The sequence below is a fragment of the Streptomyces coffeae genome, assembly GCF_016741875.1.
GTDB classification, from domain to species: domain Bacteria; phylum Actinomycetota; class Actinomycetes; order Streptomycetales; family Streptomycetaceae; genus Streptomyces; species Streptomyces coffeae.
In genome coordinates, this window is record NZ_JAERRF010000011.1 from 1 (window position 1) to 55,936 (window position 55,936).

54 protein-coding genes, 2 tRNA genes and 2 pseudogenes (1 of these 58 cut by a window edge) are annotated in these 55,936 nt (G+C 70.7%); 29 read left to right on the top strand and 29 right to left on the bottom strand.

Features of this window, described 5'->3' with window-relative positions; genetic code table 11:
• Positions 1-142: 142 nt before the first annotated feature.
• The 4 genes from JK363_RS20095 to JK363_RS20110 form a co-directional block, all read right to left on the bottom strand.
• Entirely contained in the window at positions 143-1,087 is a 945-nt protein-coding gene (locus tag JK363_RS20095; protein WP_201876352.1) for a PrgI family protein, read from the bottom strand.
• A complete protein-coding gene (locus JK363_RS20100; protein ID WP_201876353.1) occupies positions 1,084-2,652 on the bottom strand; it encodes a hypothetical protein in 1,569 nt (522 codons plus the stop codon). The genes JK363_RS20095 and JK363_RS20100 overlap by 4 nt, the downstream gene beginning before the upstream one ends.
• 377 nt (positions 2,653-3,029) lie before the next feature.
• The gene (locus JK363_RS20105) at positions 3,030-3,407 is read right to left on the bottom strand and encodes a pilin (protein ID WP_201876354.1); all 378 of its coding nucleotides are present in this window, start codon (positions 3,405-3,407) and stop codon (positions 3,030-3,032) included.
• 311 nt (positions 3,408-3,718) lie between these two features.
• Positions 3,719-4,489, bottom strand: a complete 771-nt coding sequence (locus JK363_RS20110) for a hypothetical protein (RefSeq protein ID WP_201876355.1) — start codon at positions 4,487-4,489, stop codon at positions 3,719-3,721.
• Between the two features lie 468 nt (positions 4,490-4,957).
• Here JK363_RS20110 and JK363_RS20115 point away from each other — a divergent pair, with 468 nt between their 5' ends.
• The 4 genes and pseudogenes from JK363_RS20115 (at position 4,958) to JK363_RS42565 (ending at position 7,598) form a co-directional block, all read left to right on the top strand.
• Entirely contained in the window at positions 4,958-5,617 is a 660-nt protein-coding gene (locus JK363_RS20115) for a hypothetical protein (RefSeq protein ID WP_201876356.1), read from the top strand.
• A gap of 14 nt (positions 5,618-5,631) precedes the next feature.
• Complete coding sequence (locus tag JK363_RS20120; RefSeq protein ID WP_201876357.1) at positions 5,632-6,609, top strand: TRM11 family SAM-dependent methyltransferase; 978 nt, start codon at positions 5,632-5,634, stop codon at positions 6,607-6,609.
• Positions 6,596-7,105 (top strand): annotated as a pseudogene (locus JK363_RS42560) (DNA cytosine methyltransferase); the annotation flags it as partial. The gene JK363_RS20120 and the pseudogene JK363_RS42560, both read left to right, overlap by 14 nt.
• Positions 7,106-7,193: 88 nt before the next feature.
• Complete coding sequence (locus JK363_RS42565) at positions 7,194-7,598, top strand: hypothetical protein (RefSeq protein WP_236075963.1); 405 nt, start codon at positions 7,194-7,196, stop codon at positions 7,596-7,598.
• A gap of 603 nt (positions 7,599-8,201) precedes the next feature.
• Here JK363_RS42565 and JK363_RS44705 read toward each other — a convergent pair.
• On the bottom strand, positions 8,202-8,507 hold the full coding sequence (locus tag JK363_RS44705) for a hypothetical protein (RefSeq protein WP_372444815.1): 306 nt from the start codon (positions 8,505-8,507) through the stop codon (positions 8,202-8,204).
• Between the two features lie 135 nt (positions 8,508-8,642).
• Between JK363_RS44705 and JK363_RS44710 the strand changes: the two are divergent.
• Positions 8,643-9,113, top strand: a pseudogene (locus JK363_RS44710) (recombinase family protein); the annotation flags it as partial.
• 294 nt (positions 9,114-9,407) lie between these two features.
• Here the strand turns inward: JK363_RS44710 and JK363_RS20135 are convergent.
• Both JK363_RS20135 and JK363_RS20140 read right to left on the bottom strand, forming a co-directional pair.
• Positions 9,408-9,869 (bottom strand): hypothetical protein, encoded by a 462-nt coding sequence (locus JK363_RS20135; protein WP_201876359.1) that lies wholly within the window; start codon positions 9,867-9,869, stop codon positions 9,408-9,410.
• A 31-nt stretch (positions 9,870-9,900) separates the two neighbouring features.
• A tRNA-Arg gene (locus tag JK363_RS20140) sits at positions 9,901-9,973 on the bottom strand.
• Positions 9,974-10,122: 149 nt separating this feature from the next.
• Here JK363_RS20140 and JK363_RS20145 point away from each other — a divergent pair.
• The 3 genes from JK363_RS20145 (at position 10,123) to JK363_RS20155 (ending at position 12,171) form a co-directional block, all read left to right on the top strand.
• On the top strand, positions 10,123-10,788 hold the full coding sequence (locus JK363_RS20145) for an SMI1/KNR4 family protein (RefSeq protein ID WP_201876360.1): 666 nt from the start codon (positions 10,123-10,125) through the stop codon (positions 10,786-10,788).
• Positions 10,789-10,927: 139 nt separating this feature from the next.
• Positions 10,928-11,437, top strand: coding sequence for a SigE family RNA polymerase sigma factor (locus tag JK363_RS20150; protein ID WP_201876361.1), 510 nt, complete (start codon positions 10,928-10,930; stop codon positions 11,435-11,437).
• Between the two features lie 5 nt (positions 11,438-11,442).
• Complete coding sequence (locus JK363_RS20155; protein ID WP_201876362.1) at positions 11,443-12,171, top strand: hypothetical protein; 729 nt, start codon at positions 11,443-11,445, stop codon at positions 12,169-12,171.
• A 360-nt stretch (positions 12,172-12,531) separates the two neighbouring features.
• Here JK363_RS20155 and JK363_RS20160 read toward each other — a convergent pair whose 3' ends face one another.
• The 8 genes from JK363_RS20160 to JK363_RS20195 all read right to left on the bottom strand — a co-directional run bounded on the left by JK363_RS20160 (position 12,532) and on the right by JK363_RS20195 (position 20,737).
• The gene (locus JK363_RS20160) at positions 12,532-14,319 is read right to left on the bottom strand and encodes an IucA/IucC family protein (RefSeq protein ID WP_201876363.1); all 1,788 of its coding nucleotides are present in this window, start codon (positions 14,317-14,319) and stop codon (positions 12,532-12,534) included.
• A complete protein-coding gene (locus JK363_RS20165) occupies positions 14,316-15,020 on the bottom strand; it encodes a GNAT family N-acetyltransferase (protein WP_201876364.1) in 705 nt (234 codons plus the stop codon). Before JK363_RS20165 ends, JK363_RS20160 begins: the two co-directional genes overlap by 4 nt.
• Positions 15,017-16,324, bottom strand: coding sequence for a lysine N(6)-hydroxylase/L-ornithine N(5)-oxygenase family protein (locus tag JK363_RS20170; protein WP_201876365.1), 1,308 nt, complete (start codon positions 16,322-16,324; stop codon positions 15,017-15,019). Before JK363_RS20170 ends, JK363_RS20165 begins: the two co-directional genes overlap by 4 nt.
• Positions 16,325-16,357: 33 nt before the next feature.
• Complete coding sequence (locus tag JK363_RS20175; protein WP_307821797.1) at positions 16,358-17,941, bottom strand: pyridoxal phosphate-dependent decarboxylase family protein; 1,584 nt, start codon at positions 17,939-17,941, stop codon at positions 16,358-16,360.
• Positions 17,942-18,121: 180 nt separating this feature from the next.
• The gene (locus JK363_RS20180) at positions 18,122-19,003 is read right to left on the bottom strand and encodes a siderophore-interacting protein (RefSeq protein WP_201876366.1); all 882 of its coding nucleotides are present in this window, start codon (positions 19,001-19,003) and stop codon (positions 18,122-18,124) included.
• Between the two features lie 48 nt (positions 19,004-19,051).
• Complete coding sequence (locus tag JK363_RS20185; RefSeq protein ID WP_201876367.1) at positions 19,052-20,077, bottom strand: ABC transporter substrate-binding protein; 1,026 nt, start codon at positions 20,075-20,077, stop codon at positions 19,052-19,054.
• A gap of 222 nt (positions 20,078-20,299) precedes the next feature.
• Entirely contained in the window at positions 20,300-20,578 is a 279-nt protein-coding gene (locus JK363_RS20190; protein ID WP_201876368.1) for a DUF4190 domain-containing protein, read from the bottom strand.
• A gap of 3 nt (positions 20,579-20,581) precedes the next feature.
• Positions 20,582-20,737, bottom strand: coding sequence for a hypothetical protein (locus JK363_RS20195; protein ID WP_201876369.1), 156 nt, complete (start codon positions 20,735-20,737; stop codon positions 20,582-20,584).
• 150 nt (positions 20,738-20,887) lie between these two features.
• On the opposite strand from JK363_RS20195, the gene JK363_RS20200 reads away from it, so the two are divergent.
• Positions 20,888-21,517 (top strand): TetR family transcriptional regulator, encoded by a 630-nt coding sequence (locus JK363_RS20200; RefSeq protein ID WP_201876370.1) that lies wholly within the window; start codon positions 20,888-20,890, stop codon positions 21,515-21,517.
• On the opposite strand, the gene JK363_RS20205 is transcribed toward JK363_RS20200, so the two are convergent.
• Positions 21,483-22,808: a M6 family metalloprotease domain-containing protein gene (locus JK363_RS20205; protein ID WP_201876371.1), complete on the bottom strand. Its 1,326-nt coding sequence runs from the start codon at positions 22,806-22,808 to the stop codon at positions 21,483-21,485. The two genes, JK363_RS20200 and JK363_RS20205, sit on opposite strands and share 35 nt — an antisense overlap.
• 263 nt (positions 22,809-23,071) lie before the next feature.
• Between JK363_RS20205 and JK363_RS20210 the strand changes: the two genes are divergently transcribed.
• Entirely contained in the window at positions 23,072-23,758 is a 687-nt protein-coding gene (locus JK363_RS20210; RefSeq protein WP_201876372.1) for a TetR/AcrR family transcriptional regulator, read from the top strand.
• Positions 23,759-23,959: 201 nt separating this feature from the next.
• Complete coding sequence (locus tag JK363_RS20215; protein WP_201876373.1) at positions 23,960-25,468, top strand: MFS transporter; 1,509 nt, start codon at positions 23,960-23,962, stop codon at positions 25,466-25,468.
• 155 nt (positions 25,469-25,623) lie between these two features.
• On the opposite strand, the gene JK363_RS20220 is transcribed toward JK363_RS20215, so the two are convergent.
• Complete coding sequence (locus JK363_RS20220; protein ID WP_201876561.1) at positions 25,624-26,124, bottom strand: MarR family winged helix-turn-helix transcriptional regulator; 501 nt, start codon at positions 26,122-26,124, stop codon at positions 25,624-25,626.
• 108 nt (positions 26,125-26,232) lie between these two features.
• Between JK363_RS20220 and JK363_RS20225 the strand changes: the two genes are divergently transcribed.
• Positions 26,233-27,015, top strand: coding sequence for a dioxygenase family protein (locus JK363_RS20225; protein WP_201876374.1), 783 nt, complete (start codon positions 26,233-26,235; stop codon positions 27,013-27,015).
• Positions 27,016-27,045: 30 nt separating this feature from the next.
• Here the strand turns inward: JK363_RS20225 and JK363_RS20230 are convergent, their stop codons facing one another.
• Together JK363_RS20230 and JK363_RS20235 are read right to left on the bottom strand one after the other, a co-directional pair.
• A complete protein-coding gene (locus tag JK363_RS20230; protein ID WP_236075964.1) occupies positions 27,046-28,149 on the bottom strand; it encodes a questin oxidase family protein in 1,104 nt (367 codons plus the stop codon).
• Between the two features lie 156 nt (positions 28,150-28,305).
• The gene (locus JK363_RS20235) at positions 28,306-28,713 is read right to left on the bottom strand and encodes a hypothetical protein (protein ID WP_201876375.1); all 408 of its coding nucleotides are present in this window, start codon (positions 28,711-28,713) and stop codon (positions 28,306-28,308) included.
• 407 nt (positions 28,714-29,120) lie between these two features.
• Between JK363_RS20235 and JK363_RS20240 the strand changes: the two genes are divergently transcribed.
• Entirely contained in the window at positions 29,121-30,122 is a 1,002-nt protein-coding gene (locus tag JK363_RS20240) for a sigma-70 family RNA polymerase sigma factor (RefSeq protein ID WP_201876376.1), read from the top strand.
• A gap of 152 nt (positions 30,123-30,274) precedes the next feature.
• Here the strand turns inward: JK363_RS20240 and JK363_RS20245 are convergent, their stop codons facing one another.
• Positions 30,275-31,012: a 3-oxoacyl-ACP reductase family protein gene (locus tag JK363_RS20245; RefSeq protein ID WP_201876377.1), complete on the bottom strand. Its 738-nt coding sequence runs from the start codon at positions 31,010-31,012 to the stop codon at positions 30,275-30,277.
• A gap of 330 nt (positions 31,013-31,342) precedes the next feature.
• Between JK363_RS20245 and JK363_RS20250 the strand changes: the two genes are divergently transcribed.
• The 3 genes from JK363_RS20250 to JK363_RS20260 all read left to right on the top strand — a co-directional run bounded on the left by JK363_RS20250 (position 31,343) and on the right by JK363_RS20260 (position 35,211).
• Positions 31,343-32,104, top strand: coding sequence for a DeoR/GlpR family DNA-binding transcription regulator (locus JK363_RS20250; RefSeq protein ID WP_201876378.1), 762 nt, complete (start codon positions 31,343-31,345; stop codon positions 32,102-32,104).
• A complete protein-coding gene (gene pfkB / locus JK363_RS20255; RefSeq protein WP_201876379.1) occupies positions 32,101-33,045 on the top strand; it encodes a 1-phosphofructokinase in 945 nt (314 codons plus the stop codon). The genes JK363_RS20250 and pfkB overlap by 4 nt, the downstream gene beginning before the upstream one ends.
• Before the next feature lie 87 nt (positions 33,046-33,132).
• Positions 33,133-35,211 (top strand): PTS fructose transporter subunit IIABC, encoded by a 2,079-nt coding sequence (locus JK363_RS20260; protein WP_201876380.1) that lies wholly within the window; start codon positions 33,133-33,135, stop codon positions 35,209-35,211.
• A 7-nt stretch (positions 35,212-35,218) separates the two neighbouring features.
• Here the strand turns inward: JK363_RS20260 and JK363_RS20265 are convergent, their stop codons facing one another.
• Together JK363_RS20265 and JK363_RS20270 are read right to left on the bottom strand one after the other, a co-directional pair.
• Entirely contained in the window at positions 35,219-36,202 is a 984-nt protein-coding gene (locus JK363_RS20265) for an FAD-dependent oxidoreductase (RefSeq protein WP_201876381.1), read from the bottom strand.
• Between the two features lie 50 nt (positions 36,203-36,252).
• Positions 36,253-37,398: a P1 family peptidase gene (locus JK363_RS20270; protein WP_201876382.1), complete on the bottom strand. Its 1,146-nt coding sequence runs from the start codon at positions 37,396-37,398 to the stop codon at positions 36,253-36,255.
• Between the two features lie 214 nt (positions 37,399-37,612).
• Between JK363_RS20270 and JK363_RS20275 the strand changes: the two genes are divergently transcribed.
• Both JK363_RS20275 and JK363_RS20280 read left to right on the top strand, forming a co-directional pair.
• Positions 37,613-38,155 carry an AMP-binding protein gene (locus JK363_RS20275; protein WP_307821798.1) on the top strand — a complete coding sequence of 181 codons (543 nt, stop codon included), beginning with the start codon at positions 37,613-37,615 and terminating at the stop codon, positions 38,153-38,155.
• Between the two features lie 3 nt (positions 38,156-38,158).
• Positions 38,159-38,347: a hypothetical protein gene (locus JK363_RS20280; protein WP_201876383.1), complete on the top strand. Its 189-nt coding sequence runs from the start codon at positions 38,159-38,161 to the stop codon at positions 38,345-38,347.
• Between the two features lie 7 nt (positions 38,348-38,354).
• Here the strand turns inward: JK363_RS20280 and mscL are convergent, their stop codons facing one another.
• From mscL to JK363_RS20305, 5 genes are all read right to left on the bottom strand, one after another.
• On the bottom strand, positions 38,355-38,861 hold the full coding sequence (mscL, locus tag JK363_RS20285; protein ID WP_201876384.1) for a large conductance mechanosensitive channel protein MscL: 507 nt from the start codon (positions 38,859-38,861) through the stop codon (positions 38,355-38,357).
• Positions 38,862-38,930: 69 nt separating this feature from the next.
• On the bottom strand, positions 38,931-39,611 hold the full coding sequence (locus JK363_RS20290; RefSeq protein ID WP_236075965.1) for an RcpC/CpaB family pilus assembly protein: 681 nt from the start codon (positions 39,609-39,611) through the stop codon (positions 38,931-38,933).
• Positions 39,612-39,799: 188 nt separating this feature from the next.
• Positions 39,800-40,648, bottom strand: coding sequence for an S-methyl-5'-thioadenosine phosphorylase (locus JK363_RS20295; protein ID WP_201876385.1), 849 nt, complete (start codon positions 40,646-40,648; stop codon positions 39,800-39,802).
• A gap of 102 nt (positions 40,649-40,750) precedes the next feature.
• Entirely contained in the window at positions 40,751-41,125 is a 375-nt protein-coding gene (locus tag JK363_RS20300) for an FmdB family zinc ribbon protein (RefSeq protein ID WP_201876386.1), read from the bottom strand.
• Positions 41,126-41,343: 218 nt separating this feature from the next.
• Positions 41,344-42,873, bottom strand: coding sequence for a potassium/proton antiporter (locus JK363_RS20305; protein ID WP_201876387.1), 1,530 nt, complete (start codon positions 42,871-42,873; stop codon positions 41,344-41,346).
• Between the two features lie 215 nt (positions 42,874-43,088).
• Here JK363_RS20305 and JK363_RS20310 point away from each other — a divergent pair, with 215 nt between their 5' ends.
• Complete coding sequence (locus JK363_RS20310) at positions 43,089-45,863, top strand: penicillin acylase family protein (RefSeq protein WP_201876388.1); 2,775 nt, start codon at positions 43,089-43,091, stop codon at positions 45,861-45,863.
• Between the two features lie 98 nt (positions 45,864-45,961).
• Here the strand turns inward: JK363_RS20310 and JK363_RS20315 are convergent, their stop codons facing one another.
• Positions 45,962-46,573 (bottom strand): 5-formyltetrahydrofolate cyclo-ligase, encoded by a 612-nt coding sequence (locus JK363_RS20315; protein WP_201876389.1) that lies wholly within the window; start codon positions 46,571-46,573, stop codon positions 45,962-45,964.
• Between the two features lie 74 nt (positions 46,574-46,647).
• Between JK363_RS20315 and galU the strand changes: the two genes are divergently transcribed.
• From galU to JK363_RS20355, 8 genes are all read left to right on the top strand, one after another.
• Positions 46,648-47,550 (top strand): UTP--glucose-1-phosphate uridylyltransferase GalU, encoded by a 903-nt coding sequence (gene galU, locus JK363_RS20320; RefSeq protein ID WP_201876390.1) that lies wholly within the window; start codon positions 46,648-46,650, stop codon positions 47,548-47,550.
• A 4-nt stretch (positions 47,551-47,554) separates the two neighbouring features.
• Positions 47,555-48,874 (top strand): molybdotransferase-like divisome protein Glp, encoded by a 1,320-nt coding sequence (gene glp, locus JK363_RS20325; protein WP_201876391.1) that lies wholly within the window; start codon positions 47,555-47,557, stop codon positions 48,872-48,874.
• A gap of 63 nt (positions 48,875-48,937) precedes the next feature.
• Positions 48,938-49,420, top strand: coding sequence for a cyclic pyranopterin monophosphate synthase MoaC (moaC, locus tag JK363_RS20330; RefSeq protein ID WP_201876392.1), 483 nt, complete (start codon positions 48,938-48,940; stop codon positions 49,418-49,420).
• Positions 49,417-49,950 carry a MogA/MoaB family molybdenum cofactor biosynthesis protein gene (locus JK363_RS20335; protein WP_201876393.1) on the top strand — a complete coding sequence of 178 codons (534 nt, stop codon included), beginning with the start codon at positions 49,417-49,419 and terminating at the stop codon, positions 49,948-49,950. The genes moaC and JK363_RS20335 overlap by 4 nt, the downstream gene beginning before the upstream one ends.
• Positions 49,947-50,570: a GNAT family N-acetyltransferase gene (locus tag JK363_RS20340; protein ID WP_201876565.1), complete on the top strand. Its 624-nt coding sequence runs from the start codon at positions 49,947-49,949 to the stop codon at positions 50,568-50,570. The genes JK363_RS20335 and JK363_RS20340 overlap by 4 nt, the downstream gene beginning before the upstream one ends.
• 142 nt (positions 50,571-50,712) lie before the next feature.
• Entirely contained in the window at positions 50,713-51,870 is a 1,158-nt protein-coding gene (sepX, locus tag JK363_RS20345; RefSeq protein WP_201876394.1) for a divisome protein SepX/GlpR, read from the top strand.
• A gap of 75 nt (positions 51,871-51,945) precedes the next feature.
• Positions 51,946-52,019: transfer RNA gene (locus JK363_RS20350), tRNA-Ala, on the top strand.
• 197 nt (positions 52,020-52,216) lie between these two features.
• Positions 52,217-52,867, top strand: coding sequence for a LysE family translocator (locus tag JK363_RS20355; RefSeq protein WP_201876395.1), 651 nt, complete (start codon positions 52,217-52,219; stop codon positions 52,865-52,867).
• A gap of 7 nt (positions 52,868-52,874) precedes the next feature.
• Here the strand turns inward: JK363_RS20355 and JK363_RS20360 are convergent, their stop codons facing one another.
• Positions 52,875-53,789: a S1 family peptidase gene (locus JK363_RS20360; protein WP_236075967.1), complete on the bottom strand. Its 915-nt coding sequence runs from the start codon at positions 53,787-53,789 to the stop codon at positions 52,875-52,877.
• A gap of 317 nt (positions 53,790-54,106) precedes the next feature.
• Between JK363_RS20360 and JK363_RS20365 the strand changes: the two genes are divergently transcribed.
• Both JK363_RS20365 and JK363_RS20370 read left to right on the top strand, forming a co-directional pair.
• Positions 54,107-55,273, top strand: a complete 1,167-nt coding sequence (locus JK363_RS20365) for a trypsin-like serine peptidase (protein ID WP_201876396.1) — start codon at positions 54,107-54,109, stop codon at positions 55,271-55,273.
• A gap of 148 nt (positions 55,274-55,421) precedes the next feature.
• On the top strand, positions 55,422-55,936 hold the 5' portion of the coding sequence (locus tag JK363_RS20370) for an exodeoxyribonuclease III (protein ID WP_201876397.1). It continues 289 nt past the right edge of the window; 515 of the gene's 804 nt are visible here — the first part of the coding sequence; it begins with the start codon at positions 55,422-55,424; its stop codon lies off the right edge, out of view.

The following is a 55,936-nucleotide window of genomic DNA, read 5'->3' on the forward strand; positions in this document are numbered from 1 at the left end:
GCCACCAGCGTGGAGGCCACATGTCCGCCGACCGCGAGGGTGCGCGCGTGGACCTCGACGGCCTCCGGGCCGACTGGTTGAAGCAACTCCGTCGCCGAAGTGAGTGTGCCGGCCGCCGTGCGGTGGGCCTTCAACCGTTGGATCACGCGTCGTCTCCCTCAGCTTCAGTACCAGGGGTGGAGGGGGGATCGGGATTGCACGCGGCGGTGATCAAAGCCGTCGTCTCGTCGGCGTCGAGCGGGGTGACGCTGATCTCGGCGGGCGCGAGTGCCCGGGCCGCTTCCTGGACGCGCTGGATGGCCCGCCCGCCGCCCGCCGCGGACCCGGACTGGGGCCGCGTCGATTGTTCGCGGGTAACAAGGACGATCTGACGGGTCAGCAGATCTCCTCCTGCCGCGAGTTCGGCAAGGTAGTCGGCGTGGGCCCAGGCCGCGCGTTCCAGCGCGGGGTGCGGCAGGGCAGGCGCGTGGTGGTGGAGCCGGTCGGCCAGGGGCGCGAGATCGGTGCGGTGGCAGCGCACCAGGAGTTGCGTGGGGCCGGTCAGCGAGTTGAGCCAGCGGGCGAACGCCGCGACCAGGCCCTGCTGCTCGGCGCCGCTGCGCAGATCGAAGTTGACCGTCGAGCACGTCGCCAGCGCCGCCCGCCCGTGACCACGCAAATCCAGTACCCCTACGGGGCTGACCCGGCTGTAGGGCATCCGCATCGCCGCCGGCACGGGGCCAGCTGCCTGAGTCAGGCGCGGGTTCACGATGTCGGGCAGCGCCGGTACGCCCTCCGGGGCGTGCGCGCGACGCTTGGGGGTGCGGGCGTGGGCACAGGCGGCGAGCAGGAACTGGTCCAGGCCGATGCCCTCCCGGGAGCCCAGCGCGATCGCGGTGACGACCCCGGCCACGGGCACCGTCATGACCAGATACGCCAGCGGTGCCATGACCGGGCGCAGGATCCAGTACCCGCCGTACAGCACCAGGGCGCAGGCGGCCAGGATCGCGGCCTGCCGCGCGGTGAGCGGGCCCAGGACACGGTCGGGCCGGGCGATGTCGGCGGGGATGCGCGTGGCAGCTGCCGCTTCGTCGTGCACATCGGTCATGAACACTCACCCCTCCGGGGCTGTTCGAGCGGCAGCCTGAGCTGCGCTGGACGGGTGGGCCGCAGACGCACCCGCTCAGCGGGAACCGGCAATACCAACTGACGCGAACGCATCCTCGGGCCAACCTGACCCACCAGCGGTCGCACCGAAGAAGGGGAAGAAAGGCTGAGGGCCGTGGCCTGCGAGCGCGGGACACGTTCGGCTCGGATGGGCAGCCAGGTCTGGGCGGGGCGTCGCGGGCGGCCGGGGACACGCTGCGCGGCCACAGGCAGCTTCAGCTGCTGCTTGCGGCGTGCCTGGGAGGGGTGCATCACCGTGCGCGGACCTTTCAGACTCGGGGCGTGTGATGCGGCGGGAGCCGCATCGGCTCGTGGACGGCCAGACGGTGGCCCCTGGGCCAGGCGCATTGCCGCCGGAGCGAGCGACGATCCGTCGGCGCCTGAGGCCACAGGGGTGGAGAGGGTGCCGCGCGGCGCGGTTGAACCGGCGGTGGCCGCGCTGGCTCCCGCGGCCCTTGCCGAGCCGCCAGCAGGACGTGGAGCCGGCCCACGGCCAGGCAGTATCCGGAAGAGGCCGGGCCCCGGTCCCGGACCCGGCCCTGGGGGCCGGATGCCTCCACGGCCGGGCAGCCCGCCTCCGCCGCCGGGGCGGCCACCCCCGCGCCCGCGGCGGAGCAGGGGCATGCCGGGCAGGTAGCGATCCATGAGCCGGTACATGGCCAAATGACGCAGGATCCGCACCGCCGTGGGGGCATGGGGGTTGTGGACCGGAGTGGCGCGGAAGACGACCTGCATCGTCCAACCGGGGATCTTGAACAGCACCCAGAACAGCGCAAAGCTGGCCAGTATCGTGCCCAGCTTGTCCGCGTACGGAATCCCCAGCGCCGTTGCCCCGGGGGCGAAGAACAGCTTGAGCGCCACGATGAACGTCATCGACTGCGCCACCTGGATCACCAGGCAGCCGGCCAAGGCGCGCCACCACAGCCGGGCCATCGGCTCGGTGAGCGGGTGGGCGTGGCATGCCAGGGCCAGCGGACCGGAGACAGCGAGCAGAGCCATGACCGCCACCCGTACGAAGAAGCCGATCAGCACAGCCAGGATCAGCGCGATCATGACGACCGAGACGATCAGCAGATCGATCTTCAACCCCGGGGCGCCGAACAGAGAGAAGGGGAGCGCGCGCTCAACCAGCCCTTGCCCGGCGTCGGCCATGCCGATCCCCATGATCGCGTGGGAGAGCCCGTTGCCGAGGGCGATGGTCTTCCCCATCACGGTCAAAGACGTCGCGGAGGCGATCATCCCGAAGACAAGGCGTGGGGCGATCTGCTTGAGGGCGTACCGGGTCTGGACCGTCTCATACCCCATCACCGTGATCCCGCCCGCGGTCACGAACAGCACATAGATGCCGACCGTGATGCCCATCGCCCCCGTCCACAGGCGTTTGAGGTCGGCATGCTTGGTGACATCGGGCGTGGCGAGGAGGGTATCTGCGAGCAGCTCCCGCAGCGGTTTCATGATCTGTTCGACGATCAGCCCCAGGAACGAGGTGATCGCGTTCACGATCATCCCCGGGATGTCGAACAGGCCGTCCAGACCCCAGCCTGCCGGGGAGCAGTCACCGCCGGTGACCTCACAGGCAGGAGGCGTCGGTCCGGGAGTCGGCTCCCGAGCTGGCGCGCGCGAGTGCCCCTCGGACGGGCGGTCAGGCGCCGGGCTCGCCCCAGGCGCGGTCTCCGGCCGGGGAGATGGCGCCCCCGGTTCCGGCGGGCTTGCTCCAGGACCGGGCTCAGGCCGCGGCTCCGGATCCGCAGGCGCGGCGGGCGATCGGGGAGCTGTTGCAGGCAGGACGCTTGCGTGTGCGGGCGGCGCGGTGAGCATACCGGCGCTGACAAAGAGGGGAATGGGCGCCAAAAGCAGGGCAGCGAGGAGGCGGCGGGTGAGGGTCATTGCCCGCCGCCATCGTCGACGCCCACGATCTGTTTCAATGCCGCCACGAGGACCGGGGCGAGAATCGCCAGCCCGTAGCCGATCGCCGCGGCCTTCAGAGCCCGCTTGGAAGCCTCGACCTCACCGGGATCACCGCCGGCCATCAGATAGCGCAGGCCGCCGAAGGTAAGGAAGAGCGTGGCAAGCCCGGCGAGCAGACCCACGATCCAGGCCCGCAGATTCGACATCACCTCCGGGATCGTGGCCACCGCCCACACTGCGGGCGAATCCGCCAACAGCACCGCGGTCGTCACTGGCACGGTGAACACCAGCCGGACCCCACAGCGAAAGAACCGATGCACGGCGCGGGGCGGCCGACGGACGCGGCTGAGCATGGCAGGGCACCTCCATCAGGACTGCAGCCAGACAGGAAACAGCGGGCAGGCGGAGTTGGTGGGGGTGAGCCGGATCCTTCGACCGGGGCCCGCCTCCTTCGGCGGATACCGGATGGCTCTCGGGGTGTCAGCACGAGACGGCGTGCTCACCCCCACCCAGCACACGGCCTGGAACACAAGAGCGCCGGCAGGCGGTCCTTTCCAGGCCGGCGGCTCATCCCTATATGCGGGAGGAGCCCCCATTTACCTCAGATAGAGAATCCAGGCCGGAGATTTTGACGCCCCGGCACCGGAAGTCCCTCTCATGCCCGTTACTGGGCCTGGGGCCGCAGGTGGGCGGCCAGGCGCTGCTCTGCTGAACTGCGATGCCGGTACAGCTGACGCGCACTCACCCCCCGCTCACTGGCGAGCGCTCCCATCGGCTCACCGTGCAACCGGGTCCGGGCGATCAACTGCGCCTCGGCCAGATTCACTACCCGGGCCCGCACCGCGCAGGCCAGTACCTGGTGCTCATCCGTCATCCCCTCACCCTCCGCACCGATGGTGGTGTGCAGACGACCGAGGTGAGCCATCGGTTCACCGGCCTCGCGTTCGCCGCGACGCCGGGCCGCATAGACGAGCCGGTGTACGGCGCGGTCCGCAGCGGCGAACAGCTCCCGGTCCAGCCCCGGATCAGCCGCATCCACCCCCGCGAGGGCAACCGTCACAGCCGTGAGGGCTTCCTGCTCGACCTCCTGACGCTCCAGATGGGCAGGGCGGGAAAGGCGGGCCAGCATCCGGCGCAGCACTGGAATGGTCATGGCCGCGGCCACCACGCTCCACGGCTCGCCGAGCGTGTGCGCGCGGCGCACGACCTCGCACCAGGTACCCGACCGCAGCTCGGGCCGGGTGCTGGGGTGAGCCAGCCGGGTACGGATCCGGTCGACCGGCCAGGCTCCCTCTACGGGGTCGTCGCAGACCAGGTCCGCGGGCAAGGTGAGCGGCCGCTCAGAGTGAGCCAAGGCGAGGAACGACTGCTCCAGCGCCTCCAACGGCGAGGTGCCGGAGGTGTGGGAGTGGCGGGGTGCAGGGCGGTGGTTCATGACGCGACTCCTGTGAGGGGGTTCGGACAACTTCCGCCGCCAGCCCTGTCACCCCGCCGCGCCACCGCCGGCCCGTCGGCGCACCACTGCCGGACGACAAGCAGCCCCGTGGTCCGCTGTGTGCGATGGCTCGCGTCTGGCCCGCCCGCTGTCAGCAGGCGCGGTGCCTGTATGGGCACGGCCGGAATCGAACGTAAAAAATCTTGAAGAAGTCCCCAGACCCTTCAGCGCCCTCCAACGGGGAGGGTCCGAGGTGGCTCCCTGATGGCTCGTGACCGGCTTGCACCCATCTTGAACTGCAATTATCAAGGAGGATCGCTGACGGGCCGTCCGGTGCCGCTATCTGTGGGCGGCTGGGCACGCGGCAGATCGAACGAAGCGTGCCAGACGGCAAAGCGCCCGTCCGGAATCTCTATTGTTCACGTCAGCATCAGACGGTTGGACCCCTTCTCCGGGCGCCACCAGCCAATGCACGAGCCTCACCACCGAGGACCCAGCCGCCCCGGCACCTCTCGCCCGCTGCCGACCACCATCTGGCTCCCCGGCCCGAACGACCCGCACCACGTCCCCGGTCCGGACGGCGTGCTACCCAGCTGGGCGATCGACAAGATCCGCACCGACTTCACCCGCCGCTCCGCGCCCCTGATCAAAATCTCCATCCGCGATACCGAACCGGGCATGGACGCCCGCACCCCTTGTGCCACCTATACAGGCGCAGCTGGCAGTGACAGCGAAGCCAGCGGGAAGCCGGTCCTGCTCGCCGAACTGCATCCCGACACCCTCCCCACCCCCAGCGCCGAGCTGACCACCGACGCCGCCGACGGCGGAATGCCCGGGGCGATGGAGAACGGCTGGCCCGGCTTCTTTCACCGCGCCCACCGCCTCCTGTCCGGCGACGGCCTCCTCCTGCTCGCCACCCGGCAGCGCCGCGACGCCGGACGCCTGACCGACCCCCTCGGCTCCCTGATCGCCTCAGCACGCACCGCCGGATTCCACTACCTGCAACACATCGTGATCGTCCACGGCCACCTCGCCGACGACCGCATCCAGCCCACACCGCCCCAGGGCGCCCCGCCTGGCCTGATCCACTCCGACCTGATCGTCCTGTCCGCGATCACCAGCGCATAGAAAGGGCGTACGCCATGCCCATCCGGGAATCGGTGTGGAACACCGCACCCACCTCCGCCCCCGCCCAGCGCGGTGACCGCTACACCACCGGCTCGGCCGCGCACCCGGCCAAAATGCTCCCCGCGATCGCCGCCCACGCCATCCGCACCTACACCCAACCCGGCGACCTGATCCTGGACCCGATGTGCGGCATCGGCACCACCCTCGTAGAAGCCGTACACCTCGGCCGACACGCCTTCGGCACCGAATACGAATCAAAGTGGGCAAACGTGGCCCGTGCCAACCTCGCCCTCGCCGCCCGCCAAGGCGCCACCGGCCACGCAGCGGTCACCTGCACCGACGCCCGGCACCTGCTCGCCCACCTCCCTGAGCAACAACACGGCACCGCCGCGCTCGTCATCACCTCACCCCCCTACGGGCCCTCCGCGCACGGCCAAGTCCGCTCCACCCGCGAAAGCGGCAAACGCGGCGTCATCAAGACGCACTACCGCTACAGCCACGACCCAGCCAACCTCGCCCACGTCAGCTCCGACCACCTCCTGGCCGCCTTCACCGAGATCCTCATCCAGTGCCGCCACGCGCTGCGGCCCGGCGGCCACGCGGTGATCACCACCCGCCCCTGGCGGACACGCGGCGAACTCATCGACCTGCCCTCCGCCGTCCTCGCCGCAGCACAAGCCGCCGGCCTCATCCCCGTCGAGCGCTGCGTCGCTCTCCTTGCAGGCATCCGCGAGGGCCGACTCATCGCCCGCCCGTCGTTCTTCCAGATGAAGAACGTCCGCGACGCCCGCCGTGCCGGTGTCCCGCTCGCGGTCATCCAGCACGAGGACACCTTGGTCTTCCGCCGCCCCGTAACCCGGGCCTACTCCGAACGACCCAAACGCAGAGCGGGTGACGCACGGTGCGCGACCGGGACCGCACGCACACCGGACACGGCCTGTACCTTCCGCTCACGCACCTGCACCACCGGACGCCACCATGACCTCCGCTGACGTGCTGATCGGATCGCTGTGCTCCGGCGTGGGCAGCCTCGACCTGGGCGTACAGGCCGCCCTTGGCGGCCACATCGCCTGGCACGCCGAAACCGACCCGCACGCCACCCAGGTACTCGCCCGCCACTGGCAGGTGCCCAACCTGGGTGACGTACAAGCTATTGACTGGCACCGGGTCCGGCCCGTGTGCGTCCTCACGGCCGGGTTCCCCTGTCAGGACCTCTCGGTTGCGGGCCCTCGCACCGGGCTTGCCCCTGGCACGCGCTCCGGCCTGTGGCATCACATCGTGACCGCCATCGAAACGCTCAACCCCTGCCTGGTGGTGATCGAAAATGTCCGCGGCCTCCTCTCTACCCGAGCCGGGACCCATTCCCTTCGCCACATGGAACCCTGCCCGCGGTGTCTGGGAGACCCAGCCGATCAACCCCGCATGCGGGCACTGGGCGTGCTACTCGCGGACTTGGCCGACCTCGGGTACGACGCGAACTGGACGTGCGTACGCGCCTCTGATGTCGGAGCCCCGCACCGCCGCGAGAGAGTGTTTCTTACCGCCTGGCCAGCAACCCTCCCGAGACGATGCGCTGTTGAAGACGCCAACGGCGAACCTCGGTGCCAACGGGGGCTCTCAACACCCGGACAAACGCAAGGCTGGAGGCCACGGGCCCACCCTGGCCGACGAGATCGAGCACCTACTGCCCACCCCGAGAGCCACCGACGGTGCCAAAGGCTCGCCGAACCAGAAGCATGGCGACGGCAGCCTGACCCTTGCCTCCACCGCGGCGAAGTTCGCTGCGCGTGCCACGCCACCCGGGGCTGCGGCACAGGCCGACCCCGAGTATCTGCTGCCCACTCCGACCTCATCGGACGGGAGCGGCGGCTCGGGCACCACCCCGAAACGCAAGGGCGGCATGAACCTGCGCACGGCTGTCACTCGCCTGCCCACTGGTGGGGCGACTACCTGCCTGCCATCTGTCGGTGGGAGCACGTGACTGAACGCGTCGCACCCAGGCCCACCGTGCCTGGCACACGCCGGCTATCGGCCGAATTCGTCGAGTGGATGATAGGACTCGACGGCCACGTCACCGGTACCCCGGGCCTTTCCCGCGCCGTTCAACTCCGTCTCCTCGGCAACAGCGTCGTTCCCCACCAGGCCACCCTCGCCTTGACGACCCTGGTCCCGAACTGGAGTCCTCACTCCTGCCCGCGGCGGGAGGAAAGGCCGTGACGTCCCCCGATAGCACGCTCCCCAACGAGGAACGTGGGGCCGCCGAAGAGGCTGTGGTTCCGTCGGACGGGGCGGTCCGCTCTTCCCCCACCCGGAGCTACGGTCCACGTCAAAACCACAGGTCACCGAAGCCTGACGTGACGTTCGAGATCCACACCGCCACCGGCGAGGAGGCCGATGCGCTGCGCAGGCTCCAGGGACAGGTCATGGTGGAGGTCATGACATGGATCGTGCAGCAGCGGAGGCGGCAACGCACCCCGCGGAACTCCTTGCCGCCGCAGTCCCGCGCCACAGATCCCGCGGCGGGACCGGAACCGCCCATGGGACATCGCCCAAGCTGACCCGGCTGGTATTCCTCGGCCGCACCTCAACGGAGGACAAGCAGGACCCCACCATCTCCCTTCCCCGGCAGGTGCGCTCGTGCCAGTCGGCCCTCCAGCCCGGCGTTGTCATCGTCGGCTTCTACTACGACGTCGAATCCGGCCGCAAAGACCTGGCCGCGCGCGGACACGGGCGCGGCCATGAACGCTTCGACATCCCCGTACCCCGTGACGGAGGCATCCAGGATCTCCTCGCCGTCGCCGAGAGCGGTGAGCGGCACTTCGACGCCGTCATCTGCGAATCCATCGAGCGCGTCGCCCGCCGCACCTACTTCGGCACTCTCATCGAGCACCGCCTCGAAGCCGCTGGCGTACCGCTCCTGGCCGCGGACGAGCCGATCAACTTCACCGGCTCACGCGCCAAGAAGGCCACACAGGTCCTCACCCGCCGCGTCAAGCAGGGCGTGGCCGAGTGGTACGTCCTGGAAATGCTGGAGAAGGCGTGGGGCGGCTTCGAAGAGCACACCATCCAGGGCTACAACATCGGCAAGCCGCCCTACGGCTACCTGGCCGACCGCATCCCCCACCCCGTCCCCGCCCGCCGCAGCGAGGGCAAGACCAAAACCCGCCTCATCCCCGACCCGCTCTGCGCCCCCGTCGTCCGCAAGACCTTCGAATGGCGCGTCGTCGAGCGCCTCAGCTGCAAGGCGATCGCCGACCGCCTCAACGAGGACCTGGCCGTTAACCAGCCACCTTCCCCACCGGACCCGTCACGCAGGCTCGGACGCTGGACCGAATCCAGCGTCCGGGACATCCTCACCAACCCGAAATACACGGGCCATATGGTCTGGAACCGCCGCGCCATGAAGACGCGCAGCGGCAAGGTCAACCCGATCGAGGACTGGGTGTGGTCACCGAACCCCACCCACCCTCCTCTTGCTTCTCTCGAAACCTTCGTCCGCGCCCGAACGATGCCCCAGCAGCGCGAGCGCTCACGCAGCGCACCCGGCACGAACACCGCCCACCCCCAGGCTGCCCGCACGTACGCACTGCGCTCGTTCCTGTTCTGCGCGATCTGTGAGCGGCGCATGTTCGGCAAGGCACGACGAGACCGAGGCTTCTACGTCTGCGCTCCCAAACCCGAGTACATCCCACCGGACCACCCCAAGAGTCTGTGGATCAAGGAGACCTACCTCCTGGAGCCGCTGCAAGAGTTCTTCGCTGCACGGATCTTCGGCCCCGACCGACGGGAGCTACTGGCTGCCGCACTGCCCGAGGCCGACGCGAACGAAGGACGCCAGCACGCAGAACGAGACAAGGCCCTCAACGACGCCCTGACGAACCTCAAGAAACGGCGCGAGCGCCAGTTCCACGCCCTCGAACTCGCCGATAACCCCGACCGCCGGTTCATCCAAGGGGTTCAGATGCGGGTCGCCGAACTCGATGATCAGATCCAGGCCAAGGAAGCAGAGATCGCCAGCCACCGGCGAAAGGCACCCATCCGGCAAGACCCAGCCCTCATCGACGCACTGCCAGCCGGACGATGTGAGATCGCGACACTCCCCGATCCCATGCGCCGTCGGATGTTCGAAGCCTTCCGACTCCAGATTCACTACGACAAACGCACCAGCAGCGCCCGCTGCCGGGTAGTGCTCACCAGCGACATGATCGACGCAACGGCCCGCATCGCCACAGAAGCGCTGCGGGCCGGTCACACGGACGGGATTTCGTTTCCCATCTGCGTTGTGCCCCCGGCAGGATTCGAACCTGCGACACCCGCTTTAGGAGAGCGGTGCTCTATCCCCTGAGCTACGGAGGCCCGACGGCGGTGCGGCCGGTGAGGGCTGTGCCGCCGCAGACAGTGTAGCGGGTGGTGATCCGGAGGCTCCGGGGGTTCGGGGCGGGGGCGGGCGTCGCGGCGGAAAATCATCGGATCCGGCGTGACGTGCGGCGATACCGTCCCCTTCCATGAGTGGAATATGGACGGGGGTGCGCGAGCGGGTGCTCGCGTTGCGGGAGGCGCCGGGGGCGGCGAACGTTTTTGGGGCGTCGTGGGGGAAGTCCGGGCACGGCTTCGAGCTGCGGCCGCCCCTCGCCGAGGCCGATCTGCTGGCCGCCGAGCGGGTGTGGGGGGCCACCTTCCCTGAGGAGTATCGCGGCTTTCTGCTGGAGGTCGGAGCGGGCGGGGCCGGGCCCGACTATGGGCTGTTCCCGATGAAGCCGCCCAGTGCGGAGAAGGCCGCTTCAGGGGCGGGGCAACCGCCGCGGATCTTCTGGCCCGCCGCCGTGATGGAGCTCCTCGACGCCCATGAGGAGGCCGCGCCGCACCGGGACGCGTATCCCGACGACGACGCGTATCTGGCGGCCTTCCGCGCCTGGGACCAGCGGGACGACGAGCTTCGCGACGAACTCACCGACGGAGCCCTGTACCTCGGCCACCAGGGCTGTGCCTACTACACCCTGCTCGCCGTCACCGGGCCCGAGCGCGGCACCGTCTGGGACGACGTCCAGGCCGTCGGGGAAGGGGTGGTCCCCATCCAGCGGCCGGGCAAGGACCGGCTGACCTTCGGCGAGTGGTACCTCGGCTGGCTCGAGAGGGCGGAACGTCAGGCCTGGGCCGAGGGGGAGAGCTGACCCCCGCCCGGCGTGCCGGGTGTTCTTGACCGCCGGTCGGGGGACACCCGGCCCGGGGCCGCCTCGATTCGCGCCCCGCGCCGTACACCATGTGGGAAAGGGACGGTGCGGACAGCGGCACGAGGGCGAGGAGGCCACGGTGAGCGCAGCGACACCGGGCTTCGAGGAGTTCGTCGCCGCGCGCGGACCGCGGCTGCTGCGCGTCGCGTGGCTGCTGACCGGGGATGCCCATCTGGCCGAGGATCTGCTCCAGACCGTGCTGGCGAAGGTCTGGCCGAAGTGGTGGCGGATCGCCGCGGACAACCCGGAGGCGTACGTCCGCAAGGCCCTGGTCAATACGCATGCGTCCTGGTGGCGGCGGCGCTGGCGCGGGGAGGTCCCGCATGACGAGGTGCCGGATGTGACGGCCGCGCCGGATCCCTTCGAGGGCATCGATCTGGAGCAGTCGCTGGCCGCGGCGGTACGGCGGCTGCCGGGGCGGCAGCGGGCGGTGGTGGTGCTGCGGTACTTCGAGGACCTGAGCGTCGAGGACACCGCCGAGGTGCTGGGGTGCAGCGCCGGGACGGTCAAGAGCCAGGCGTCGAAGGCGTTACGCACCTTGCAGTCGCTGGTGCCACGGACCGAAACGGTGGAAGGCGGAGGGTGGTGACGGGCGTGGGTGATGAGCAGCCGACGCGGCCGACGCGTGACGAACGAGAGCTGAGGGCGCTTCTCGAACGGGCCGTACCGCGGCCGGGTGCGCCCGCCGACCGGATGTGGCAGGTACGGCAGCGGGTGCTGCGCCGGCGACGGCGCCGGGCGGCGGGGCTGGCCGGGGGAGCGGTCGTCGCGTTGGTGGTGATCAATGTTCTGTCCCCGGCCCGTGGCGGCGAGGCGGTGTACCGGCCGAACGCCGCGCCGCGCTCGGGGGCCAGCGGGTCGTTCCGTTTCACGGCGCTGGCGCGGATGACGGTCCGGCTGCCGGACGGCTGGAGCGGGCGGGCGCTGCGCGCGCGGCCGGGGCGGGATCCGGTGGGGGTGGCCGGTAGCCGGACGACGACCGTGTCCGCGGTGGACTCAGGGGCTTCCTGCCCGGACGTTCAGCGGTACTGCGTGCGTCGGTCGACGCTCCGGGCCGGGGAAGGGCTGATCGTCTTCCGCTTGCAGCGCGGTCATACGGGCGAGGGCGGTGCGGAGGGCCTCCTCATGGCCACCGGACTGGGCACGTCCTGCCGGACGGCGGGTGGCACGCGCGAGTTGACCGGCTGGCGCGCGGTGGAGGAGGGCGCGGGGCGCGCGGGCGACGAGTTGGTGCTCGCGTCCGCCTGTCTTCACCGGCCCTCCGCCGCCACGCTCGGCCAGGTGCGGTCCGTCCTGCGGACGGCGGTCTTCCCGGTGGCGTGAGGGGGCCGTCCGTCCCGCGGCCGTTCCGCCGGGTTGGCCGCCGACGGTCCCGGTCCCCCTGACCCGGCCCTCCCAACAAGGCCCGGCCCCCCAAGGCCCGGCCCCGGGCCTTCCCCGGCTCGACCCCCGGACCGGCCCCCATGCCGGTCCGGAGGCCGACCGCCCCCGCTGGACGTCGTCCCCCCCCCCCCCGCACGCCACGCCCCGAGGGGCGTCCTCCCCGTGCCGGGGCCGACGGCCCCATGCTCGCCCCCCTGGGGCGGGACCGGTCCCCGGAGCGTGCCTGGGCCGGGGCTGTTCCCACCCCCCAGGCCGGGGCTGTTCCCGCCCCCCGGCCGCCGCGCCCCCGGGAGACCCCGCTCAGCCCTCCGGGCGGAAGCGCGCGATCGGGTTGCGCAGGGTGCCGATCAGCTGGAGCGCTCCGGCAGGGTCCTGGAGGTCCACCATCTCCTTGTTGTTGCGCAGTTGGAGACGGTTGAGGCAGGACAGCGCGAAGTCCTCGGCGAACATGTCGTACTGGGCGAACTTGTCCGCCAGCTGCGGTGCGGACTCCTGATACGCGGTGACGCAGTCGGCCACCGTGCGCCAGAAGGCGTCCTCCGTCAGCAGACCGTCGTCGACCAGGATCCCGTTGAGGAAGCGCAGGAAGCAGTCGAAGACATCGGTGAAGATCGACAGTAGCTTCATGTCCTCGGGGACGTCCGCGCGGATGCGCTCGACGGCCGGGGGCAGCACCGCGGCCGGGTCCATGACCGCGATCTCCTCGGCGATGTCCTTGAAGATGACGCGCCGTACCGCGCCGTCCTCGATCACCAGGATGGCGTTCTCGCCGTGCGGCATGAAGACGAGGTCGTACGCGTAGAAGCTGTGCAGCACCGGGGTGAGATACGCGTCCAGGTAGCGGCGCAGCCACTCGGCCGGGGTGAGGCCGGACTCCTCGATCAGGGCGCTGACGAAGGAGTTGCCCTCGGTGTCGAGGTGCAGCAGGGACGCCATGGTGGCCAGTCGCTGGCCGGGTTCCAGCGACGGGACGGGGCTTTCGCGCCACAGCGCGGCGAGCATCTTGCGGTAGGGGGAGTAGCGGTTGGTGGCGGCCTCGTACTGCCGGTGGTGGTAGCCGATGGCCGCCCGCTCGCGGATGATCGAGAAGCGGGCCGCGCGGAAGACGTCGTCGGCCTCGATGACGCCCGCCAGCCAGTCGTTGATGGCCGGGGTGGCCTCCATGTAGGCGGCGGACAGGCCCCGCATGAAGCCCATGTTGAGGACGGACAGGGCGGTTTTCACATAGTGCTTGGACGGGTCGCTGGTGTTGAAGAAGGTGCGGATCGACTGCTGGGCGAAGTACTCGTCCTCGCCGGGGCCGAGGCAGACCAGGTGCTGCCGGGCGACCTCGGCGGCGAAGGAGACCGAGAGCTTGTTCCACCACTGCCAGGGGTGCACCGGCAGCAGGTGGTAGTCGGCCAGGTCCAGGCCGAGGCCGGTCATGGTGTCCGCGAAGCGGGCGAGGGTCTCCTCGCCCAGCTCGGAGCGGATCAGCCCGTCGTAGTCGAGATCCGCGCAGGAGGTGAAGGTGGAGCGGTCGCGGCGGGCGGCGAGCCAGATCAGCTGAACCGGGCTCGCGGTCTCCGGGGCGTACGAGAGGTATTCGTGGACGCCGAAGCCGAGCCGGCCGTTGTTGGCGACGAAGCAGGGGTGACCCTCGGTCATCCCCGTCTCGATCTCCTGGAAACCGGACTTGGCGAGCTGGGCGGCGCCCACCGCCTCGGCGGCCAGTTTGTAGGCGGAGCCGGACAGGGTGGAGCTGATCTCTTCCAGGTAGACCGGCAGGATCTCCTCGCTCAGGCCCAGTGTGGCGCGCAGCTCGATGAAGAAGTCGAGTGCGTCGAGGGGGAGTTCGGCGCCGTCGCGGCCGTGGCGGGTGATGCTGTCGGCGTCGACCAGCCAGTGTTCCAGGGACAGGACGCGGGCGGCGAAACGGTACGTCGAGGCGCCGTTGTCGCTCGGTACGGCGTAGCGGCCGTCGTCCTCGAGTACGGGCGTCAGTAGCCGCTCATGGGTGAACTCGGCGAGCGCCTTGCGGATGAGCAGGCGGCCCGCCCGCTCCCACAGGTCGGGCGTGAGGTGGGAGACGGCATCGCGGGGGCTCATCGGGTCACTCCTCGGGCGGTACGGGGTTCAGCGGCGGCGCCCCGAGCGGCATCGGTGGCGCCCCCAGCGGCAGTGGCGGCCCCCTCAGCGGCAGAGGTGGCGCCCTCCACGGCAGTGGCAGCGCCCCCGGCGTCGGCGGCGGCATTGGCGGCACGCGCGGCCTCGAACCGCTCACGCGTGCACACGCTCAGATAGGCGTCCTTCTCCGGTTTGGCGATCTTCTCGACGACCTCGAATCCGACGGCCGCGTTGAGCGCGTGGACCGCCCCGTTGCGCACGTCGGGCTCGACCACGACGCGCCGGACCGCCGGGTCGGCGAAGCAGAACTCCATCACCGTCGTGATGACGGCGAGGGTGAAGCCGTGCAGCGGGGTGTCGGTCGGCGCGCACAGGAAGTGCATGCCGAGGTCGCCCTCCTGGGGCTCGTAGAGCCCGACCAGGTCCACGTGGGCCGGGTCGTAGCGCTCGGCGAGGAAGGCGGGGGCGCCCTCGTGCAGCCCGATGAACGCCTCGTGGTGCGGGTGTTCGTGGATCCGCCGGTACTCCTGCTCGACCTCGGCGAGGCCGGCGTCCTGCATCATCCAGAAGGACGCCTTGGGGTGGGTCACCCAGCCGTGCAGCAGCGCCGCGTCGGCCGTGGGGTCCAGCCGCCGCAGCGCGAAGGTGCCGAGCCGGTCGTCGGTACGGGTGAAGAGGGTCATGACACGGCTCCTTCCGGCGCACCGAACTCCTGGAACGCGATGGACTTCTCGATCGGGTAGTGCTCACGGCCCAGCAGCTCGCGGATGATCCACGAGTTGCGGTAGGGGCCCATGCCCAGGTCGGGGGAGGTGAGGCTGTGGGCGTGGGTGGCACCGTTCTGGAGGAAGATGCCGCGCCCGGTGGTGTCGACGCTGTAGTTGCGGGCGACGTCGAAGCGGCCGTGGCCGTCCCAGCGGATGCGGTCGCGCACCGGCTCCAGGAAGGCGGGCACCTGGTAGCGGTAGCCGGTGGCGAGGACCAGGCCCTGGGTGGTGAGGGAGAAGTCCCGGCCCTGCTCGGTGTGGTGCAGCGCGAGGGTGTACGTCCCGCCGGCCTCGTCGTACGAGGCGTCGGTGAGCGCGGTGTTGGTCAGCAGGCGGGTGGGCACCGGACCGCTCACGCTCTTCTGGTACAGCAGGTCGTAGATGGCGTTGATGAGGTCCGCGTCGATGCCCTTGAACAGGCCCTTCTGCTCGGACTCCAGCCGGTAGCGGGTGTCCTCGGGCAGTGCGTGGAAGTAGTCCACGTACTCCGGCGAGGTCATCTCCAGTGTGATCTTGGTGTACTCCAGCGGGAAGAACCGCGGGGAGCGGGTGATCCAGTTGAGCCGGTAGCCGTGGCTGTCGATGTCGGCCAGCAGGTCCTGGTAGATCTCCGCCGCGCTCTGGCCGCTGCCCACGACGGTGATGGACTCCTTGGCCTGGAGGGCTTCCTTGTGCTCCAGGTAGTGCGCGTTGTGCAGCAGATCGCCGTCCAGGCCCCGGCAGGCGTCGGGGATGTACGGCGGGGTGCCGGTGCCCAGGACGAGGTGGCGGGCGCGGTACGCGGTGGACTCGCCGGTGGTGGCGCGGACCGCGTGCACCGTGTAGACGCCGTCGGCCTCGTCGTACTCGACGCGGGTCACCTCGTGGCCGAAGCGGACGCTGCTGAGCTTGGCGGCGGCCCAGCGGCAGTAGTCGTTGTACTCGGCGCGCAGCGGATAGAAGATCTCGCGGATGTAGAAGGAGTACATCCGCCCGGACTCCTTCAGGTAGTTGAGGAAGGAGTACGGGGAGGTGGGGTCGGCGAGGGTGACCAGGTCGGCCATGAACGGGGTCTGGAGGGTGACGCCGTCCAGCAGCATCCCCGGGTGCCAGTCGAAGTCGGGCTTGCTCTCCAGGAACAGGCCGTCGAGTTCGTCGATCGGCTCGGTGAGGCAGGCGAGGCCCAGGTTGTAGGGGCCCAGTCCGACCGCGATGAAGTCGTGGGTGTGAGGGGTGGACACGGGGGTCTCCGGGAGGGGTCGGCGGTCAGCGGCTCAGCTGGCGCGGGAGTGGCTGAGTTCGGGCTCGATGTGAAGGGCCAGGTACTGACCGGCGTGCTCGGCGAGGAGGTCGAGGACGAACGCGATGTCGCTCAGCGAGGTCTCCGGGTTGAGCAGCGTGAACTTCAGGTAGTGGCGGCCGTCGACGACGGTGCCCGCCACCACGGCCTCACCGGAGGCGGCCAGGGCCTCGCGGGCGTGCAGATTGGCCCGGTCGACGAGGGCGGGGTCGCACGTCTCGTCGGCGGGCGGAACGTAGCGGAACACCAGTGTGGACAGCTGGGGTTGGGTCACGACCTCGTAGCGCGGATCGGTGTCCAGCAGGCTCCATCCCTCGGCGGCCCGGTCCACCACCTCGTCGAAGAGCGCCCCGATGGCGTCCGCGCCCATGATGCGCAGCGTCAGCCACAGCTTGAGCGCGTCGAAGCGGCGGGTGGTCTGGATGGACTTGTCGACCTGGTTGGGGATCAGGTTCTCGGCGCTGCGCTCGGGGTTGAGGTAGTCCGCGTGGTACGTGGCGTGGCTGAGCGTGGCGCGGTCGCGGACCAGTACCGCGCTGGAACTCACCGGCTGGAAGAAGGACTTGTGGTAGTCCACGGTGACCGAGTCGGCGCGCTCGATGCCGTTCAGCAGATGGCGGCGGGTGGTGGAGGCCAGCAGTCCGCAGCCGTACGCGGCGTCCACATGAAGCCAGCTGCCGTACCGGGCGCACAGTCCGGCGATCTCGGGCAGCGGGTCGATGGAGCCGAAGTCGGTGGTTCCGGCGGTGGCGACCACGGCCATGACGACCTGGTTCTCGCGGTGGCAGCGGTCCAGTTCGCGGGCGAGGGCGACGGTGCGCATCCGGCGGTCCTGGTCGCACGGGACGGGGATGACGGCCTCGTAGCCGAGTCCGAGGATGGCGGCGGCCTTCTGGATGGAGAAGTGGCTGGCCTCGGAGGTGAGGATGCGCAGCCGCGGCAGGATCGCGGACTTGGGCGGGATCTCCCCGGACCCGGTCGCCGCAGCCTCCTTCTCCACGAGCTTGCAGGCCTCGTCGCGGGCGAGCAGCATCGCCTGGAGGTTGGACTGGGTGCCGCCGCTGGTGAAGATGCCGTCCGCGGCCTCGCCCAGGCCGATGCGCTCGGCGGTCCAGTCGATCAGACGGCGCTCGATCAGGGTGCCGCCCGCGCTCTGGTCCCAGGTGTCCAGCGAGGAGTTGACGGCGGACAGGACCGCCTCGCCGAGCAGCGCCGGGATCACCACCGGGCAGTTGAGGTGGGCGAGATAGCGCGGGTGGTGGAAGTAGACGGCGTCCTTGAGGTAGACGCCTTTCAGCTCCTCGAGCGCCGCGCCCGCGTCACCCAGCGGCCGTTCCAGGTCGATTCCGGAGATCTCGGGGGCCAGTTGGGCGGGGGTGACACCGGTGAACGGGCGGTCGGTGCGGGCGACGGTGGCGGCCACCAGGTCGACGCCGCCGGTCACGGAGCGCCGGTAGCGCTCGGCCGTACGGTCGTTGAAGAGGTGGGCCCGGCCATCCGCCGCCCCCGGTATGGACTCCGGCGACGGGTCCTCAGCGGTCTGCGCGAGGAAACTCACGGTCTGTCCCTTCTGGAAGCGGGCGTGGGGGGTGGTCCGCGGGCGGGTGGGCGTGCGGGTGCCCTGGCCGCCGGGGCCGGGGCGCGCCGGAGCGCACCGCCGGTCAGTCGCCCGTCGGCCAGTGGTGATCGGTATGGGGGAGGGGTTCGGGAACGAGGAAGAAGAGGGGCTACGAGGGGGTCAGTTGTCTTCCGCGCGGCCGGTGCCCGACACGGCTTCCTCGACGAGCTGTTCCTCACAGGCGCCCAGGCGCCAGTAGCCGGTGAAGGTCACGGCTTTGCGGTCGAAGCCGCGTTCGCGGACCAGATGGCGGCGCACCTCGCGCACCGTCCCGGCCTCGCCCGCGATCCAGGCGTACGGGGTGCCCCGGGGCAGCTCCGCGGCGCGCAGTGCGTCCAGGACGAGGGCGTGGCGCGGGGTGCCGGGGGCGGCGCCGTCCCGGACCAGCCAGGTGATCTCGGCGTCGGCGGCGGTGGGCAGTTCCTGGATGTCCGCGGCGTGCTGGACCTCGATCCAGACCTTGGCGAGGGTGCCCGCGGGGAGCCACTGGAGGCTTCCGGCGACGGCGGGCAGTGCCGTCTCGTCGGCGGTGAGGAGGACCCAGTCGGTACCGGGCGGCGGGCGGAAGTCGACTCCCGCGTTGTCGCCCTCGGTGGGGCCGAGCAGGGTGACGCGGTCGCCGGCCTCGGCACGGGCGGCCCAGCGCGCGGCCGGTCCGCCGTCCTCGTGGAGGGCGAAGTCCACGTCGATCTCGCCGGGTTCACGGCGCTGGTCGCGCACGGTGTACGAGCGCATGACACCGCGGACGGCGGGGTCCATGGCCCGCCAGGCGGCGAACCAGCCCTCGCCGTGCTCGGTGGGCACGACGGGGGCGGACTGGCCCGGATGCGGCAGGAACAGCTTGAAGCGCTGGTCCCGGCCTCCGGTGGCGAAGTCCTTGAGACATCCGCCGCCGAAGGTGATCCGGGCCATGGAGGGTCCGAGCGGACGGGTGCGCACCACCTGCGCGTCGAAGAAGCGGAACGGGACGGCGGTGGGGGCGGTGGTGGCTGCGGTGGTCATGGGAGGGTGTCTTCCCTTCGCTTGCCGTGGATCGGCCGGGGCAGCGGGTCAGCTGACCTTCTTCGCGTCCTGGATCGCCTTGGTGAGGGACTCGATCAGCGGCGCCGCACCCGCGTACGAGAACCGCGGCTCGCTGCTCCAGGGGGCGATCTGGTCGGCCTTGACGGCGGGCAGCTTGGACCAGGTCGGCTTGCCGGTCAGGGCCTCGGGCTGGAGGGTGGCGGTGCGGTTGTCGAGGAAGAGCACATCGGCGTCGTACTTGTCGGCGTTCTCCCAGCTGAGGCTCTCGAAGTAGCCGCCCTTGTCGGTCTTTTGGGGCTGGACGAAGTCGACACCGAGCTCGCTGAAGTAGATCAGGTCGGCGTTGATCTTGGGGTTGGAGACATAGAAGAGGTCGGCGCTGGCGGAGCAGGCCATGACCTTGATCCGGTGCGATTTCACCGTCGTGCGCAGCTCTTCGGACGCCTTCTCGAAGCGCTTCTTGGCCTCGGTGACCTTCTTGGCCTGGAGGTCCGCGCCGAGAGCCTTGGCCAGCTCGGCATAGCGCTTGATGGGCTCCACCATGGAGACGCGGCCAGTGGTGATGGCGGCGCTCGGGGCCAGGTCCAGGATCTTCTTCTTGCTGTCGTCCGGGATGTAGAAGAGCGCGCCCGGGTCGTACATGTTGGTGATCAGCAGATCGGGCGTGAGCGAGGCGTACTTCTCGACGTTGAACTGCCCCCAGACATTGCCCAGGGACTTCGCGTGGTCGACGGGGAAGTCGCCCGCCTGGACGTCCGGCTTGCCGTTCTTCAGCTTGCTGGGGCCGAAGATGCCGGTGATCTGCTGGTCGATGCCGAAGTCGTAGAGCGCGGCCGCGGCGCCGATGTACGCCACGATGTGCTCGGGCGCGCTGTCGCCGGTGATCTTCTTCTTGCGGTCATCGGTGAACGACCAGGAGCCGCCTTTGCCGCCGTCGCCGGAGTCCGAACCGCCCTTGCTGCCACAGGCGGTGACCAGGGCGCCGAGTCCGACGGCTCCGCCCGCGGCGAGGAGACCGCGGCGGGACAGGGGGAGTGCTCTGGCGTGGCGCATGATGCCTTCTCTCGATCTGCATGCTGCACGGGGACGTGGTCACGGGACGGCGACCCGAGGACGTAGTTAGGTTAGCCTAACCAACACGATTGTCCAGGGGGCGGGGTCCGTCCTGTCCGGCGATCGAGAGGTGCCGGCGCCGGGCCGCGGTGAACGCGCGACACCCCGCGGCAGGCACAACAGGCGTGCCCGCGCGGGGTGTTGGGATGTGCTGTCGGTCCGTCAGCCGCCGAACTGCCAGAAGACGGACTGGTCCAGGGTCACCAGGACGATGAGCAGGATCACGTCCACGGCGCCGAGTGCGATCCCGAGCAGCGCCCGGCCCCGGCGGCTCGTCTCCCGGGCGAGCGCGAGCGTCCCGAGGACGATGGCGCACGGTCCGAAGACGGCGTTGAAGAGCAGGGTGCCGATGAGCCCCAGGACGAAGGAGGCGACGGCCATACCGTCGGCGTCCTTGCGGGCCCGGGTCGGCGAGGTGCGGGTGGGTGCGGTCAGTGCCATGGGTCAGCTCCCCTTGTGTCCGGTGCGTTCGCGGATGAAGAAGACCGTCAGCCAGACGCCGATGGCCGCGGAGGCGGCGAGGAACAGCGGGAGCGGGGTGTGTGCAGCCGCGCCCAGCAGAATCCCCATCAGGGCGAGAGCCGCGACGATGAAGAGCATGTGAGCCTCTCTCGAAGAGGTGGATCCGGATGCGGATGGGCGTGGGGGGTGGTATTTCGGTGAACAATTGAATGCACACTTGTTCACTGACTTCCAGAGTACTCCCCGAACCCCTGGCCAAAGTCAGCAAACAGCTGTTTACTGAATGATATGAGTCACACGTCCGGGGTCCGGCAGGCCCAGAAGGAGAAGACGCGGCGCGCGCTGCTGGACGCGGGGCTGCGACTGCTGGAGGACCAGAGCCTGAGCAGCCTCGGCCTGCGCGAGGTCACCCGGGTGGTGGGGGTGGCCCCCGCCGCCTTCTACCGGCACTTCCGGGATCTGAGCGACCTCGGCGTCGCGCTGGTCGAGGAGTCGCTGGGCAGCCTGCACGCCCTGATCCGCGCGATACTCGCCGACCAGATCGGGGACGAGGAGCGGATCGAGGCCACCGTCGAGGCGGTCGCCGAACAGGTCCGCCGCTACCCCGCCCACATCCGCTTCATCGCACGTGAGCGGCATGGCGGCGTCCGTCCGGTGCGTGAGGCGATCGCCGCCGAACTGGACCGGTTCGCCGACGAGGTGGCCGATGCCTTCGCCCCGCAGCTGACCCCGGAGGGCTGGTCCGCCGAGGATGTCCGGATCCTTGCCCAGATGTATGTCGACCACATGGTGATGACCGCGACCGCGTTCCTGGAGGTTCCGCCGGACCGGCCGGACGAGGAGCGCCGGGTGGCCGACACCGCACGGAAGCAGCTGCTGCTGATCAGCCTCGGGCGCCGCCACTGGCGCGACGGGTGACCTCTATGCCGTAGGCACCGCTCGCGTCCTGCCTCACGACCCGGACCCGTACCCGGATGCCTCCCACGCTCCCGGTGAAGGTCTCACCGGGGCCGAAGGCCGCGTCGCTGAGCCCGGGGTGCACATTGCGCTCCCGGGTGCAGCCGCGGCCGTCGGGGACGCTGTCCATGACGGTGACCGGGCCGCCGCCGGAGTCGACGCGGGTGTCCACCCAGGAGATCAGCACTCCGGGCTTGCAGACCGCTTCGTCGTTGCCGCCGTTCGTCCGCGCCTCTATGGCGTAGCCGGTGGACGCCGAGACGGGCACGAAGACCAGCTTGGTGCCATCCGCGCGGTGCAGCGGCGTCAGGGTGTGGCCCGAGACGCCGGGCCGGGAGGCGCAGCTGACCTGGCCCGGACCGAACCAGCCCAGCTTCCACTTGTGCCAGGCCAGCAGATCGTTCCCGGCGCCCCAGTCCTCGGACATCACATCCCAGTGGCCCACCCGGTCCCCGCCGCCGTGGGTGTAGAGGTCGGGCAGCCCGAAGACATGGCCGTTCTCATGCGGCAGCACCCGGTAGCCGGTGCGGTGCAGCGAGCCCGAGCCGTCGTCCTGGCGGCTGTAGACGAACGAGACATTGGCCAGCGGCACACCGTCGGCGACCGGGGCGCGCTGGTTGTCGGCGTAGGTCACCGAGAGCACGGCATGGGCGGCGGGCGGCCCGGCGTTCGGTGTCACCAGCACGTTGACCAGGTCGTAGCGGCTGAAGTCGATGCGGCGGTCGGCCACCTTGACGAGGTCGGCGACCAGCTTGCGATAGCCGGGCTCGAAGGGGCTGCCACGCTTGATGTCATAGGACGTGAAGGAGTGCGGCATCCGCAGCCAGTGGTCGATCGGCATCGCGGGACGGTAGTCGAGCCGTCCGTACGAACTCCGCGCGAACCAGCGGGAGGTCTGCGGGAAGAACTCCTCGAAGCGCTCCCGGGCCGTGCCCTTGCCGCGTACGTCCGGGAAGTCGATCATCAGGTTGAGGGCGTGGACCGTACCGGTGCTGCGGCTGAAGCCGCGGCCGGTGGGGATGCCCTCGGACATCTGGAGTCCATGGCCCGAGGCGAGGGTGCACGGCGCCAGTGATCCGGTGACCGGGTGGGCGGACGGGGCGGGTGCCCGCTTGGGGGCGGCGGGCGCCGGGGGATGAGGGGCCGCCGCCGGGGCCACCACCGCCGCCGTGAGCACGGCGGCGGCGGCGAATGCGCTGCCTCGGCGGGGCCTGCGTATTCGAGGGCGGGAGGTCTCACGGCTCTGGCTCATCGCCGACCACGGTGTGTCGGCGCGGGTCGCGGCGCCCGTGGGGTGCGGCCGTGCGGGGGAAAACGCTGGTCCGTCCGGGTGGTCCGGCCGTCGATCGAGTGTGAGGCAGGTCACAGAGGACTGCGAAATTCCGGGGACTGATTCCCCGTTTGAACCAGTGCACGCACAAACGGGGACTGACTCCCCGGAAACGTTGAACGCCGAAACATCGGAACCGGACCCTCCGGATGCCCGGACACCGATACGCGGAAAGGAGCGCTGCCATGGCCTCAGCGGCCACCAGCAAGACGGCTACGGCCGGCCGGCGGACGGCGAAGTCGGCCCGGCCCGGGCAGCACCGCCTGCGTGCGGACGCCCTGCGCAACCGGGAGCGGATCATCGCCACCGCCCGGGAGGCGCTCGTCGAGTACGGGGCCGAGATCCCGCTCGATGAAATCGCTCGACGGGCCGGTGTCGGCAATGCCACCATCTATCGGCACTTCGCGAACCGCCGCGAGCTGATCCACCACGTGACCCTCTCGGTGATGTCCCGTATCGCCGAGCAGGCCGAATCGGCCCTGGCCGAGGAGTCGGACGCGTTCCTCGCGCTGCGGCGCTTCGTGCATGCGGCGGCGGATGAGCGGATCGGCGCCCTGTGCCCTCTGCTCTCCGACAGCCTCGACAAGGAGCACCCTGACCTCATCGCCGCCCGCGACCGTCTGGCCGCCGGTATCGACGCCCTGATGGGGGCGGCGCGAGCCTCCGGCCGACTGCGCACCGACATCGGCGTCGGTGATCTGATGGTCGCCCTCACCCAGCTCACCCGGCCGCTGCCCGGCAACGGCTGTGTGGACTTCGACATCTTCGTGCACCGGCATCTTCAGCTGTTCCTGGACGGCCTGTCGGCCCCGGCGCGCTCCGAACTACCCGGCTCTCCCGCCACCTTGGAGGATCTGCAACAGCGGCAGTGATCTGAATCTCACTCGGCCGACCAGCGAGCACCGCTTATTTCTCACGCGTTCACAGGTCTTCTGTGTGTGCGTGCCTTACTTCCCTTCCGGCGCTTCTCCTCTCCGTTCCACCCCGACGCCCGACCCAACGACTTCACGCCGGTGACCACCGGCCCAGTCCGTCCCGTTTTTCACTCTCTGCACCGCTAGGTAGGCCCACTCATGCCTGAAACGGCTCAATTCGTCGATCCCCGGCGCTGGAAAGCGCTGATATTCATCTCCCTCGCCCAGCTGATGGTCGTCCTCGACGCCACCATCGTGAACATCGCGCTGCCCTCCGCCCAGGCCGATCTGGGCATCTCGGACGGCAACCGCCAGTGGGTCATCACCGCGTACGCCCTCGCCTTCGGCGGACTGCTGCTGTTCGGCGGCCGGATCGCCGACCTGTGGGGCCGCAAGCAGACCTTCATCGTCGGGCTGGTGGGCTTCGCGGCGGCCTCGGCACTGGGCGGCGCCGCCGTCAACAGCGCGATGCTGCTGGGCGCCCGGGCGCTCCAGGGCGTGTTCGGCGCGCTGCTCGCGCCCGCCGCGCTCTCGCTGCTCGCCGTGATGTTCACCGACGCCAAGGAACGTGCCAAGGCGTTCGGTGTGTTCGGTGCCATCGCGGGTGGTGGCGGTGCCGTGGGTCTGATCCTCGGCGGTGTGCTCACCGAGTACATGGACTGGCGCTGGACGTTCTTCGTGAACATCCCGTTCGCCGCCGTGGCCGCCGCCGGTGCGTTCGCCGTGATCCGCGAGCCCGTCGAGAGCCGCAACCGGTCCCGGCTGGACATCCCGGGCGTGATCCTCGCCACCACCGGTCTGGTCGCGCTGGTCTACGGCTTCACCCGTGCCGAGTCCGACGGCTGGACCGCGGGCTGGACGATCGGGCTGTTCATCGCCTCGGCCGTGCTGCTGACCGCGTTCGCCGTCGTCGAGTCCCAGACGAAGGCCCCGCTGCTGCCGCTGCGGGTGGTCACCGAGCGGAACCGGGGTGGTGTCTACATCTCGATGGGTCTCGCCATCATCGGCATGTTCGGTCTCTTCCTGTTCCTCACCTACTACATGCAGATCGTGAAGGGGTACAGCCCGGTCAAGACCGGTCTTTCCTTCCTGCCGATGATCGCTGGCATGATCGTCGGCTCCACGCAGATCGGCACCCGTCTGATGACCCGGGTCCCGGCCCGGCTGCTGATGGGTCCGGGCTTCGTGGTCGCCGCGGTCGGCATGCTGATGCTGACCCAGCTCGATCTGGACACCTCGTACACCTGGCAGATCCTGCCCGGGTTCATCCTGCTCGGCCTGGGCATGGGTACGGCGTTCATGCCCGCGATGAGCCTGTCGACGCACGGTGTCCAGCCGCGTGACGCGGGTGTCGCCTCGGCGATGGTCAACACCTCGCAGCAGGTGGGCGGTGCCATCGGTACCGCTCTGCTGAACACCATCGCGGCCAGCGCCACCACTGACTACGCCAAGTCCCACATGGCCGGCGCCCCCTCGCTCACGGCGCTGAAACTGGAGGCCATGGTGCATGGCTACAGCACCGCCATCTGGTGGGCGGTCGGCATCCTGGTGCTGGCGGCGGTGATCGCTGTCACCTTCATCAACGCGGGGCCGCAGGACGGCGGGGGTCCGGTCGCCGGTTCCGGTGACGGCGCGGTCGAGGACGCCGTGCCGGTCATGGCGCACTGACGCATCGCACTGACGCACCCTGCCTGCCGTACGCCGCCGCCGGCCGCCGTACCGCGGTGAAGGCCCCGCTTCCTGGAGCGGGGCCTTCGTGTGTTCGTGGGTGGGGGCGCGTTGTCCGATGGGGGCGCGTTGTCCGATGGGGGCGTGCGGGCCGCTCAGCGCAGCCAGGGCAGATCGGCGCCCTCCGGCTGGAGCCCCTCGCGGATGATCTGGCAGATGTCGCCGAACTGCTCGATCTGCTCGGGAGTGAGCCGGTCGAAGATCGTGGTCCGTACGGCGTCGACATGGCCGGGTGCGGTCTGCTTCAGCACCTCGAACCCCTTGTCGGTGAGGACCGCGTTCTGTCCGCGCTTGTCGGAGGCGCAATCCTCACGCCGTACCCAGCCGTCCTTCTCCATCCGCGCGATGGCGTGCGAGAGCCGGGAGCGGGTGATCTTGGCGGCCTCGGCGAGCTCGGTCATCCGCAATCTGTGGCGTGGCGCCCAGGAGAGCCTCACCAACAGGCCGTAGTAGACATGCGGCATCCCCGCGTCCCGCTGCAACTGGCGGTCGAGATGGTCCTCCAGGAGCATGCTCGCCTGGATGTACGCCTGCCAGGTGCGCTGTTCGTCTTCGGTCAGCCAACGGGTCGCTTCACCGTCTGCGGGGGTCTTCATGGCGTCCACGTGTTCATTGTACGGAGGATTCCTTGAAACTTAAACAATAGAGTGCTATGGTCGGTCGAAATTGCTTGAGACTTCAAGTTTCTGGATCGAGGTGTCATCATGTCCGGGTTCGACGGGCGTATGCCCGCCCTCTATCTGAGCCATGGTGCCCCGCCTCTCGCCGACGATCCGGTCTGGCCCGGGCAGCTGGCCGCCTGGTCGGCGGAGCTTCCCCGGCCGAAGGCCATTCTCATGATCTCCGCCCACTGGGAGGAAGCGCCGCTGGCCATCGGGGCCACCCAACAGGTGCCGCTGGTCTACGACTTCTGGGGTTTCCCCCGGCACTACTACCGGGTGCGGTACCCGGCGCCCGGTGCCCCGGAGCTGGCCGAGCGCATCCGCGGGACGCTGCGTACGGCGGGCACCCCGGTGCGGGACATCCCCCGCCGCGGGCTCGACCACGGCGCGTATGTCCCGCTGGTCGAGATGTATCCGGAGGCCGATGTCCCGGTCCTCCAGGTGTCGATGCCGACGCTCGATCCGGGGAGGCTGATGGAGATCGGGCGCAAGCTGGCACCGCTGCGGGACGAGGGGGTGCTGATCGTCGGCAGCGGCTTCTTCACCCACAACCTGGCCGCGCTGCGGGACACCGGCCCGACACCGCCCAGTTGGTCGGCCGAGTTCGACGACTGGGGGCAGCGCGCCCTGGACGCACAGGACATCGACGCCCTGCTGGACTTCGAGCACACCTCCCCGGCGGGACGGCTCGCGCATCCGCGCACCGAGCACTTCGCTCCGCTGTTCGTCACCTTGGGAGCCGCCGAGTCCGAACTCGGCAGTCAGCGCAGTGTGATCGACGGCTTCTGGATGGGACTGGCCAAGCGCTCGGTGCAGTTCGGCTGAGGGCGGGGCGGCTCAGTCGTCGGGGTGCGGTTACGGGGCCGCCGACGGCGAGTCGATGAGCGCGCAGGCGTGCAGGGCCGCGGCGAGGGCGGGGCCGGGGTCCTCGCCGGTGGCGGCGGCGTCCCGGGCGACATCGAGCGCGGTGTCGGTCAGCTTGATGGCGTGCTCGTCGCCGTGCGCGGCGGCACGCGCGAACACCTCCTCGGGGGAGGTGGTGGCCGCCGCTGACGGCGGGAGAACCGGCTCCGGGGGTCCGTACGCCGCCGTGACCGCGGCGCTCGCCGCCCAGGCCGCGTCCAGGCTCGGTGCCCACAGCGCACGGGGGAGCGCGGGCAGGGTCCGCAGGACGGCGTTGGGTGCGGTCGCGGCGTGGACCAGCATGACGGGCTCGCCGTGGCCATGGGTGAGATAGCGGTGGGTCGCGGCCCGTACCAGCTCGGCCAGCCGGTCGTGCGCGGTGTCGGGGCCGGCGGGCCCGGAGGTGCCCACGGAGGTGTCCACGGGCCAGGCGGGGAACGCCGTGAGCTGCGGCAGCCGGTCCCGGATCCCACCGCTCCGGTCCGCGACGGGGGACACGGTGGCCAGCGCGTCCGCCGCCGATCCGGACGGCGGTCCCGGCAGGCGGCCGAGCGGCGGCAGCGGTGCGTGGCGGGCCGCCCAGTAGCCGAGGGCATGGGCGAGCTCGGCGGTGCGGGGCGCGGTCGCGGTACCGGGTGCGTCGAGAAGGGTGCGCACGGCGTGGCCGACGCGGATCACCGGATGGGCGGCCCCTCCGGCGATGCCCGGCAGCAGTCGCGGCCACCACAGGGCGAGGACGTCCCGCCAGGGCCGGTCGGCCAGCTCGTGGCCGAAGTACGCGGTCCAGTCGGCGATATGACGGGGATCGCCGAGCGCCTCCCGCCAGTTCTCCGCGGTGATCGGAGCGTGCGCATCCGGCATGTCCTCCAGCTTGCCGCGGTAGTGGTCGAGCCAGCGGTGGACGGCGTGGCGTTGGCCGTGACGCACCAGGGCCTCGACCGCCATCGGTCCGTGGTTGCTCAGCCAGCCGTGCCGCTCGGGGCCTGCTGCGTGCAGTCGCTCCAGGGCCTCGTCGAGCGTTCCCGAGGTGTCATCGGTCATGGTGTCATCGGTCATGGGGCCACGCTAGGAACGCGGGCGCGGTGCCGGGAACGGGCCGTGGATGTACCGGGCGGGGGGCCGCGGACCTACGTCGGACAACCGGGCCCGGGGAACGGGCCCGGCCGGAGCCGGGCGGGGACGGGAACGGGGCGCCGGGCTGCGGGAGGGCGCTCACTCGTCGTGTGTGTGGAAGACGTAGAAGGCCGCGACCCCCATGGCCAGCCCCACCCCGAGCCCCATCGCCGAGGCCCGGTAGTTCGCCGCGCCGCTGATGTTGTAGAGGAAGCCGATCGCACAGCCGAAGACCGCCCCGTACAGCGCCGCCCGGACCTCCGGCAGCAGCTTGGACTGCACCTTGCCGACGCCGTAGCAGACCGCTCCGAAGACGATCGCCGCCACGATGCCGAGGATGAAGGCGGCGGGGATGGAGGAGCCCTGGTTATGGTCGATGAAGATCGCCCATCCGCCGATCAGGACCCCCAGGACGACCGGGGCCACCCAGGAGGCGGAGGGGTGCAGCGGCGGGTGAAGGCGGGGGCGGCGCGGCTCACGTGCGGTGATGGCGGCAGGGGTATGCATGGCAGGACCTCCTCGTCGCCCGCCGGACCGGTCCCTTCCAGCGCACACCCGCGCTTCACCACCGGCAACTCGGGTCCCGGTGCACCGCTCCCGGCCCCCCACGGTCCGCTCGTATACGGCCCGAGCGCACGGCGTCCATTTCGGGCAACCGGAAACCTGTGGAATTCGTCCTTGAGGGTGGGAGGCAGCTACGGACGGCGCTGTTCGAGTCCCTGACCTGCGCTTCCCGGTGTTCCGAGACCACGCTGAGGCTCCTGTGGCGGGACAGGATACTGCATGATCGTAAAAAGGTGGGCACGGCTGGGGAATTCTGTCCGGATTCCAGTCGTTGTTTCCATCGGACGGGGCACCCGGCAGGGGCAGGTCCGTCCATAGTCCGCGCCCGATCCATCTGTAAGGGAGCACGCATGGCAACCCGTGCCGTCGCCCGTCATCAGTCCGCCAGCGGTGGTGCTGATGGGGCCAACAGCGTTCGCGCCTCAGGCGGGGAAATCGCCGATCGCGACCTGGTCGGCATGTATCTCGACGAGATCGCTCGTACCCCGCTGCTGGACGCGGCGAAGGAGGTCGAGCTGTCCCAGTCCATCGAGGCGGGCGTCTACGCCCAGCAGATTCTGGACGGGGAGGTGGAGGAGGCCGAAGCCGCGGGTGCGAGCCGTGAGGAACTGGAGGCGATAGCCGCCGAGGGTGCCCGCGCCAAAGACGTCTTCATCCGCTCCAACCTGCGCCTGGTCGTGGCCGTGGCGCGCCGCTATCCGCGCAGTGGGCTGCCGCTCCTCGATCTGATCCAGGAGGGCAACGCGGGCCTGGTGCGCGCGGTGGAGAAGTTCGACTACACGAAGGGCTTCAAGTTTTCGACGTATGCGACATGGTGGATTCGTCAGGCCATCACCCGCTCGATCGCGGATCAGTCCCGTACGATCCGGCTGCCCGTCCATCTGGTCGAGGAGCTCGGCCGGATCCGCCGGGTGCAGCGGGAGTTCAACCGTGAGCACGGCCGTGAGCCGGAGCATGCGGAGATTGCCCACGAGCTCGGCTCCACGATGGAGCGGGTCTCGGATGTGCTCGACTGGGCCCGTGACCCGGTCAGTCTGAACATGTCGGTGGACGACGAGGGGGAGACCCAGTTCGGCGATCTGCTGGAGGACACCTCGGCGGTCTCGCCCGAGCAGTCGGTGATGACGCTGCTGCGGAGTGAGGAACTGGAGGACCTCATCGGCCGCCTCGACGACCGCACCGCCTCGATCATCAAGGCGCGTTACGGCATCGACGACGGCCGGGAGCGCACGCTCACGGAGGTCGGCAAGCAGCACGGTCTGACGCGTGAGCGGATCCGCCAGATCGAGAAGCACGCGCTGCTCGAGCTGAAGAAGATGGCCCGCCAGACCGGTTTTGACGCCGCGGCGTGAGCCCGCCGTGGTGGAGAGCCCGGCACGTGTGGATCCGATCGGATCCGATGGATTCCTTCAACCCCATAGACCGAGCCCCGGCGCCCTTCCCCCCGGCGCCGGGGCTCACTCCGTGCCCGCCGCGGTCCGATGTGCCGGGGCGTGCGGTGTGATCAGGCGGCGAAGCCGCCGTCCACGGCGATCGACGCGCCGGTGATGTAGCGGCCGTCGTCACCCGCGAGATGGGCCACGGTCGCGGCGATCTCCGACGGCTGCCCGTAGCGGCCCAGGGCGGTCAGACCGCTCTGCATGGGGGCGCTCTCGCCGTCGGCCGGGTTCATGTCCGTGTCGATCGGACCGGGGTGCACCAGGTTGACCGTGATACCGCGGGTGCCCAGCTCACGGGCCAGTGCCTTGGTGAGGCCGGTCAGTGCGGTCTTGCTGGTCGCGTAGAGGCTGCCGCCGGGGAAGGCGGCGCGCTCGGCCATACAGCTGCCGATGTTGATGATCCGTCCGCCGTCGGACAGCCGCTCCAGCGCCGCCTGGGTCATGAGGAACGGCGCCCGGACATTGATGGCGAGCACGCGGTCGACGTCTTCCAGGGACAGCTCGCCGACGGGGCCGAGTGCTCCGGCCCCCGCGTTGTTGACCAGGATGTCGAGGCGGCCGAACTCGGCGGCGGCGCCGGTGACGGCGTCGCGCACCGCCTGCGCGTCGGCGCTGTCGGCCTGGACGGCCCAGGCCCGGCGGCCCAGTGCCTTGATCTGGTCGACGACGTCGGCCGCGCGCTCGGCCTGGGAGTGATAGGTCAGCGCGACATCGGCGCCGTCCTGGGCGAGCCGGAGCGCCACCGCCGTGCCGATACCGCGGCTGCCACCAGTGACCAGGGCCGCTTTGCCGTCGAGTGTCATGTCAGCTCCATGGTTGCCATGTCATTGAATGAGGTGAGATCCCCGGGATCAGTGAGATCACCGGGATCCCTGGTGTGCGGTGATCCCGGGGGCATGACCTGATCCTGGTCGCCCGCCCACGGGAAGTCCGGCGGCATTCGGACACGGTGCTGGGGGTGAGCCCGGCGGACGGACGGGATCGGTTCATGGCATGGCAGTGTCCGGGCGCGGACATGGCATGACGGTGTCCGGGCGAGTCTGCTTCATGCCCGAGTCTGTTTACTTTCCAGGATTGGCGCCGTAATCTGGCCGCGAAATCACAGGTTCGGGCATCGAGGAGCGTAAACCCACATGTACGCACCGGAGCGGCAGCAGGAGATCCTCCGGCTCGCCCGCGAGAGCGGGCGGGTCGATGTCCTGTCCCTCGCCGAGGAGTTCCAGGTCACCGCCGAGACCGTACGGCGCGATCTGCGGACGCTGGACCGGGCGGGGCTGGTGCGCCGGGTGCACGGCGGCGCCATCCCGGCCGGACGCCTCGACTTCGAGCCCGATCTCGCCGAACGCGAAGGCACCGCCTCCGACGAGAAGGACCGCATCGCCCGGGCCGCCCTCGCCGAACTCCCCTCCGACGGCAGCGTGATCATCGACGCCGGCTCGACGGCGGCCCGGTTCGCCGCCGCCTTTCCGCTGGAGGCGGGTCTCACCGTGGTCACCCACGCCCTGCCGATCGCGGCGCGTCTCGCCGACCACCCCGGTATCGCCCTGCACCTCGTCGGCGGCCGGGTCCGGCACCGCACCCGGGCCGCCGTGGACGCCTGGGCGCTGCGCGGCTACGGCGAGATCAAGGCCGATGTGCTCTTCCTGGCCACGAACGGCTTCTCGCTCGACGGCGGGCTGACCACCCCCGACCTCGCGGAGGCCGCCGTCAAACGCGCGATGATCGCCGCCGCCCGCCGGGTCGTGCTGCTGGCGGACTCCGCCAAGTTCGGCCAGGAGCACTTCGCCCGCTTCGGTGACCTCGGCCATGTGGATCTGCTGATCACGGACACCGGGCTGAGCCCGCAGGACGCCCTCGCCATCGAGCACCAGGGCACCGAAGTGGCCCGCGCATGATCCTCACCGTCACCCCCAACCCCAGCCTGGACCGCACCTATGAGATCCCGGCGCTGGAGCGCGGCGCGGTACTGCGTGCCACCACCGATCGGGTCGACCCCGGTGGCAAGGGCGTCAATGTCTCGCGCGCGGTGGCCGCCGCGGGGCGGCGCACGGTCGCTGTGCTCCCGCTCGGCGGACCGGAGGGCGCGCTGCTGGCGCGGCTGCTCGGGGAGCTGGGCATCGAGGCGGCAGGTGTGCCGGTGGCGGGCTCGACCCGGGTCAATGTCGCCGTCGCGGAGCCCGACGGCATCCTCACCAAGGTCAACGCGGGCGGGCCCGAGCTGAGCGGCGCCGAGGCGGAGGCGGTGCTCGAGGCGGTGCGGACCAAGAGCGCCGACGCCGACTGGATCGCCTGCTGCGGAAGCCTTCCGCGCGGGCCTGCCCCCGAGTGGTACGCCGAACTCGTCGCTCGCGCCCACCGGGTGGGCGCCCGGATCGCCCTGGACACCTCCGGCCCCTCGCTGACCGCGGCGCTGCGCGCATGCCCGGATGTGGTGAAACCCAACGCCGAGGAACTGACCCAGGCCGTGGGCCGCCCGCTGGCCACCGTCGGCGAGGCGGTCAAGGCGGCCGAGGAACTGCGCGGGCTGGGCGCCCGCGCCGTCCTGGCCAGCCTCGGCGCCGACGGTCAGCTGCTGGTCGACGATTCCGGCACCTACTTCGGCGCGGCTCGCGTCTCCACACTGCGCAGCAACGTCGGCGCGGGCGATGCCTCGCTCGCCGGATTCCTCGCGGCGGGCGGCGCCGGGCCCGCCGCGCTCGCCGCGGCGGTGGCCCATGGCGCGGCCGCCGTGCAACTGCCGGGCAGCGCCATGCCGACCCCGGCCGACCTCGACCCCTCCGCCGTCATGATCACGGCGGACGTCCCGCTGGACCGCGTGCTCACGGAGCCCGTGTGACCGGCCCGACCCACTCCCACCCCCCGTCCCCGTTCCGTTCCGCCTCTCCCCGATACCGGGCGGAACCGTACCCAAGGGAGCCGCGAGATGAGTGAGCTGATCACCGCGGATCTGGTCGACCTTGACCTGTCCGCCGACACCAAGGAATCCGCCGCCCGGTCGCTCGCCGCACGGATGGCCGCGGCCGGCCGGGTCACCGACCTCGATGGCTTTCTCGCCGATGTGGCGGCACGCGAGGAGCAGATGCCGACCGGCCTGGACGGCGGCATCGGCATACCCCACTGCCGCAGCGAACATGTCACCGAGCCCACGCTTGCCTTCGGGCGCAGCACCGTCCGGATCGACTTCGGCGCGCCGGACGGACCGGCCGATCTGATCTTTCTGATCGCGGCCCCGGCGGGGGCGGACAGCGACCATCTGACCATCCTGTCCAGCCTCGCCCGCTCGCTGATGGACACCGCCTTCACCGACGCGCTGCGTTCGGCGGACGAGCCGGAGCGGGTGGCCGCCCTGATCCGCGGCGACGAGCAGGAGGCCGTCCCGGGGGAGGCGGTCCCGGGGGAGGTGGCCCCCGGGCAGACGGTCCGGGCCACGACGGAGGCGCCGCAGGCAACCGCGGCCGAGACGCCGCAGGCGCCGACGGCCCCCTTCCGGATCGTCGCGGTCACCTCGTGCCCCACCGGTATCGCCCACACCTACATGGCCGCGGAGTCCCTGGAGAGGGCCGCCGCCGAGGTGGGTGTCGAGCTGGTGGTCGAGACCCAGGGCTCCGCAGGGTTCGACAAGCTCCCGGCCGCCACCATCGCCGCAGCCGACGCGGTGATCCTCGCGCATGACGTACAGGTGCGGGACAAGGGCCGGTTCGCCGGAAAGCCGACCGTGGACGTCGGGGTGAAGGCGGGCATCAACCGCCCGGCGGAACTGGTCGCCGAGGCGCGGGAGAAGGCCGCGCGCGGTGAGACGAGCGCACCGGCCGATGGCCCGGAGGAGGTCTCGGCCCCGATGGACGCGGGCGCCGCCGCCGGTGACGGTTTTGGCACCCGGCTGCGCACATGGCTGATGACGGGCGTGAGTTACATGGTCCCGTTCGTGGCCGCGGGCGGTCTGCTGATCGCCCTCGCCTTCGCGATCGGCGGCTACGAGATCGCCGGTGCCAAGTCGGTGGCCGACCACTTCGTCTGGACCGAGACGGCCAGCTGGGCGGCGCTGCTCTTCCAGATCGGCGGCGCGGCCTTCACCTTCCTGGTGCCGGTCCTGGCGGGCTACATCGCCTACGGGATGGCCGACCGGCCCGGTCTGGTCCCCGGCTTCGTCGGCGGCTTCATCGCGACCACCATCAAGGCCGGATTCCTCGGCGGCCTCGTCGCGGGCCTGATCGCGGGCGCGGTGGTGATGGGCATCCAGCGGTTCTCGGTGCCCGCTTCGCTGCGCGGCATCATGCCGGTGGTCGTGATCCCGCTGATCTCGTCGGCGGTCGTCGGGTTCCTGATGTTCGTGGTGATCGGCAAGCCCATCGCCTCCGCGCAGAAGTCGATGACCGACTGGCTCAATGGCCTCTCCGGCGCCAACGCCGTGATCCTCGGCGTGATCCTGGGCCTGATGATGTGCTTCGACCTCGGCGGCCCGGTCAACAAGGTCGCCTACGCCTTCGCCACGGGCGGTATCGCGGCCTCGGACCCGTCCACCGGCAGCCTCAAGATCATGGCTGCGGTGATGGCGGCCGGGATGGTCCCGCCCCTGGCGATGGCACTGGCCACCACCGTGCGCGGGCGGCTGTTCACCAAGGCGGAGCGGGAGAACGGCAAGGCGGCCTGGGTGCTGGGCGCCTCCTTCATCAGCGAGGGCGCGATCCCGTTCGCCGCGGCGGACCCGCTGCGCGTCATCCCCTCGGCCATGGCGGGCGGTGCGGTCACCGGCGCGCTGTCGATGGTCTTCGACTGCACTCTGCGCGCCCCGCACGGCGGCATCTTCGTGGTCCCGCTGATCGGCCAGGCGTTCCTCTACCTGCTGGCCGTCGTGGCGGGTACGGCGGTCTCGGCCGGGCTGGTCATCTTCCTCAAGGGGCTGCGGAAGACCGCACGGCCGGAGTCGGACACGGCACCGGCCACCGACCCGACCGCCACGGGCACCACCGGGGACGAGTCGAAGGTGGCGGTCGCGGTCTGACCGCATCTCAGCCATCCCCCGTCCGGTCCGGTGCCGCCGCGCCGAGGTTCACGGGCAGGCCGCGCGAGGCGTAGTAGGTGCCGAGCGCGGCCTCGCCGCCCGACCCCATGGCGGTCGCGATCCGCTGGAAGCGGGCGGACCGCAGATCACCGGCGGTGAACACCCGGGGGTGCTGACGCGCGGGCGGGCAGTACCCGGACCCGTCGGTGACAACGGCCCCTTCCGGGACCGCCGGTGCACTGCCCAGGTTGAGATATCCGCGATCGGCCCTGAGGGTGCGCCGCTCGCCCGTCACGGTGAGGGCCTCGGCGGTGAGCGGCCCGCTGCCGGGCGCCAACTCCAGCCTCCGCACCGCCACCAGCTCCATCCGCGGATCCGGGCCGAGCTCCTCGGTCTTGTACGCGTCCTCGGGTGGATGGGCGACGAGGAAGCGGACGCGCAGCTCCGGATGGGACCGCGCACAGGTGCCCAGCGGCCGGTCCGCGCCGAGCACCAGCACGGTGCGCTCGGCCAGCTCCGCCGGATCCGCCTCCCACAGCGGGCGAAGCCCCCGGTCCTCGGCCCCGCTCAGCCACTCGGCGTCCGCGGGCCCCAGTGGCCCGACTCCCGTGGCCACGACCACATATGGCGCCGTCAGCCGCACGGCGCCCGCACGGGTCTCCGCGGGCCGCGGCGGATGCTTGCCCATCGCGCCGGCCACCGGCTCGAGAGCGATCGCCACATGGTCGTCGAAGGCTTCGACCCGTGCAACGCGCCGCCCCAACTCGACCCGGCACGGACCGCAGCGCGCCACATCGGCCTCGATCGCGGCAGCCAGCCCGGGGCCGCTGGTGAACCCGAGCACATTGCGCACCACGGGGATACGCCGCAGCACCCCGCACAGGGCTTCGCCGGACTCCACCAGCACCGAGCGCATCCCGACGCTCGCCGCCATCACGGCGGCCGCGCAGCCCGCCGGACCGCCGCCGACGATCAGCAGATCGGTATCCATGGCCGCTGTCTCCCCCTCATGTCCCGGTCACCCGTCCCCTCATCACGTCATCAACCCTTCGCTCCGTACAACTCGCGGTACGCGGGGAAGACTCCACCCGGTCCGTCCACCCTCTCCGCCGCCAGCACCGCCTTGACCACCGCCCGCGTCAGGACATCCGCCCCGGCCGCCAGCACCTCGTTCAGCGCGCCGCTCTCCCGGTGCACCCCGAAGGCGGGATCCGTGCCCTCCTCGCCGTCCTCCGGCACCAGCGGGTGGCCGGCGGTGGCCAGGGCGAACACGGTGTCCCCGTCGGACAGCAGGTGCACCGGCCGGACGGCCCGCGCCAGACCGTCGTGCGCGGTGCCCGCCAGCTTCTGCGCCTGGGCACGGGTCAGGGTGGCGTCGGTGGCGACCACGGCCAGCGTGGTGTTCAGCGGAGGCCGTACCGAGGCGGCCTGGCGCCGCTCCGACTCCGCGCGTGCCATCGCCAGTCTGCGCAGCGCCTCTGCGTGCTCGGCCTCGCCCGGCCGGTGCGGCCCGCCCTCGGCCGACGGCCCGTAAATCTCCCCGTACAGCACGCCCGTCCGCGGATCGACCACCGAACCCACCGCGTTGACCGCCGCCAGGGCGGCCACGGTGATCCCGGACGGCAGCACCACGGAGGCCGAACCGATGCCGCCCTTGAGACCACCGGCCACCGCGCCCGTACCGGCCCCGACGCTGCCCTGCGCCACCGGCGCCCCCCGCTCAGAACCAGCCGCGGCCTCGGTCGCCTCCCGGCCCAGCGCCGCTCCCGGCCGGGCCTTCCAGTCCCCGCCCCGGCCGAGGTCGAAGAGGGCGGCCGCCGGAACCACCGGGACGACCTGTGACGGGTCGGGGCCGACCCGGAAGCCGCGGCCCCGCTCCTCCAGCCACTCGGCCACCCCCGAGGCGCTGTCCAGTCCGAAGGCGCTGCCACCGGTCAGCACGATGGCATCGACGCGCTGGACGAGATTGCGCGGATCGAGGGCGTCGGTCTCCCGGGTGCCGGGGCCGCCGCCCCGCACATCGACCGCGGCGACCGCACCCCCTTCAGGAGCCAGCACCACGGTTGTGCCGGTCAGCCAACCGCCATCAGTGCGCTGGGCGTGGCCGACTCGCAGCCCGTGGACGTCCGTCAGCGCATCGGCCCGGCCGGTGCGGGGGGATCCGGGGATTGTCCCGTCGGTATTCATGGAAGGTATGCGTAGCACGGGACGCCATGGCGTGGTCCGTGGCATGGTCGGGGTGCGAGGCGCGCGCCGGGGGGCATCGGACGCTGCCGGGAGCGGCGCCACAGGACGGGCTCGGGGCCTAAGCACCGTCATATACAGGACGTTCATCAGATGTTGATGACCCACCAGCAGTCTGAGCGGTATCCCGCCCGTACCCGCTCGAAAGAAGACCGACGTGCCCCGTACCTCTCGGACTGAGGTGCTCCCGACACTGGTCGCCGACTCCCGGCAGCCCGCCCGGGTGGCCCTCCGCTGGATCAGCGAACCGGACTGCACCGAGGAGCTCACCCACGCCGACCTGCTCGACCAGGCGGCCAGGGCCGCGGCCGCCCTCACCCGGCTCGGAGTCCGCGCCGGTGACCGGGTGGCGGTCCATCTGCCGCTGGTGCCCGAGTCCGTGATAGCCACGCTCGCCTGCGGCCGCCTTGATGTCGTCCGTGTCAGCCTCCCCGTGGGACTGCGCCCGCATGAACTGCGCGACCGGATCAGGGAGGTGGGCGCCAAGGTCGTCGTCACCGCGGACGGCGAGCAGCGCTGCGGCGAGCCGAAGCCGCTCAAGCAGATCGTCGACCGGGCGCTGACCGGCTGCCCTGAGGTGCGGTCGGTGCTGGTGGTGCACCGCCTCGCCCGCCCGGTGTCCTGGAAGTCCGGCCGGGACCGGTGGTGGCACGAGGAGCTGGGGCGGTACACCGAACCGCTGCCTCGGCCGTACTCTTGAGGCATGAGCACCGCCCCTGCCTCCGGACCGCGCGATCCGGCAGCCGCGCTGATCTTCGGTGATCCACTGGCGCAGCCGTCACCGGACGACACGGACCGCGGGTGGGGTGAGCGGACTCCTGGCGGCGACAGCGCCGACAGCGCCGCGGATCTGGCGCGGTTCCTCGACGAGAAACCGCCCCACCACCTCTGAGGCTTTGCTAGGCGCTGGAGCCGCTGCGCTGTGCCACCAGCTCGTCGCGGATTTCCCGGAGCAGGGTGATCTCGGCGGCCTCCACCGCGGCCTGCTCCTCCTCCGCCTTCGCCTCCCGGGCGGCCTTCCGCGCCAGATAGCGCGACATCGGCAGCACCATCAGGAAGTACACCACCGCCGCGGTGATCAGGAAGGTCAGCACGGCGGAGAGCACCGCGCCCCACAGGATCGGAATGCCGTGGACGACCTCGCCCGCGGCGTTCGTCTCGCAGGGTGCCTTCAGGCACGAGCGGTACTTCTCGAGGTCCTTCGTGCCGAAAGCCCCGACTATGGGATTGATCAAGCCTTTCACTATGGAGTTCACGACGGCGGTGAAGGCAGCGCCGATGACGACCGCGACAGCCAGGTCGATCACATTGCCGCGCATCAGGAAGGCTTTGAAGCCGTCCAGGACGCTCTGCTTCTCCTCGGTCACCTTCTCCTCGCTCACGCCACAGCCTCTCTTTCGCCGCATCAGTGCTGGAGCGGACGGTTCCGCAACCTACACCGGAGCGGAGCAGGGGCAAGAGTCCAGGTGGGATCATCAGGAGCGGCACAGCGTCACCGCCAGCCGGGAGGTGGCCGCCGCACCGGCCAGCGCCGCGGCGGTCGCCCGCGGCACGGTCAGCACGACCAGCGATCCGCCGCCCTCCGGCGGCTCAGCCCCATAGGTCCCGCTCTCGGCCGCCCCGGCGTCGTGCGCCTGGGTGTCGTCCGCCCCACCGCCATCCGTACCGGCCTTGTCCGCCGTCCCACCTCCGTGGGGCCCGCTCCCGGGTGCTCCGGGCACCTGGGCGACCTGCACCCCGGGCGCGACGACCCGAGCGGCGGCTGCGGGCCCACGGCCCGGAGCCGCCGTCGGCCGGGGCATGGCCAGCACATCCACCCGGTCGCCCGGGTGCAGCAGCTCCACCGCCGCGGCGTCGGCGATCCGGACCGGGGCCGCCACCATGGCGGGCCGCGGGCCACCGCCGCGCCCACCGTCCTCCGAGGCGGGCACCTGCGCGGGTGTCCCGCCCCCGGGCCCTTGGCCGGGCGGTGCCGCGGCCGCGAGCGCCGCGGCGGTCAGCGCGAGACCGGCCGCCATCGGGCGTCTGCGCCGCCACACCGCTCGCCGCAGCCGATGCCCGCCGTCCCGCCCGACCCGGACCGGGGCGAAGCGGGGAACCGTGCTCAGCGGGGGAGCGGAGCGGGGTAACGCGAGTGCGGGGGAGGGATGGGACATGGCACATCACCGCCTGTCGTGAAGGGTCCTGAGCTTCCGGCCCCTTCACGATGCCCGTCCCCGCCCGAACCCGCTTGGGCCTGTGGACGACCAAGCAGGCTGTGCATAACTCGGTCACCCGTTCGAGCGATGCGCCCCCAAGGCGACTCCGCCCCCAAGGCGACTCCGCCCCCCAGGGCGACCCCGCCCTACGGCAGCTCGATCCCCAGGTCCCAGCCGTCGTGCGCATGGGTGCACAGGCAGTCCCGCTCGGAGCTCTCCGGCACCCTGCCCACCGCGTCGAAGAGCACCTCGCGCAGTCGCCCGACGTTCTCGCCGAACACCTTCAGCACCTCGGTGTGGGTGACTCCCTCGCCCGTCTCCACCCCGGCGTCCAGATCGGTCACCAGCGACAACGACGTGTAGCAAAGCCCCAGTTCACGAGCGAGTACGGCTTCCGGATGGCCGGTCATACCCACCACCGACCAGCCCTGTGCCGCATGCCAGCGCGATTCCGCCCGGGTGGAGAAGCGCGGCCCCTCGACCACACACATGGTCCCGCCGTCCACGGGCTCCCACGCATGGGCGCGCGCCGCGTCGACGGCCGCCTGCCGCCCCACCGGGCAGTACGGGTCGGCGAAGGTCGTGTGCACCACGTTCGGGATCCGGCCGTCCGGCAGCGGCTCGCCGTCGAAGTAGGTCTGGACGCGCCCCTTCGTACGGTCCACCAACTGGTCCGGCACCAGAAGCGTCCCCGGTCCGTACTCCGGCCGCAGTCCGCCCACCGCGCACGGCCCGAACACCTGCCGCACACCGAGCGAGCGCAGGGCCCACAGGTTGGCGCGGTAGTTGATCCGGTGCGGCGGCAGATGGTGCTTGCGGCCGTGGCGGGGGAGGAAGGCGACCCGTCGTCCCGCGATGTCGCCGAGGAAGAGCGCGTCGCTCGGCGTCCCATAGGGAGTTTCAACGGTGATTTCGGTCACATCGTCGAGGAACGAGTAGAACCCGGATCCCCCGATGACCCCTATGTCTGCTTGCCTGTTGCTGGTCTCGGCCATGTGATCACCCTAGCCAGCGGCGCCCGCCCGTACGACCGGCTTCGGGGAGACGCACGACACCCCGCCGTCTCCGGGGAGATGGCGGGGTGTCGCGGCGGAAGATCAGGCGGCCGAGCTGGCGCTGCTCGACGAGGAGCTCGACGAGCTGGATGACGACGAGGAGGACGTCGACGAGGACGAAGTGCCCGACCCGGACGAGGAGTCCGAGGACGAGGACGAGGACGACGAAGCGGAGGACGAGCTGCCGCTGTCGCTCTTCGCCGCGGGCTTGGCGGAGCCGCTGCTCGAGCTGCTGGAAGAGGAACGGCTGTCGTTCCGGTAGAAGCCGGCGCCCTTGAAGACGATGCCGACCGCCGAGAACACCTTCTTCAGGCGTCCCTGGCAGCTGGGGCACTCGGTGAGCGCGTCGTCGGTGAACTTCTGGACCGCCTCGAGGCCCTCGCCGCACGCGGTGCACTGGTACTGGTAGGTCGGCACGTACTTCCTCCTGGCACTCTCACTCAGTGAGTGCTAACGACGCTCCATAGTGCAGTATTCCGGCCCATCAGTCCACCGGGTCGAGCCATACGGTGATCGATCCCACGCGCCGCCGACCCTGCCGCCATCAGCCCCGCCGCCGACCCCGCCACCGCGGCGAGCCCGGCTCCGTCCCGCCGCGCCGCCGCGCAGCCGCCCCCATCCCCGAGGCCGGGACTTCAGCCGCCACCCGTCCCCAGCCAGCCCGCCAGCTTGCCGCCGCGCCCCACCGCTCGCAGTCGCTTCTCCGCCGCGTCGCGCACCGGGTCCGTGGCCACCACCAGCAGTTCGTCGCCGCGCCGCAGCACCGTCGAGGGCAGCGGCACAAAGCTGGTCCCGTCCCGGACGACCAGGGTGACCGCGGCCCCGTGCGGCAGTCGCAGCTCGGCGATCTCGACCCCGTGCATCTTGGAGTCCTGGGGGATGGAGACCGACAGCAGATGGCCGCGCAGCCGCTCCAGTGGCGCCGACTCGATCCCGAGGTCGGACGCCTCCTCCGGCTCGCCGAGCCGGAGCCGGGTGGCCAGCCAGGGCAGCGTCGGCCCCTGGACCAGGGTGTAGACGATCACCAGCACAAAGACGATGTTGAAGATCCGGCGGCTGTCGGGGACCTCGCCGACCATGGGGATGGTCGCCAGCACGATGGGCACCGCACCGCGCAGCCCGGCCCAGGACAGCAATGCCTTCTCCCGCCACGGCACCGGGAACGGCGCCGTGCTGACCAGGACCGACGCCGGCCGGGCGACCACCGTCAGCACCAGCCCCACGACCACCGCGGGCCAGATGTCGTCGGCCAGCTCGTGCGGGGTCACCAGCAGTCCGAGCAGGACGAACATGCCGATCTGGGCGAGCCAGCCCAGGCCCTCGGCGAAGCCGCGCGTCGCCGGCCAGTGCGGCAGCCGGGCGTTCCCCAGGACGAGCGAGGCGAGGTAGACGGCGAGGAAGCCGGAGCCGTGTGCCAGCGCGCCCCCCGCGTAGGCGGTGACGGCGATGGCGATCACCGCGATCGGGTAGAGACCTGAGGCGGGCAGCGCCACATGCCGCAGGCCGTAGGCGCCGAGCCAGCCGATCGCCAGTCCGATCACCGCGCCGATCGCAAGCTCCAGGGTGATCTCGCCCATCAGTGTGTACCAGTGGGAGACGGGGCCCTGAGCGGAGAAGGCGACCACCAGGATCACCACCGGGGCGTCGTTGAAGCCCGACTCGGCCTCCAGGGCGCCTGTGAGCCTCTTGGGCAGCGGCACCTTGCGCAGTACCGAGAAGACCGCCGCCGCGTCCGTGGACGACACCACCGCGCCGATGATCAGCGCCTGCCGCCAGTCCAGTCCCACCACATAGTGCGCTGCCGCCGCGGTGACCCCCACGCTCACCGCGACGCCGACGGTCGACAGCGCCGCCGCTATCGGCAGGGCGGGTTTGATCTCCCGCCACTTCGTGCCGAGACCGCCCTCGGCCAGGATCACGACCAGCGCGGCATAGCCGAGGATCTGCGTCAGCTCGGCGTCGTCGAATTTGACCCCGATGCCGTCCTGGCCGATGGCTACGCCGATCCCGAGGTAGATCAGCAGGGTGGGCAGCCCGCTGCGGGAGGAGATCCTGACGGCCGCCACCGAGGTGAGGAGGACGAGCGAGCAGACCAGCAGCAGTTCATTGAGGTGGTGGACAGTCAGGGGCCGAACCTTTCTCGCGGGAGCGGCGCGGGGTCGCATAAGGGGCCCCGGCCGACCGGAACTTCATTGCCTTACCTAACATTTTACGGGTTCTTGACGCGTGCCTCCGGTGAGGGTGCTGGGCCGGGGGTGTAGAGACTCGGCCCGGTGGCCGGTGATCGGCGTCAGTCATGACTCCGCGTAGGGGCGGAGTCAGCGCTGCGCCTATGGTTGCTCCAGCACTCCTGGACCACCCTGCCCCTCGAAGGACAGCGATGCCCGCCAATAAAACCGGCTCTTCTCCCAAAAAGAAGAAGAGCCGACGTCTCCGCCTGATCGTGATCGCAGTCGTGCTGCTGCTCGTCGGAGGCGTCGGCTACGGCACGTACTGGAGTATCAGTACCGTGCGTGCCTCCTTCCCGGAGACCACGGGGTCGCTTCAGGTGAAGGGGCTCTCGGGGCCCGTCCAGGTCAAGCGTGACGGCTATGGCATACCGCAGATCTACGCCGACACCCCTGAGGACCTGTTCCGCGCCCAGGGGTTCGTCCAGGCCCAGGACCGCTTCTGGGAGATGGACGTCCGTCGTCATATGACCTCCGGCCGGCTTTCGGAGATGTTCGGTTCCGGCCAGGTGGAGACCGACGCCTTCCTGCGCACCATGGGCTGGCACCGGGTGGCCAAGCAGGAGTACGACACCAAGCTGTCGCCCGCCACCAAGAAGTATCTGCGGGCCTACTCCGACGGGGTCAACGCCTACCTGAAGGACCACTCGGGCGAGGAACTCTCCGTCGAGTACGCGGCCCTGGACTTCGCGAACGAGGGCTACAAGCCGGAGAAGTGGACCCCGGTCGACTCGGTTGCCTGGCTCAAGGCGATGGCCTGGGACCTGCGCGGCAATATGCAGGAAGAGGTGGACCGCGCCCTGGCGTCCAGCAGGCTGGACCCGGACCAGATAGAGGACCTCTACCCGTCGTACCCGTACAGCCGGAACAAGCCGATCGTCCAGGACGGTGCGCTCGACCGGGCCACCGACGAGTACGACCCCAAGGCGACCACCACGGGCGGCACCGGCGGTACGGGCGGTACGGGCGGCACCGGTACGACCCCCGGCGCCGGAAGCGCCGCCCACGGCCTCCAGAGCGGGCTGTCCTCGCTCTCCAAGACCCTGGACAAGATCCCGGCGCTGCTCGGCCCGAACGGCACCGGTATCGGCTCCAACTCCTGGGTCATCGACGGCCGGTACACCACCACTGGCAAGCCGCTGCTGGCCAACGATCCGCACCTCGCCCCGCAGCTGCCGTCCGTCTGGTACCAGATGGGCCTGCACTGCAAGCAGGTCAGCAGCTCCTGTCCGTTCGACACGGCGGGCTTCACCTTCGCGGGCATGCCGGGCGTGGCCATAGGCCACAACCAGAACATCAGCTGGGGCATGACCAATCTGGGCGCCGATGTCAGTGACCTCTACCTGGAGAAGGTCACCGCGAACAGCTACCTCTACGACGGCAAGCAGGTCCCGTTCACCACCCGTGACGAGACCATCAAGGTCGCGGGCGGCAAGAGCCGCACCATCACTGTCCGCACCACCAACAACGGACCGATCGTCTCCGACCGCGACGACGAGCTGACGGATGTCGGGAAGAACGCCCCGGTCGGCAGCGGCGCCGATGATGTGGCCCCCGACCGCGGCGACGGCTACGCGGTGGCCCTGAAGTGGACGGCGTTGTCCCCGTCCAACTCCATGGACGCCGTCTTCGGGCTCAACACCGCCCGGAACTTCACCGACTTCCGCAAGGCCGCCCGCGATTTCGCGGTCCCCTCGCAGAACCTGATCTACGCCGACACCAAGGGCAACATCGGCTATCAGGCGCCGGGCAAAATCCCGGTGCGCGCCAAGGGGGACGGCCGCTACCCGGCGCCCGGCTGGGACTCGCGCTACAAGTGGAGCAAGTACATTCCGCAGTCGGCGCTGCCCTGGGAGCTCAACCCCAAGCGCGGCTACATCGTCACCGCCAACCAGGCCGTCATCGACAAGAAGAAGTACCCGTACCTGCTGACGGAGGACTGGGGTTACGGCGCGCGCAGCCAGCGCATCACCGATCTGATCGAGTCCAAGATCAAGGACGGCGGCAAGGTCTCCACCGAGGACATGCAGTCCATGCAGATGGACGACAGCAGTGAGATCGCCAAGCTGCTGACGCCCTATCTGCTGAAGATCGACATCAAGGACAGCTTCGTCCGTGAGGCCCAGAAGCTGCTGGAGGGCTGGGACTACACCCAGGACTCCGACTCGGCGGCCGCCGCGTACTTCAACGCCGTCTGGCGCAACACCCTCATGCTCGCCTTTGGCAACAAGCTCCCCAAGGAGCTGAGGGTCGAGGGGCAGTGTCTGCGGGTGCGCCCGGCCGACGACTCCGGCCCGGTCGAGGACCTGGATGGCAATACCCGGCTGGTGCGCGAGTGCGGCACGCGCGACCCGGACATGGCCCAGCCCGACGGCGGCGACCGCTGGTACGAGGTGATGCGGAAGATCCTCAAGGAGCCGCGCAACGACTGGTGGAAGTCGCCCGGCTCCCGGCTCGACCCGGGTTCGGACAACCGTGACGAGCTGCTGAAGAACGCCATGAAGGACGCACGCTCGGAGCTCACCGCCAAGCTGGGCAAGGACATCAACAGCTGGAGCTGGGGCCGGCTGCACCGGCTCACGCTGGAGAACCAGACCCTGGGCACCGAGGGCCCCGGCGTGGTGCAGTGGCTGCTCAACCGCGGCCCGTGGAACCTCGGCGGCGGTGAGGCCGCGGTCAACGCCACCGGCTGGAACGCGGCGGGCGGTTACGACGTCACCTGGGTCCCGTCGATGCGGATGGTCGTCAATCTGGACGATCTCGACAAGTCGCGCTGGATCAATCTCACCGGTGCTTCCGGCCACGCCTTCCACGAGCACTACACGGACCAGACCGACAAGTGGGCCAAGGGCGAGCTACTGCCCTGGGCGTTCAGCAAGAGCGCGGTGGACAAGGAGACCGACGACGAGCTGGCGCTGACCCCCTGAGGCGCCCGGTGGCCGCCTCCACGGCGCCCGCGCCGTCGTCGCGGCCCCCGGCCCCGCCGACCCTCCCGGCCCCGCTGAGGGGCGCCTTCGGGCGTCCCTCAGCGGGGCCGCCGCGTGAAGCGGTGCACCCCCGAGGGCGTCACCGCCGCGTGCACCGGCCGGTCGTGGGCCTCCTCGGGGACCTCCTCCAGCAACTCACCGTCGTGGAGCAGCACCACCAGCGCCGGATCGGTTCCGGCCCGCGCCAGCCGCTCCAGCACCCGGTCGTACGAGCCGCCGCCGCGGCCCAGCCGCATCCCGCGCCGGTCCACCGCGAGCCCCGGGAGCAGAACGGCGTCCGCCCCGGTGACGGCCTCCGGTCCGAGCCGCGGCCCGACCGGCTCCAGCAGCCCGCGCCGGGCGGGCGCCAGCCGCGCGGGTCCCTCGTCCTCACCCCAGTCGAGATCGTTGTCCGCCAGCAGGACCGGGAGCAGCACCCGTACGCCCCGGGCGCGCAGCGCCTCGCGCAGGGCGTGCGTACCGGGCTCGCTGCCCAGGGACACATAGGCCGCCACCGTGCCTGCCTCCGCCAGCTCCGGAAGCTCCAGCGCTCGACACGCCAGGGCGGTTGCGGCCGCTTCGATGTCATCCGCAGTCAACCTGGATCTCACCGCCAGGAGGCGCCGCCGCAACACGCCCTTACTACCGTCGTTCGTGATCACTGAGTGCACAAACTCCTTGTCTCATGTCATATTCACCGAATCCTCATCATCCGCCCCCAAAGGCACCAGATAGGGTTCTGTACATGACTCAATCGCGTACTCGGATCAGCAAGGCTGTCATCCCCGCCGCGGGACTGGGCACCCGCTTTCTGCCGGCCACCAAGGCCACCCCCAAGGAGATGCTGCCGGTCGTCGACAAGCCGGCGATCCAGTACGTCGTCGAGGAAGCCGTCACCGCGGGACTGTCCGACGTCCTCATGATCACCGGCCGTAACAAGCGGCCGCTGGAGGACCACTTCGACCGCAACTACGAGCTCGAGGAGACCCTGACGCGCAAGGGTGACGACACCCGCCTCGCCCGCGTCCAGGAGTCCAGCGATCTCGCGACCATGCACTACGTGCGCCAGGGCGACCCCAGGGGTCTTGGCCACGCCGTGCTGTGCGCCGCCCCGCACGTCGGTGACCAGCCCTTTGCCGTACTCCTCGGCGACGACCTCATCGATGCCCGTGACCCGCTGCTGTCCCGCATGGTCGAGGTGCAGGAGCAGCACGGCGGCAGCGTCATCGCCCTGATGGAGGTGGATCCCGCGCAGATCCACCTCTACGGCTGCGCCGCCGTCAAGCCGACGGTCGACGAGTCCGTCGTCCAGGTCACCGGTCTGGTGGAGAAGCCGGACCCGGCCGACGCGCCCAGCAACTACGCCGTCATCGGCCGCTACGTCCTGGACGCGTCCGTCTTCGACGTGCTCCGCAGGACCGAACCGGGGCGCGGTGGCGAGATCCAGCTCACCGACGCGCTCCAGGCACTGGCCTCCGATCCCGACCTCGGCGGCCCGGTCCATGGTGTGATCTTCAAGGGCCGGCGGTACGACACAGGAGACCGTGGCGACTATCTGCGTGCCATTGTCAGACTCGCGTGCGAACGTGAAGACCTGGGCCCGGACTTCCGGGACTGGCTCCGCAGTTACGTCACCGAGGAGATGTAGCACCTTGAGCAGCACCGCAGCACGGGCCACCGACCAGGGCCCGGACCAGGACCGTGTCTGGACGGTGTCCGAGCACCTCGACGACATCCTCGGGCACATCCACCCGCTGGAGCCGATCGAGCTGCAACTGCTCGACGCCCAGGGCTGTGTCCTGGTCGACGACATCACCGTCCCCGTCGCCCTCCCGCCCTTCGACAACAGCTCCATGGACGGCTATGCCGTGCGGATCGCTGATGTGGCGGCCGCCACGAGGGACCACCCCGCGGTGCTCACCGTCATCGGCGATATCGCGGCGGGCAGCGGTGAGCTGCCCGCCGTGGGCCCCGGCGAGGCGGCCCGGATCATGACCGGTGCCCCGGTGCCGCCCGGCGGGCAGGCCGTGGTCCCCGTGGAGTGGACCGACGGCGGCCTGGACAACGGGCCGGTCACCACCATGCCGACGCGCGGTGAGGGCCCGGACGGCGGCAGTGGCAGGGTGCGGGTCTACCGCCCGGCCAAGGAAGGCCAGCATGTGCGCACCCGGGGCAGCGACGCGGGCGCGGGCGAGCTGGCGCTGCGCGCCGGTACCGTCCTGGGGCCGCCGCAGATCGGGCTGCTGGCCGCCATCGGCCGCGCCACCGTCAAGGTCCGCCCGCGGCCGCGGGTCGTGGTGCTGTCCACCGGCAGCGAGCTGGTCCAGCCCGGCGAGGAGGCCGGTCCCGGCCGTATCCACGACTCCAACAGCTACCAGCTCACCGCCGCCGCCCGGGACGCCGGTGCCATCGCCTACCGGGTCGGCGCGGTCGCCGACGACGCGGCCACCCTGCGCGCCGCCGTCGAGGACCAGCTGCTGCGCGCCGACATCGTGGTCACCAGCGGCGGTGTCAGCGTCGGCGCGTACGACGTGGTGAAGGAGGCGATGCACGAGGTCCGGTTCCGCAAGCTGGCGATGCAGCCCGGAAAGCCCCAGGGCTTCGGCCGTGTCGGCCGCGACGCCACCCCGCTGCTCGCACTCCCCGGGAACCCGGTGAGTTCGTACGTCTCCTTCGAGCTCTTCGTGCGCCCGGTCATCCGCACCATGCTGGGCGGCGGCGAGATCCACCGGCCCCTCGTGCGGGCGGTGTGCCCCGAGGGCGTCGAGTCCTCCCCGGAGGGCAGGCGCCAGTTCCTGCGCGGCTGGTACGAGCCGTCGGCGGGGGCGGAGCCGGGCACCGTCACCCCTGTGGGCGGTGCGTCATCCCATCTGATCAAGGCCATGGCCCAGGCCAATGCGCTGATCGTGGTCCCCGAGGAGGTCACCGCGGTGGCCCCCGGCACCGATGTGGACGTGCTCCTGCTCACCTAGGACGCCGCCACGGCGGGTACGGTGTCGTCCCACAAAAGCCGCGCGGCCCGGACCGGGAGAACGATGAGCAGCGCCCAGGACCATCTCACCCACCTCGACCAAGCGGGCGCCGCGCGCATGGTCGACGTCTCGGCCAAGGACGTCACCGCGCGCACCGCCCGCGCCAGCGGCCGTGTCCTCGTGGCGCCGCGCGTGGTCGAACTGCTGCGCGGCGAAGGCGTTCCCAAGGGCGACGCCCTCGCCACCGCCAGGATCGCGGGCATCATGGGCGCCAAGCGCACCCCGGATCTGATCCCGCTATGCCATCCGCTCGCGGTGTCGGGGGTGACGGTGGATCTCACCGTCGCCGACGACGCGGTCGAGATCATGGCCACGGTGAAGACCACCGACCGTACGGGCGTGGAGATGGAGGCCCTGACCGCCGTCTCCGTCGCCGCCCTGACGGTGATCGACATGGTCAAGGCGGTCGACAAGGGCGCCGTTGTCACGGACATCCGGGTGGAGGAGAAGACGGGCGGGAAGTCCGGCGACTGGAGCCGGACATGACCGGCTCACCGCCGCCGCGCCGCCGGGCCCTGGTCATCACCGCCTCCAACCGCGCCGCCGCCGGCGTCTACGCCGACAAGGGCGGTCCGCTGATCGCCGAGGGGCTGGCCGAGCTGGGGTTCGCGGTGGACGGCCCGCGGGTGGTGCCCGACGGCGATCCGGTGGAGGCGGCGCTGCGGGAGGCGGTGGCCGCCGCGTACGACGTGGTCGTCACCACCGGCGGTACCGGGCTCACCCCCACCGACCGCACCCCGGAGGCCACTCGCGCCGTCCTCGACCGTGAGGTCCCCGGTATCGCGGAGGCCATCCGGGCCGAGGGGCTCGCCAAGGTGCCCACCGCCGCGCTCTCCCGGGGGCTCGCCGGGGTCGCGGGCACGACCCTGGTCGTCAATCTCCCCGGCTCCACCGGAGGAGTGCGCGACGGGCTCGCGGTCCTCGGCCGTGTCCTGGTGCACGCCGTGGACCAGATCCACGGCGGCGACCACCCCAGACCCGCCGGATCCGCCGGTCCCGCCGGGAGCACGCACTGAACGCCCCCTGGCCGGTCGTGCTGGCGGACGGCGATACGGTCCTCCGCCCGATAAAGCTGCGAGACCAGCGCGCCTGGCGGGAGGTCAACCAACGCAACCGGGAGTGGCTACGGCCCTGGGAGGCCACCATTCCGCCACCCCCGCCGGGCGGCCCCGTCACCCACCGGCCCACCTACCGGCAGATGGTCCGTCATCTGCGCGCCGAGGCGCACGCCGGGCGGATGCTGCCGTTCGTCATCGAGTACCGGGGGCGGCTGGCGGGGCAGTTGACGGTTGCCGGGATCACCTGGGGCTCGATGTGCTCGGGCCATGTCGGCTACTGGATCGACGAGGCGGTGGCCGGGCGCGGGGTGATGCCGACCGCCGTGGCGCTCGCGGTCGACCACTGTTTCCGCACCATCGGACTGCACCGGATCGAGATCTGCATCCGCCCGGAGAACGTGCCCAGCCGGCGGGTGGTGGAGAAACTCGGATTCCGCGAGGAGGGGCTGCGGCCCCGCTATCTCCACATCGACGGGGCATGGCGCGACCATCTGGTCTTCGCGCTCACCGTCGAGGAACTGTCCGAAGGGCTGCTGGCGCGCTGGCACCGGACTCGACCAGGGGCATCACAGAAATAAAATATCTGTTCGAATTAAGCCGGTACATTTCCAGACCGGTCATCCCATCAATCACAAAAAACTTTCGAGATATCAGCCAGATCGTGCGACACACCGCGCCAATTGGCGGATGGCCTCGCGCGGACCCCTCTACCGTGTGACCGTGAGCAGCAGTGGCCTCATCTACGCAGTCATCGTCGGGGCCTGGGCCGCCTATTTGGTGCCGATGTGGCTTCGGAGGCAGGACGAGCTGAATGAGGCCCGTCCGACGGAACGCTTCAGCACCGCCATCCGGCTGCTGTCCGGACGGGCGGGCATGGAGCGCCGTTACGCCAAGGGGCTGGAGGACGAGCGCCGGGGGAGCCCGGAGGACCCGGCGGAGCGCACCGCCGAGGACGCGGACGCCCCCGAGGCCGGGGGCGGCGCGGCCGCGCCGGAGCACTTCACGACCGACCCGGACGCGTTGACCGACGCGATCGACGTCCGGGCCTTCGCCGACCCCGTAACCCTGCGTGCGCCCGTCCCGACGGCCGTCGCGGCAGCTTCCGCCGAGGGCACCGCTCCGTCCGGTGCGAAGGCCGGTCGCGCTGGCTCCGCACTGGACCGTGGACGGCGCGCGCGAGTGCTCGCACGCCGCCGCCGCACCACCGTGATCCTGTTCATCGCCTTCACCCTCGGCGCGATCGTGGCGGGGATCGGCGGACTGGCCTTCCTGTGGGCGCCGGGTATCCCGGCCATACTGCTCAGCGCGTATATCGCCTATCTGCGCAGCCAGGAGCGCCGCCGCTTCACCTTCACCATGGACCAGCGCCGTGCCGAGCAGGCCGCGCAGCGCCTGCGCGAGCGCCGCCCGCGCCCCCACCCCTCCGACGCGGCCGTGTCCGACAGCGGCGGCCCCGCCGATCCGCCCGCCTCCGCCGAGACCGAGCCCGCCGCGGCACCGGCGGCCTCCGCCCGCGCGGCGGGGCGCCGGGCGCTGGTCGAGCAGACCGACCACGCGGAGTGGGTGGACCAGGAGCGCGAGCGTGAGCGCGGTCCGGCCGCCGGAGACGGCTGGGAGCCGGTCCCCGTGCCGCTGCCGACCTACGTCACCGCGCCGGTCGCCCCGCGTGCCACCGGCAGCGTCGATCTGGCCGCCCCCGACGCCTGGAGCTCCGCCCGCTCCAGCACCGTCGAACCCGCCCACGACCCCGCCCCGGCTCCGTCCGCGGAGCCCGCCCAGCGCCCGGCCGCCTCCTCCCGCGGCCCCCGCGAAAGCGGCCGCACCCCGCTGTTCGACCAGTACGCCGACGAGGAGCGGCCGCGTGCTGCCAACGAGTGATGCGCACTCCACTGACCTGGGCGGAACGGATTTCCAAGCAGCCTGCGCGGGATGCTAGAGTTTCACTCGTTGCAAGGGCCTGTGGCGCAGACTGGTAGCGCACCTCGTTCGCATCGAGGGGGTCAGGGGTTCAAATCCCCTCAGGTCCACCGCAGCTCAAAGCCCCCGCCGGAGAAATTCGGCGGGGGCTTTCTGGTGCCGTACAGCAGCGAAATACGGCAACTCCCTCCGACCGGCGGATGTGACGGGTGTCATGCGGTCGGGGCCGTGCACCGATCGCTCTGCCGGAGAAGCGTGGGGGGAAAACGGGTCGTTGCCGGGAGGGGCGCGGGCCTAGCGTGCGGGCATGCTCACTTCAGCTCTTGCCTTCGCCGGTGTTGCCGCGCTGATCAATATCACTCCGGGTCTGGACACCTTGCTGGTGCTGCGGACCTCCGTCTCCCAGGGGCGCACCGCCGGTCTTGCCTCCGCGCTCGGGATCCTCACCGGATGTGTGGTGTGGGGTATCGCGACCGCCGTCGGGCTCACTGCGCTGCTGACCGCCTCGCGGTTCGCGTACGACACCCTGCGGATCGCGGGCGCCGCGTATCTGGTGTGGCTCGGGGCCTCGGCGCTGTGGCGGTCGAGGAGGGCGGCGGGTGACGAGAGCTCGCAGGTGCCGGGTGCGTTCGCCGAAGCGGAGCCGCGGGGGCGGTGGGCCGCGTTCCGGGCGGGGGTGGGGACCAATCTGCTCAACCCCAAGGCCGGGGTGTTCTACATGAGCCTGATACCGCAGTTCACCCCGCACGGGGAGTCCGTGTTCACCATGACGCTGCTGCTCACGGCCATCGATATCGTCGAATTGGCCATCTGGTACTGGGTGGTCTCGGGCGCCGCTTCGGCGCTGGCGGACCGGCTCAGGCGGCCCGCCTTCCGGCGGCGGATGGAGCAGGTCAGCGGGATCGCCTTCTTCGGTTTCGCCGCCAACCTGCTGGCCGACCGGGGCAGGGCCGCCTGAGGTCGCGTCAGGCCGGCTTCGCTGTCAGCCAGGTGTGGACGGCGGCGACATCGGTGAAGAAGTTCGGGCCCGGGGAACCGCAGGGCTTGCCCGCGGTCTCCATCCCGAAGCTGAAGACGCCCACCACCTCAACGCTGCCGTGCCGCCGGGCCACCAGCGGGCTGCCGCTGTCCCCGGTGCAAGCCACCGTCCGGCCGCCGCGGCCGCACAGGACCGATGCGCCGTCCACCGGGGCCGGGGTGGCCGGGGCGCAGGAGGCGTCCGGCCGCGTCCGGTAGGTGCCGCGGCGCAGGACGTCGCCACGGGTGGCGGGGCCGGTGAGACCGTGGCCGTACAGGGTGGCGGTGGCACCGGACGACGGGGCGGTACGGGCGACGGGGAGCGTCGGGACACCGCGCACCGGGCGGTCGAGGGTGACCACCGCGATGTCGTACGCCGCGCTGGAGGCCGCGGGGTTGTCCGGGTCCTGCGGGGAGGGCAGCAGCCGGTAGCGGGGGTGGACGGCGGCGCCCGCGATTCCCGCCACCCGGCCGGGATCCCCGGACAGCACCCGCGCGCCGATGTGGTACTCGCCGCTCCGTGGCAGATCGTCGACGGTGACGCAGTGCGCGGCGGTGAGCACCTTGGTGGGGGCGATCAACGCGCCACCGCATGAGGCGCGTTGGAGCAGCGGTGCGTCGCCCTTGACCGCGAGGGTCGCCATCCACGGCGCCTCACGGTCGTCATGGACCTTCTCTCCGCCCGCGATGGCGTGTGCGCCGGTGGCGGGGAGAGCCGTGGCGGCAGCCGCCGCGAGCAGGGTGCCCATTGCGGCGGCCGTCCGCCGGACGCGTCGGCCGTGCGCCCGCGTGGCCCTCGGGTGCTTCCGGCCGCGCTCGTGCTCGCGCCCGTGCTCGGGCTCTTTGTCGTTCGGATGGTTCAACACCCCTCCACCGTCGCGTTCCCGGCGGCGGTGCACCTCAGGGGCCGTCCCTGAAACGACCCGGAGACCCGACCTCAACTCCCCTCGGGGACAGACCTCCCCCGTGTCCTGTTTTCGATGGCGCCGTTCAGCCGTTCGATGTCATGGAATCGTGCGGACGGCGTTCGTGTTGTGTGCGGGCCGGGCCACGGGTGAGCGTCCTGGACGGGAGCCCAGGCATAGTAGATGCCTGTTCCAGTCAGTGGACCGTGGCGCGAAACCACCGCACCACCGCACAGCACAGCAGCACACAGCACAACTCAGGGGGAGAGGGCTTCATGCCACTCATACGACGTTCCGCCGTGGCGGCCGCCGCGGTGACCGCGCTGCTCGCGGTCTCCGCCTCGGCCTGTGGACCGGGTGAGGACAAGGCCGGTGCCGAGACCAACGCCTCGGATTCCAGCGGTGATCAGCAGGCCAAGGACGGAATCAAGCTGCCCGAGGGCGTTCCGACGAGTCTGGAGGACCTGAAGGAGTGGAAGGAGGGCGGCTGGAAGGACTGGGACAACTGGGCGCGCAAGGCGTCCGAATTCGCCAATCCCGTCATCAAGAACTTCTGGCAGCCGTCCCGGATGGCCAAGGCCGAGGACGCGCCACACACCGCCTCCGCGCAGACCACCGGTCAGAACCAGCCGACCACCGACCCCGAGCCGCCCGCGGTTCCGGCCAAGCAGGTCTCGCGGCCGTACCACCAGAACATGGCGCCCGTCGGGAAGGTGTTCTTCGACAGCCCCGACGGGCCGATGGTGTGCTCCGGCACGGTCGTCGACGATCCGGCCCATCCGGGCAAGTCCAACCTGGTGTGGACCGCGGGCCATTGTGTGCACTCCGGCAAGAAGGGCGGCTGGATGCGCAACATCGTGTTCGTGCCGTCGTACAACGACAAGGGGCTGTCCGCCCGCAGCACGCAGACCGCCGCGCAGCGGGACGTCAGCCCGTACGGCGTGTGGTGGGCCGACTGGTCGCAGACCTCGTCGCAGTGGATCGACACCGGCGGCAAGACCGGCGGGATCAGTTCCGCTTATGACTTCGCGGTGCTGCGTGTGAAGCCGGAGAACGGCGGCGGCAAGTCGCTCCAGGAGACGGTCGGGGCCGCGGTGCCGGTGTGGTTCGGGGCGCCCTCGGCGGACCGCGTCAGCTCGATCGGGGCGTACGGATATCCGGCGGCGCCGCCCTACGACGGCGCGAAGATGTTCAACTGCACCAGCCGTCCGGGCAGGCTGTCGTTCTCACCCACCTCGCCGACGATGTACCGGATCGGCTGCTCGATGACCGGCGGCACCTCCGGCGGCGGCTGGTTCGTGAACCACAAGGGCAAGACCGTGCTGGTGTCCAACAGTTCCATCAGCTCCTCCGGGCACACCTGGCTCGCGGGTCCGCATCTGGGCACCGAGGCGAAGGGTGTGTTCAACGCCATCAGCAAGAAGTTCGGCACCAAGGGGTGAGAGGGCGCAGGACGGGACCCGCTCCATGGCCGGAGCGGGTCCCGTCGCCTCCCCACCACTCTCTCAGCGAATCCGCATATTCATGCCGGAGATCGCATGTCTATGCGATAGTGGTCGACGCGGGATTTTTCTGTCGTATCGTGCCGTGGTGCTCACCGTGACGACCGTGAATGTGAACGGGCTGCGCGCCGCGGCCAAGAAGGGCTTTGTGCCCTGGCTCGACGGCACCGCGGCCGATGTGGTGTGCCTCCAGGAGGTACGGGCCGAACCCCATGAGCTGCCCGAGTCCGTACGGGAGCCGGACGGCTGGCATGTGGTGCACACCCCGGCGGCGGCCAAGGGACGGGCCGGGGTGTCGGTGTACGCGCGGCGTGAGCTGGAGGCGGTGCGGGTCGGCTTCGGGTCCTCGGAGTTCGACGGCAGCGGCCGCTATGTGGAGGTCGATCTGCCCGGCGTGACCGTCGGCAGCCTCTACCTCCCCTCGGGTGAGGTCGGCACCGAGCGGCAGGACGAGAAGGAGCGCTTCATGGCGGAGTTCCTTCCGTATCTGAAGGAGCTCCGCGAGCGGGCGGCGGCCGGTGGCCGGGAGACGCTGGTGTGCGGCGACTGGAACATCGCCCATCAGGAGGCCGACCTGAAGAACTGGAAGGCCAACCGGAAGAA

Coding starts and splice junctions, on each gene's coding strand:
- JK363_RS20095 (WP_201876352.1), bottom strand. CDS start 1,087: ATGACCGATGTGCACGACGAAGCGGCAGCTGCCACGCGCATCCCCGCC.
- JK363_RS20100 (WP_201876353.1), bottom strand. CDS start 2,652: ATGATCGTGAACGCGATCACCTCGTTCCTGGGGCTGATCGTCGAACAG.
- JK363_RS20105 (WP_201876354.1), bottom strand. CDS start 3,407: ATGCTCAGCCGCGTCCGTCGGCCGCCCCGCGCCGTGCATCGGTTCTTT.
- JK363_RS20110 (WP_201876355.1), bottom strand. CDS start 4,489: ATGAACCACCGCCCTGCACCCCGCCACTCCCACACCTCCGGCACCTCG.
- JK363_RS20115 (WP_201876356.1), top strand. CDS start 4,958: ATGCACGAGCCTCACCACCGAGGACCCAGCCGCCCCGGCACCTCTCGC.
- JK363_RS20120 (WP_201876357.1), top strand. CDS start 5,632: ATGCCCATCCGGGAATCGGTGTGGAACACCGCACCCACCTCCGCCCCC.
- JK363_RS20145 (WP_201876360.1), top strand. CDS start 10,123: ATGAGTGGAATATGGACGGGGGTGCGCGAGCGGGTGCTCGCGTTGCGG.
- JK363_RS20160 (WP_201876363.1), bottom strand. CDS start 14,319: ATGAGCCCCCGCGATGCCGTCTCCCACCTCACGCCCGACCTGTGGGAG.
- JK363_RS20165 (WP_201876364.1), bottom strand. CDS start 15,020: ATGACCCTCTTCACCCGTACCGACGACCGGCTCGGCACCTTCGCGCTG.
- JK363_RS20180 (WP_201876366.1), bottom strand. CDS start 19,003: ATGACCACCGCAGCCACCACCGCCCCCACCGCCGTCCCGTTCCGCTTC.
- JK363_RS20185 (WP_201876367.1), bottom strand. CDS start 20,077: ATGCGCCACGCCAGAGCACTCCCCCTGTCCCGCCGCGGTCTCCTCGCC.
- JK363_RS20190 (WP_201876368.1), bottom strand. CDS start 20,578: ATGGCACTGACCGCACCCACCCGCACCTCGCCGACCCGGGCCCGCAAG.
- JK363_RS20195 (WP_201876369.1), bottom strand. CDS start 20,737: ATGCTCTTCATCGTCGCGGCTCTCGCCCTGATGGGGATTCTGCTGGGC.
- JK363_RS20200 (WP_201876370.1), top strand. CDS start 20,888: ATGAGTCACACGTCCGGGGTCCGGCAGGCCCAGAAGGAGAAGACGCGG.
- JK363_RS20205 (WP_201876371.1), bottom strand. CDS start 22,808: ATGAGCCAGAGCCGTGAGACCTCCCGCCCTCGAATACGCAGGCCCCGC.
- JK363_RS20210 (WP_201876372.1), top strand. CDS start 23,072: ATGGCCTCAGCGGCCACCAGCAAGACGGCTACGGCCGGCCGGCGGACG.
- JK363_RS20215 (WP_201876373.1), top strand. CDS start 23,960: ATGCCTGAAACGGCTCAATTCGTCGATCCCCGGCGCTGGAAAGCGCTG.
- JK363_RS20220 (WP_201876561.1), bottom strand. CDS start 26,124: ATGAAGACCCCCGCAGACGGTGAAGCGACCCGTTGGCTGACCGAAGAC.
- JK363_RS20225 (WP_201876374.1), top strand. CDS start 26,233: ATGTCCGGGTTCGACGGGCGTATGCCCGCCCTCTATCTGAGCCATGGT.
- JK363_RS20230 (WP_236075964.1), bottom strand. CDS start 28,149: ATGACCGATGACACCATGACCGATGACACCTCGGGAACGCTCGACGAG.
- JK363_RS20235 (WP_201876375.1), bottom strand. CDS start 28,713: ATGCATACCCCTGCCGCCATCACCGCACGTGAGCCGCGCCGCCCCCGC.
- JK363_RS20240 (WP_201876376.1), top strand. CDS start 29,121: ATGGCAACCCGTGCCGTCGCCCGTCATCAGTCCGCCAGCGGTGGTGCT.
- JK363_RS20245 (WP_201876377.1), bottom strand. CDS start 31,012: ATGACACTCGACGGCAAAGCGGCCCTGGTCACTGGTGGCAGCCGCGGT.
- JK363_RS20250 (WP_201876378.1), top strand. CDS start 31,343: ATGTACGCACCGGAGCGGCAGCAGGAGATCCTCCGGCTCGCCCGCGAG.
- pfkB (WP_201876379.1), top strand. CDS start 32,101: ATGATCCTCACCGTCACCCCCAACCCCAGCCTGGACCGCACCTATGAG.
- JK363_RS20260 (WP_201876380.1), top strand. CDS start 33,133: ATGAGTGAGCTGATCACCGCGGATCTGGTCGACCTTGACCTGTCCGCC.
- JK363_RS20265 (WP_201876381.1), bottom strand. CDS start 36,202: ATGGATACCGATCTGCTGATCGTCGGCGGCGGTCCGGCGGGCTGCGCG.
- JK363_RS20270 (WP_201876382.1), bottom strand. CDS start 37,398: ATGAATACCGACGGGACAATCCCCGGATCCCCCCGCACCGGCCGGGCC.
- JK363_RS20280 (WP_201876383.1), top strand. CDS start 38,159: ATGAGCACCGCCCCTGCCTCCGGACCGCGCGATCCGGCAGCCGCGCTG.
- mscL (WP_201876384.1), bottom strand. CDS start 38,861: ATGCGGCGAAAGAGAGGCTGTGGCGTGAGCGAGGAGAAGGTGACCGAG.
- JK363_RS20290 (WP_236075965.1), bottom strand. CDS start 39,611: ATGTCCCATCCCTCCCCCGCACTCGCGTTACCCCGCTCCGCTCCCCCG.
- JK363_RS20295 (WP_201876385.1), bottom strand. CDS start 40,648: ATGGCCGAGACCAGCAACAGGCAAGCAGACATAGGGGTCATCGGGGGA.
- JK363_RS20305 (WP_201876387.1), bottom strand. CDS start 42,873: ATGCGACCCCGCGCCGCTCCCGCGAGAAAGGTTCGGCCCCTGACTGTC.
- JK363_RS20310 (WP_201876388.1), top strand. CDS start 43,089: ATGCCCGCCAATAAAACCGGCTCTTCTCCCAAAAAGAAGAAGAGCCGA.
- galU (WP_201876390.1), top strand. CDS start 46,648: ATGACTCAATCGCGTACTCGGATCAGCAAGGCTGTCATCCCCGCCGCG.
- moaC (WP_201876392.1), top strand. CDS start 48,938: ATGAGCAGCGCCCAGGACCATCTCACCCACCTCGACCAAGCGGGCGCC.
- JK363_RS20335 (WP_201876393.1), top strand. CDS start 49,417: ATGACCGGCTCACCGCCGCCGCGCCGCCGGGCCCTGGTCATCACCGCC.
- JK363_RS20355 (WP_201876395.1), top strand. CDS start 52,217: ATGCTCACTTCAGCTCTTGCCTTCGCCGGTGTTGCCGCGCTGATCAAT.
- JK363_RS20365 (WP_201876396.1), top strand. CDS start 54,107: ATGCCACTCATACGACGTTCCGCCGTGGCGGCCGCCGCGGTGACCGCG.